Here is a 57024-nt window from a genome sequence, read left to right as displayed (position 1 = left end):
GCAGGTCAGCTCGTCCCGGTCCACCGCCAGCACCGCGATCCCGGCCCGGGCCAGCGCGATCGCGTCCCCGCCGATCCCGCAGCACAGGTCGGCCAGCCGCCGCACCCCCAGCGCCGCGAACCGCCCCGCCCGCCACTCGGCGACCGACCGCCTGGTCGCCTGCTCCACCCCGTGCCGGGTGAAGTACATCGACGCCGCGTCCGCCCCGAACTTCGCCTCCGCCCGCTGCCGCAACCGGGCCTGCTCGAACGCCGCCCGCACCAGCTCCGCCGGGTACTCCCGCCGCATCCTGGTCGCCAGCGCCAGCTCCCCGGCCGCCGTGAACCCCCGCAACTCGGCCAGCAGCGCCTGCCCCTGCTCGGTCAGCAGCGCCCGGAACGACTCGATCTCCACCGCACCATTGTCGCGGCTCCGGTCAGCGCGCCGGCACCGCGAGCACGGCCGCCGCCAGCGCGGGCCCGGCCAGCCCCACCGCCAGCGGCGCGATCCGGTAGCCCCGCCGGGCGGTCACCACCACCGACGCCACCGGCACCCCCAGCTCCAGCGCCGTCACCGCGCCGCACAGCAGCACCGCCAGGCCCGCCCCGCCCCCGCGCTCCCCGGCCCCGGCCAGCGCGAACACCAGCACCATGACCGCGTAGGGCACCGCGCACAGCAGCGGCACCGCCAGCGCCAGCAACCACACCGCGTGCCACACGTCCCGCCCCGTGGAGGGGCGCTCCTTCGTCATGTCCCGATCGTCGCAAGGGGATTCGCGCGCCGCCTGAGTACCCGTACTCGGAACCGACCGGGTCGAACGGAAACTCGGACGCGACTTCGTTGGCACTCTGGTTGACTGAGTGCTAACGGCGTCCTAAGGTCATACCTGGCACTCCCCCCAGGGAGAGTGCTAACGCGATGAAGCGTGTCCGACCCCCGCGACGGCGGCCGCGCGCAATCGCCACCTACCTGTTAGACAACCCCGTAATCTCCGAAGGGGAGCTCGGACGTGACCACCAGCAGCAAGGTTGCCATCAAGCCGCTCGAGGACCGCATCGTGGTCCAGCCGCTCGACGCCGAGACCACCACCGCCTCCGGCCTGGTGATCCCGGACACCGCCAAGGAGAAGCCCCAGGAGGGCGTCGTCCTGGCCGTCGGCCCGGGCCGCTTCGAGGACGGTCAGCGTCTGCCGCTCGACGTCGCCGTCGGTGACATCGTCCTGTACTCGAAGTACGGCGGCACCGAGGTGAAGTACCAGGGCGAGGAGTACCTCGTCCTCTCGGCCCGCGACGTCCTCGCGATCATCGAGAAGTAAAGACGTCCGACAACTAGACGTCCCAGCCCGCCCCGGATCCGTGTCGCACTGACAGGGGCCCGGGGCGCGGTTGTTGCTCCACGTACGCAGACCTACCCCTGAGGAAACGGGATCATGGCGAAGACCCTGCAGTTCGACGAGGACGCCCGCCGCTCGCTGGAGCGCGGCGTCAACAAGCTGGCCGACACCGTCAAGGTGACCATCGGCCCCAAGGGCCGCAACGTCGTCATCGACAAGAAGTTCGGCGCCCCCACCATCACCAACGACGGTGTGACCATCGCCCGCGAGGTCGAGCTCGACGACCCGTACGAGAACCTCGGCGCGCAGCTGGTCAAGGAGGTCGCCACCAAGACCAACGACGTCGCGGGCGACGGCACCACCACCGCCACCGTGCTCGCCCAGGCCCTGGTCAACGAGGGCCTGCGCAACGTCGCCGCCGGCGCCGGCCCGGCCGCCCTGAAGAAGGGCATCGACAAGGCCGTCGCCGCCGTCTCCGAGCACCTGCTCTCGGTGGCCCGCGAGATCGAGGGCAAGGACGACATCGCCGCCGTCGCCTCCCTCTCCGCCCAGGACACCCAGGTCGGCGAGCTGATCGCCGAGGCGATCGACAAGGTCGGCAAGGACGGTGTGATCACCGTCGAGGAGTCCAACACCTTCGGCGTCGAGCTCGAGTTCACCGAGGGCATGCAGTTCGACAAGGGCTACCTGTCCCCGTACTTCGTCACCGACGCGGAGCGCCAGGAAGCCGTCCTGGAGGACCCGTACGTCCTGATCAACCAGGGCAAGATCTCCTCCATCCAGGAGCTCCTGCCGCTGCTGGAGAAGGTCCTGCAGGCCGGCGGCTCCCGCCCGCTGCTGATCATCGCCGAGGACGTCGACGGCGAGGCCCTCTCCACCCTGGTGGTCAACAAGATCCGCGGCACCTTCAACGCGGTCGCGGTCAAGGCCCCCGGCTTCGGCGACCGCCGCAAGGCCATCCTCGGCGACATCGCCACCCTCACCGGCGGCCAGGTCGTCTCCGAGGAGGTCGGCCTCAAGCTCGACCAGGTCGGCCTGGAGGTGCTCGGCAGCGCCCGCCGGATCACCGTCACCAAGGACGAGACCATCGTCGTCGACGGCGCCGGCGACTCCGCCGAGGTCGCGGGCCGGGTCGCCCAGATCAAGGCCGAGATCGCCAACACCGACTCCGACTGGGACCGCGAGAAGCTCCAGGAGCGCCTCGCCAAGCTGGCCGGCGGCGTCTGCGTGATCAAGGTCGGCGCGGCCACCGAGGTCGAGCTCAAGGAGCGCAAGCACCGCCTGGAGGACGCCATCTCCGCGACCCGCGCCGCGGTCGAGGAGGGCATCGTGGCCGGCGGTGGCGCCTCGCTGGTGCACGCCGCGAAGGTCCTGGAGGACGGCCTCGGCCTGACCGGCGACGAGGCCACCGGTGTCGCCGTGGTCCGCAAGGCGCTCGCCGAGCCGCTGCGCTGGATCGCCCAGAACGCCGGCCTGGAGGGCTACGTCATCACCTCCAAGGTCGCCGACCTGGAGCCCGGCCAGGGCTACAACGCCGCCACCGGCGAGTACGGCGACCTGGTCAAGGCCGGCGTCATCGACCCGGTCAAGGTCACCCGCTCCGCCCTGGAGAACGCCGCCTCCATCGCCTCCCTGCTGCTCACCACCGAGACCCTCGTGGTGGAGAAGAAGGAAGAGGAAGAGGGCGCCGGCCACGGCCACTCGCACGGCGGCCACGGCCACAGCCACTGAAGCACCGAGCGCTAGCCGCTGAAGCGGCGCAGCGAAAGCAGGGGCGCGAGGAACTGCGCGACCGGCCCCGCACCCCCGTGGTGCGCGGCCCGGACCGCCGGGACCTCGCGCCCCTGCTTTCGCGTTCCCGGCGCACTTCGCGCCTCCCCTACAGTTGACGGCGTGATCGAAGCCCGCCACCTCCGCGTCCTGCACGCCGTCGCCCGGACCGGGTCGTTCTCCGCCGCCGCGCGGGAGCTGGGGTGCACGCAGCCCGCGGTGAGCCAGCAGATGAAGGCGCTGGAGAAGGCGGTGGACACCCCGCTGGTGGTGCGGTCGGGGCGGGAGATGCAGCTGAGCGAGGCCGGGCGGGTGCTGCTGCGGCACGCGGACGGCATCCTCGCGGGGCTCTCGGCCGCCGAGGAGGAGGTCGCGGCGATCGCCGGGCTGCGGGCGGGGCGGGTGCGGCTGGTCTCGTTCCCGACGGCCAGTTCGACCCTGGTGCCGCGGTCGGTGGCCCAGGTGCGGGCGGCCCACCCGGGGGTGCGGGTCTCGCTGGTGGAGGCGGAGCCGACCCAGGCGCTGGCGATGCTGCGCGGCGGCGAGTGCGAGGTCGCGCTGGCCTTCCGCTACCCGGACTCGCAGGGCGGGCTGAGCCTGCCGTCCCCGCACGCGACGCTGCGCGAGGCGCGGGCCGAGGCGGCGCTGGAGGCGGCGGCGACGGCGGCCGCGAACGACTGGTCCGAGCTGGTGGTGCGCCCGCTGCTGGACGATCCGCTGGTGGGCCTCGTCCCGGCGGGCCACCCGCTGGGGGGCCGGGGCGAGGGCGACCCGGTGGACCTGGCGGAGCTGGCGGCCGAGCAGTGGATCGCGGGCTGCCCGCAGTGCCGGGGCCACCTGGTGGAGCTGTGCGCGGACGCGGGCTTCGCGCCGGCCATCGAGTTCGCCACGGACGACTACCCGGCGGTGGTGGGCCTGGTCGGCGCGGGCCTGGGGGTGGCGGTGCTGCCGGGGCTGGCGCTGGAGTCGGTGCGGCACCCGGGGGTGGCGGCCGTACCGGTGCGGGTGGCCTCGGGCGAGCCGGCCCGGCGCGAGGTGGTGGCGCTGACCCTGCCGGACCTGGCGGAGGTCCCGGCGGTGGCGCTGATGCTGGACCAGCTCGCGGCGTCGGCCGCGGCCCGCTGAGCGCGGCACCGACCGGGGACGGGCGGGCGACGCGTCAGGGTGGCGCGGCCGGGGACGCGGGCCGCGGCGGCGGGGACGGCCGCTGCGGTGCGGGGGACCGGCGGGGGCACCGGCGGGGGAGCGGCGACGGACCGGGACCGGCGGGAGCGGCGGCGGATCAGCGGCGGACGGTCTGCGGCATCGCCAGCGGGACCTCGGCCAGCCGGTTGCGGGAGCGGCCGAGCAGCTCCTCGCGTTCGTCCTCGGTCATGCCGCCCCAGACCCCGTAGGGCTCGCGGACGGCGAGGGCGTGGGCCGCGCACTTGACGCGCACCGGGCAGCGCATGCAGACCTCCTTGGCGCTCGTCTCGCGCGAGGTCCGGGCCGCGCCGCGTTCGCCCTCGGGGTGGAAGAACAGTGAGCTGTCGACGCCGCGGCAGGCGGCGGAGAGCTGCCAGTCCCAGAGGTCTGCGTTGGGGCCGGGGAGGCGGGAGAAATCTGCCATGGCTCATTCCCTTCATGGCTCGGGACCCGGCGGCCGGCCGCGACTGTCGCGGCGAGGCGGCACCGGGCCGGTACGGACACCTGGAAATATGACTTACGCCCACTACACCGACAAGTCACCCACAGTCCGACGAATCAGTCAATGACCTGACAGAAGCTATAAAAACGGACAAAAGGGGCAAGAGGTTTGAACCCGGATGCTGCGTCGATCGGGTGTCCCGCCGGGCGCGGAGCGCCTCCGGAGGGCGCGCGCGGCGCGGGCACCGCGCGCGAGCTGCACAAAAGTGCGGCGTGTGCACCGCGAGGTGGCTCTTGCGTGATGGGTTGGCCACGTACAGTGGTGGAGATGGACGTGAAGCCGTAACTCATTCGAGTGACGGTCGTTGGATGTGCGGAGGCGGTCAGAGGGCGCAGGACATCGGGACCGGTCGCGCAGCGAGGCGATCGGAACGGGTCCGTCCCGGGGCCGTGTCGGAGAGGTTCGTACCAGCCAGGAGGCTCAACGTGACGCGGATCTGCTGCGGAGGACGACGGTCATGACATCCGTACTCGTCTGCGACGATTCCCCGCTCGCCCGGGAGGCGCTTCGCCGCGCGGTGGCGACCGTGCCCGGCGTGGACCGGGTGACCACTGCGACGAACGGTGAGGAGGTCCTCCGCCGCTGGGTGGCCGACCGTTCCGATCTCGTTCTGATGGACGTCCGGATGCCCGGCCTCGGCGGGGTGGAGACGGTCCGCCGGCTGCTGTCGGCCGACCCGGGCGCCCGGATCATCATGCTCACCGTCGCCGAGGACCTGGACGGCGTGGCCCTCGCGGTCGCCGCCGGGGCCCGCGGCTACCTGCACAAGGACGCCTCGCGCGCCGAGCTGCGGGCCACCGTCACCCAGGCGCTGGCCGACCCGACCTGGCGCCTGGCGCCGCGCCGGCTCCGCAGCCCGGACATGGGCGCCGCGCCGACCCTGACGGCCCGTGAGATCCAGGTGCTGGAGGGGATGAGCCACGGCCGCTCCAACGCCGAGATCGGCCGCGAGCTGTTCCTGTCCGAGGACACCGTGAAGACGCACGCCAGGCGGCTGTTCAAGAAGTTGGGCGCCTCGGACCGCGCGCACGCGGTGGCGCTGGGCTTCCGTTGGGGCCTGGTCCGCTGAGCGGACGCGCGAACTGCGCTCGCTCGGACGTGTGACGTTGTGGTCCCGAGGCTGCACCATGGAGTAGTGGAGCACCTCGGGGACCAGCGGACAGGCAGGGGAGGCGGCACGGTGCACGCGGCGACGGATAACGTTCCGATGCACAAGTCCGGACGCGGTGCCGCGTTTTCCGGCCCGACCAGGCACCATGGACCGATGCGTGACGACGAGGAGGCCGCCGGGCCCGACCCGGTGCAGCCCGCCCCCGGGGGTGCGGCTGCCGATCCGTCGTCGGCACCGGGCGGTCCGTTGACCGGACCCGACGGCCCGTCGGGAGCGGCGGCCCGCCCGCCCGTGCTCGGCGCGGGGACGTCGCCCGAGGTGGCCGAACTGGTCGCGGCGGCGGTCCGCGGCGACGGCCCGGCGATCGAGGCGCTGCTCGGCTACGTGCTCCCGCTGGCGCTGCGCTACTGCCGCGGCCGGCTGGTCCGGCTGCCCGGCGGGGCCCGGCACCACGTGGACGACGTGGCCCAGGAGGTGTGCGTCGCGGTGCTCTGCGCGCTGCCCCGCTACCGGGACACCGGGCGCCCGTTCGAGGCCTTCGTGTACGGGATCGCCGCGCACAAGATCGCCGACCTGCAGCGGGCCGCGATGCGCGGGCCCGGCTCGACGGTGATCCCGCCGGACGACCTGCCGGAGACGCCGGACGACTCGCTCGGCCCCGAGGAGCGGGCGCTGCTCTCCAGCGACGCCGAGTGGATCAAGGAGCTGCTGTCCTACCTGCCGGCCCGCCAGCGCGAGCTGGTGCTGCTGCGGGTGGCGGACGGGCTGTCGGCGGAGGAGACCGGCGAGGTGCTCGGGATGTCCCCGGGCGCGGTGCGGGTGGCCCAGCACCGGGCGCTGTCCCGGCTGCGGGCGCTGGCGGAGGAGAGCGGCTGAACCCCGGCCGGTCCTTCCGGTCCTCCCCCCCCCGGCCCGTCGGCCGGTGTGCCCGTCCGTGCTGCTGGACGCGCGTGGACCGCGCGGAATGAAGCGCGGCCGGGCGGGCGTTGTCAAGAGGGCGCGACGACCTACCCCGCGTCACCAGTACCATGGGGTATCGGCGCCTGGTCGGGTCGCCAAAGTTTCTCCGGTGCGCGCGGGGCCCCTTCGGAGGTTCCTCCAGCGCGCCGGGCGTCTTGGCGGCCGGTGACAGCCGGGCGCCCGTGCGCAGAACGACGGCCCGCCACGGAAGGTTCCCCATGTCTTACAACGCCGCCGGCGTACCCGAGAAGTTCGCGATGCTCGGACTCACGTACGACGACGTCCTGCTGCTGCCCGGGGCCTCCGAGGTGCTGCCCAACCAGGTGGACACCTCCTCGCGGATCTCCCGGAACGTGCGGGTCAACATCCCGCTGCTGTCCGCGGCGATGGACAAGGTCACCGAGTCCCGGATGGCGATCGCGATGGCCCGCCAGGGCGGCGTCGGCGTCCTGCACCGCAACCTCTCGATCGAGGACCAGGTCAACCAGGTCGACCTGGTGAAGCGGTCCGAGTCCGGCATGGTCACCGACCCGATCACGGTCGGCCCGGAGGCGACGCTGGCCGAGGCGGACGCGCTGTGCGCCCGGTTCCGGATCTCCGGCGTGCCGGTGGCCACGGCCGAGGGCAAGCTGCTGGGCATCGTCACCAACCGCGACATGGCCTTCGAGACCGACCGCAGCCGCAAGGTCGCCGACATCATGACGCCGATGCCGCTGATCACCGGCAAGGTCGGCATCTCCGGCGAGGACGCGGTCGGGCTGCTGCGCCGCCACAAGATCGAGAAGCTGCCGCTGGTCGACGACGAGGGCCGGATCAAGGGCCTGATCACCGTCAAGGACTTCGTCAAGGCCGAGAAGTACCCGAACGCCGCCAAGGACGCCGAGGGCCGGCTGCTGGTGGGCGCCGCCGTCGGCGCCTCCGCCGAGGCCTTCGACCGCGCCCAGGCGCTGGTCGGCGCGGGCGTGGACTTCCTGGTCGTCGACACCTCGCACGGGCACTCGCACAACGCGCTGTCCTGGATCTCCAAGATCAAGTCCGCCGTGCCGGTGGACGTGGTCGGCGGCAACGTCGCCACCCGGGACGGCGCGCAGGCGCTGCTGGACGCCGGCGTGGACGGCGTGAAGGTCGGCGTCGGCCCCGGCTCGATCTGCACCACCCGCGTGGTCGCCGGCGTCGGCGTCCCGCAGGTCACCGCGATCTACGAGGCCGCGCAGGCCTGCCAGGACGCGGGCGTCCCGATCATCGGCGACGGCGGCCTCCAGTACTCCGGCGACATCGGCAAGGCGCTGTGCGCCGGCGCCGACACCGTGATGCTCGGCTCGCTGCTGGCCGGCTGCGAGGAGTCGCCCGGCGAGCTGCTCTTCATCAACGGCAAGCAGTTCAAGTCGTACCGCGGCATGGGCTCGCTGGGCGCGATGCAGACCCGCGGCCAGGCGAAGTCCTTCTCCAAGGACCGCTACTTCCAGGCCGAGGTCTCCTCGGACGAGAAGCTGATCGCCGAGGGCATCGAGGGCCAGGTGCCCTACCGCGGCCCGCTCTCCGCGGTGCTGTTCCAGCTGATCGGCGGCCTGCGGCAGACCATGGGGTACGTGGGCGCGGCGAGCATCGAGGAGATGCAGACCAAGGGCCGGTTCGTCCGGATCACCTCGGCGGGCCTCAAGGAGAGCCACCCGCACGACATCCAGATGACCGTCGAGGCGCCGAACTACAACGCGCGCTGAGACGCCTCCGCCGTACGGGACCCGCCCGGGCCGCAGCTGACGCGGCCCGGGCGGGTCCCCGCCGTCCGGGGGAGCGGGTGCGCCCCTGGCGGGGCCGGTGGGGAGGGTGCGGGATACTTGGGGGCGTGGCCGGGGGGACCCGGTCGGGAGATGGAAAGCAGCAGAAGGGCTCGAAGTGACTGAGATCGAGATCGGGCGAGGCAAGCGCGGCCGCCGGGCGTACTCCTTCGACGACATCGCCGTCGTCCCCAGCCGCCGTACGCGTGACCCGAAGGAGGTCTCGATCGCTTGGCAGATCGACGCCTACCGTTTCGAACTGCCGTTCCTGGCCGCGCCGATGGACAGCGTGGTGTCGCCGGAGCAGGCGATCGCGATCGGGCAGCTGGGCGGCCTGGGCGTGCTGAACCTGGAGGGGCTGTGGACGCGGTACGAGGACCCGCGCCCGCTGCTGGCGGAGATCGCCGCCATCCCCGACGAGGCGGTGGCGACCCGGCGCCTGCAGGAGGTGTACGCGGAGCCGATCAAGGCCGAGCTGATCAAGGAGCGGATCAAGGAGGTCCGTGACTCGGGCGTGGTGACCGCCGCGGCGCTCTCGCCGCAGCGCACCGCCGAGTTCTCCAAGGCCGTGGTGGACGCCGGGGTCGACGTGTTCGTGATCCGCGGCACCACGGTGTCGGCCGAGCACGTCTCGGGCGCGGCCGAGCCGCTCAACCTCAAGCAGTTCATCTACGAGCTCGACGTCCCGGTGATCGTCGGCGGCTGCGCCACCTACACCGCCGCGCTGCACCTGATGCGGACCGGCGCGGCCGGCGTGCTGGTCGGCTTCGGCGGCGGCGCCGCGCACACCACCCGGGGCGTGCTGGGCATCCAGGTGCCGATGGCCACCGCCGTCGCCGACGTCGCGGCCGCCCGCCGCGACTACATGGACGAGTCCGGCGGCCGGTACGTGCACGTGATCGCGGACGGCGGCGTCGGCTACAGCGGCGACATCCCCAAGGCCGTGGCCTGCGGCGCGGACGCGGTGATGATCGGCGCCGCGCTGGCCCGCGCCACCGACGCCCCCGGCCAGGGCTACCACTGGGGCATGGAGGCCGTCCACGAGGAGCTGCCGCGCGGCAAGCGGGTGCACCTGGGCACCGTCGGCACCACCGAGCAGATCCTGACCGGTCCGTCGCACACCCCCGACGGCACCATGAACCTGTTCGGCGCGCTGCGCCGGGCGATGGCCACCACCGGCTACACCGAGCTCAAGGAGTTCCAGCGGGTCGAGGTCACGGTCAACCCCGCCCGGTGACACCCCGCTGACGGACCGTCAGCAGACCGGAGGGCCCCCGCCGCAACCGGCGGGGGCCCTCCGCCGTCCTTACGCCACGGGCGCGCCGGGACGGCCGCCGGGGGCCGGGCGCGGGGGCGGGTGGCCGGGCCGGGGCCGGACAGGGGATGATGGGGGCTCCGGCCTGCGACCGCCGCCCTCGGCGGTCCGACACGCCGTCAGGTCACGGCCGGGGCACCCGCCGAGGGCCGCGACACCATGGGGAGAGCGCACCGATGACGCAGCCGCAGGAACCGACCGGCCGACTGCTGGCGGACCGCTACCGGCTCGGCGAGGTGCTCGGGCGCGGCGGCATGGGCACCGTCTGGCGGGCCGAGGACGAGATGCTGGGCCGGATCGTCGCGGTCAAGGAACTCCGGATGACCGGCACCGTCGACGAGATCGAGAAACACCGGCTGGTCGTCCGCACCCTGCGCGAGGCCAAGGCCACCGCCCGGATCCGGCACACCTCGGCCGTCACCGTCTTCGACGTGGTCGAGGAGGACGACCGGCCGTGGATCGTGATGGAACTCGTCGCCGGCCGCTCGCTGGCCGACGTGGTCGCCGAGGACGGCCCGCTCGCCCCCGAACGGGCCGCGAGGATCGCCCTCGACCTGCTCGGGGTGCTGGGCGCCGCGCACCGCCAGGGCATCCTGCACCGGGACGTGAAGCCGTCCAACGTGCTGATCGGCGAGGACGGGCGCACCGTGCTCACCGACTTCGGCATCGCCAGCGTCGAGGGCGACACCTCCATCACCTCCACCGGCATGCTGGTCGGCGCCCCCTCCTACATCGCCCCCGAGCGGGCCCGCGGCAAGCTGCCCGGTCCGCCCTCCGACCTGTGGTCGCTGGGCGGCACGCTGTACGCGATGGTCGAGGGCGTCCCGCCGTACGACCGGGGCGACGCGCTGGCCACCCTCACCGCCGTGATGACCGAGCCGCTGCCCGAGCCGCGCAACGCCGGGCCGCTGCGGGGCGTCATCGAGGGGCTGCTGGAGAAGGACCCGGCCCGGCGGATGGACGCCGACACCGCCCGGCCGCTGCTCGAACTGATCGCCGCCGGGAAGCCGCTGCCCGAGGCCGAGACGGTGGCCGTCCCGGCGCCCCCGGCCCCCGATCCGTCCGCGGCTCCCTCCTCGTCCCCGGCCGGGTCCGGGTCCGGGCCGGGGACGCCGACGGCGACGGCGACGGCGACGGAACCGCTCCGGACGGGCGGGACGCCGCCCGCGGGCGGGCCGTTCGGCTCGCGGCGGCGGGCGCTGCTGGCCGGGGCGGCGGTGGTCGCCGCGCTCGCGCTGATCGCGGCGCTGGTGGTGTTCTGGCCCCGGGGCGACGGGGACGGCGGGAGGGACGGCGCCGTCGCCGCCACCGCCGCGGACGGGGCCGCGGCGTCCGCGAGCCCGTCGGCGGCGGCGAGCCCGTCGGCCTCCGCGCAGGCCGCGGACCCGAGCTCCGCGCCGCCCGCCGCGGAGCCGTCGCCGCTGCCGTCGGCCGGGCAGATACCCGCCGGGTACCGGGTGTACAAGGACCCGTCCGGGTTCAGCATCGCGCTGCCCGAGTGGATGGCGGACCAGGGGCCGGACTACCGGGCCACCAGCCGCCGCTTCGAGGGTCGCGGGCTGCGGCTGGTCGTCGACTGGCAGAGCCCCGCCGGGGCGAGCGCGCTGAAGGACTGGCAGGAGTCCGACCGCAACGCGAAGATGACCGACTACCGCCGGGTCAGGGTGGAGGCCGTCGCCTACCGGGACTGGACCAACGCCGCCGACTGGGAGTGGACGTACACCGGCAAGTCCGGCACCCTGCTGCACTCGCTCAACCGCGGCTTCGTCACCGGCAACGGCAAGTACGGCTACGCGATCTACTGGACCATGCCCGAGGAGGACTGGTCGGCCCCGGACGGCTCGCTGGCCCGGCGGATCTCCTTCGAGAGCTTCCAGCCCGCGCCGTAGCCGGCGCGGTGGCCGACGCCGCGGCGCGCGGCGCGCCCGGCGGGGGCGGGGTGTTCCGGGCGGGCCGCGGCCGCGGCGGGGGCGGCTCCGGGTGGGCTGACCGGGGGTGCGGCGGTGCGGGGGCGGCTCCCGGCGGGGGCGGAAAGCGCGCACCGGGCGGTGGCGGGGGCGGAGGGGAGCCGTACGCTGGCGGGACGACGGCGTGAGGAACAGACATGCGAGCGGCCCCGGGGCAACTGGTGGCCGGGCGGTACCGGGTGACGGACCGTCCGGAGGGTGAGGTCGGTGTTCTCGCGGTGGACGTCCACAGCGGGGCGCGGGTGCGGCTGTTCGGGCTGGAGCTGCCCGAACTGCTGGTGCCGGGGCACCCGGTGGGGGCGCCCGCCCCGTCGTACGGGCCGCGGCTGACCGCCCGGGTCGCGCAGGTCTCGGCGGCGGCGACGGCGCACCCGCGGCTGCTGCGGGGGCTCGCGGCGGGCCCCGAGGACGAGGTGCTGTGGGTCGCCGAGGAGGCGGTGCCCGGGGTGCCGCTGGAGCGGCTGGCGGGCAACGGCCCGGTCTCGCCGTACCGGGTGGCCGAGATCGGCGCGGACCTGGCGGGCGCGCTGCGGTCCGTGCACGAGGCCGGGCTGACGCACGGGAACCTGACGCTGCGCACGGTGCTGGTCTGCGAGGACGGCGCGGCGATGCTGGGCGGTCTGCTGCTGGGCGCCGCCGAGGAGGAGCTGTGCGCGGCGCTGGGCGGCGAGGTGCCGCGCCGGGTGTACGAGACCCGGGCGCTGATGCTCGGACCGCTCGCCGAGCGCTGGGCGATCGACGCGGGCGCCCCCGCCGACACCTGGGCGCTGGGCGTGCTGCTGTACCGGCTGCTGACCGGCCACGGCCCGTACCCGGAGGACGACCTGCCGACGCTGCTGGCGGCCGTCCGGGACGGGCGGCACCACCCGGCGGACGGCTGCGGGCCGCTGCGGCCGCTGGTCGAGCGGCTGCTGCGGCCGGACGCCGCGGCCCGGCCGGACGCGGTCGCCGTGCAGCGGGAGTTGCGCGAGCTGCTGTCGTTCGCGCCCGAACCGGGCCGGGACGGCCCGCCCGACCCGCTGCTGCCGGTGCCCCGGCCGGAGGCCGGTCCGCTGGTGCCGCACCCGCGCGGGCGGCGCCCGGCGCGGTCGACGGACCGTCAGGGCCCGGCGCGTCCGCCGCGGGTGCCGCCGAAGCTGCTCGGGCCGCTGGTGCTGGGCGGCGTGCTGGTGCTGCTGTGCGCGGCGGTCGCGGTGATCGTCGCGGTCGCGGGCTGAGAGCGGGCGGTCACCGTGCGATTCCGAGCCCGGGCCGCGATTCCCGGGGCGCGCCGGGCAGCCTAGGCTTGCCTTCGAACCGCCGGTGCGAGCCGGCACACGGTCTGCCAGGACCCCGTCCGACCGGCGGTGGGGGGAATCGAAGGGGGGACGGTCATGGGCGCACAGGACCAGTCGACGGGCCGTCTGCTGGCCGGGCGTTACGCGCTCGGCGAGCGTCTGGGGCGCGGCGGGATGGGGACCGTCTGGCGCGCCAGGGACGAGATGCTGGACCGGGAGGTGGCCGTCAAGGAGCTGACGGTCAGCCACCTCTCGGAGGAGGACCTGGAGATCCTCCAGTCCCGGATGAAGCGCGAGGCCCGGGCCGCCGCCCGGATCAAGCACCCGGGCGTGATCACCATCCACGACGTGCTGGAGCAGGACGGCCGGCCGTGGATCGTCATGGAGCTGGTGGACGGCCGCGCGCTGTCCGACGTGATCAGCCAGGACGGCGCCCTGACGCCCCGGGAGGCCGCCACCGTCGGCCTCCAGGTGCTGGCCGCCCTGCACCGCGGCCACCAGCTGGGGGTGCTGCACCGCGACGTCAAGCCCGCCAACGTGCTGCTGGAGCACGGCACCGGGCGGGCCGTGCTGCTCGACTTCGGCATCGCCAAGTTCGAGGGCGCGATGGACATCACCCGTCCGGGCGACCTGGTCGGCTCGCCCGACTACCTGGCCCCGGAGCGCGCCCAGGGCCAGCGCCCCGGCCCGGCCTCCGACCTGTGGGCGCTGGGCGCGACGCTGTACCACGCGGTGGAGGGCGAGTCCCCGTTCCGCCGGGACAACCCGCTCAGCACGCTCACCGCGGTGGTCGACGAGCCGCTGCCCGAACCGCGCCGGGCCGCCGGGCTCGGGCCGGTGCTGGCCGCGCTGATGGCCAAGGACCCGGCCGAGCGGCCCGGCGCCGACGAGATCGGCCGGATGCTGCGCGAGGTCGCCGACGGGCACACCGTCAGCCTCCGGGTCCCCGACCAGCCCGGGGCGTCGCGGCTGCCCACCCAGGTGGTCCCGGTCGTCGACCGGACCGCGCAGGCCGCCCCCGACCCGGCGGACGGGGCGTCCGGGGCGGGCACCGAGGCGGGCCGGACCGCGGCCCAGCCGCCCGTCCCGGACCCGGCCGCCGCTCCGGCCCAGGCGCCGGCCCCCGCCCCGGCGCCCCGGCGGCGCGGGCGGGCGCTGCTGTGGACGCTGGTCGGCGTGCTGCTGCTGGCCGGGGCCGGCGGTGGCGCGTACTACGTCCACCAGCACCGGCAGGGGACGGTCGCGGCGCCCGACCCGACCCCGTCCGGCGACAACCCGCTGACCGGCGAGAGCCCGCTGCCCAGCGGCGCGCCCGCGCCCCCCGGGTACGTCTGGAAGGACGACCCGGCCGGGTTCCGCTTCCTGCTGCCCACCAACGGGACCTGGGAGCGCAGCGAGCACGACGGCGGGCAGATCTACTACACGCCCGACAACCAGGAGCACTTCCTGCTGTTCGCGGTGTCGGTCGGCCAGGCCCTCGCCCCGAAGGACCACTTCCTGGAGATGGAGGGCTCGCTCGCCAAGAGCCTCAAGGACTACCAGCGCACCACCCTCGACACCGTCAAGATCAAGGGCCAGGAGGCGGCGGCGTGGGAGTTCGCCTTCGGCGCGAAGGACGCCCGCCGGCACGCCAAGGAGGTCGAGTTCCGGCGCGCGGACGGGACGGCGTTCATGGTGTACGTGTCGGGGCCGGAGAAGGACTGGCGCGACAGCCTGCGGCAGTTCACCACCGTGCTGAACAACTTCACGCCGACCATCTGACCGGAATCCGACACGCCGCCTTTTGGTGTTACCGGCGGGTACACAAGACGGGTTCCAGGGCCTAGGCTGCCCGCATGACGGAGAGCACGATCCAGGGCCGGCGCAACCCCGCGGCGAAGGGTGCGGCGCGCGGCGTCGCATCGGCGGTGCCGGCCGCGCTGGTGGCGCGGCTGGCCAAGGGCGTGACGGCGTCCGGCGGGAAGACCGCCGAGACGCTCGCGCCGCTGACCGGCGAGGCGCTGGCCGCGCTGCCGGTCTCCTCGGAGGCGGACGTCGAGCGGGCGTTCGACCAGGCCAGGCGGGCCCAGCCCGCCTGGGCCGCGCTGTCGGTGCGGCACCGGGCGGGCGTCCTGCTCCGCTTCCACGACCTGCTGCTCAAGCGGCAGGACGAGGTGCTGGACCTCGTCCAGGCGGAGACCGGCAAGGCCCGGCTGCACGCCTTCGAGGAGGTGATGGCCGTCGCCTCGGCGGCCCGGCACTACGGCCGCGCCGCCCGCTCCTACCTGCGCGACCGCCGCCGCGGCGGCGCCGTGCCCGGCCTGACCAGCGCCGTGGAGGCCCGCCGCCCCAAGGGCGTGGTCGGCCAGATCTCGCCGTGGAACTACCCGCTGGAGCTGTCGGTCGGCGACGCGCTGCCCGCCCTGGTCGCCGGCAACGCGGTGGTCAACAAGCCGGACACCCAGACCGCGCTGACCGCCCTGTGGGCCCGCGAGCTGTTCGTCGAGGCCGGACTGCCCCCGCAGGTCTGGCAGATCGTGCTCGGCGACGGCCCCGTGGTCGGCCCGCAGGTGGTCGAGCGCGCCGACTACGTCGCCTTCACCGGCTCCACCCGCACCGGCCGCGACGTCGCCCGGCGGGCCGCCGAGCGGCTGGTCGGCGCCTCGCTGGAACTCGGCGGCAAGAACGCCATGCTGGTGCTCGCCGACGCCGACCTGGACCGGGCCGCCGCCGGCGCCGTCCGGGCCTGCTTCTCCTCGGCCGGACAGCTGTGCATCTCCATCGAACGGCTCTTCGTGCACCGCTCGGTCGCCGACGCCTTCCTGGCGAAGTTCGCCGAGAGGACCGCCGCGCTGCGGCTGGGCGGCGGCCTCGCCTACGGCGCCGACATGGGCTCGCTGGTCTCCGCCCGCCAGCTGGAGACCGTCACCCGGCACGTCGAGGAGGCCGTCAAGGCCGGCGCGGAGGTGCTGGCCGGCGGGCAGGCCCGGCCCGACCTGGGCCCGCTGTTCTACGAGCCCACCATCCTGGACGGCGTCACCCCCGAGATGGCGGTCTGCGCCGAGGAGACCTTCGGCCCGGTCGTCTCGGTCTACCGCTTCGACACCGAGGACGAGGCCGTCGCCGCCGCCAACGCCACCCCCTACGGCCTCAACTCCAGCGTCTGGACCAGGGACACCGGCCGCGGCCGCCGGGTCGCCGCCCGGCTGCGCACCGGCACCGTCAACGTCAACGAGGCGTACGCCGCCGCGTACGGCTCGGTGGCCTCGCCGATGGGCGGCATGGGCGACTCCGGACTGGGCCGGCGGCACGGCGCCGAGGGCATCCTGCGCTACACCGAGGCGCAGACCGTCGCCGTGCAGCGGCTGCTGCCGATCGGCCCGTCGCTGGGCATGGACGACCGGAAGTTCGCCGAGTTCTTCACCACCGGCCTGAAGGTCATGAAGGCCCTCCGGCTGAAGTAGCAATCCGAGGAGGAGGCAGCAGTGTCCTACGACTACGACGTCGTGGTGGTCGGTTCGGGCTTCGGCGGTTCGGTCGCGGCACTGCGGCTGACCGAGAAGGGCTACAAGGTCGCCGTCCTGGAGGCCGGGCGCAGGTTCCGCCGCGAGGAACTGCCCAGCACCTCCTGGAACCTGCGCGACTACCTGTGGGCACCCGCCCTCGGCCGCTACGGCATCCAGCGCATCCACCTGCTGCGCAACGTGCTGATCCTGGCCGGGGCGGGCGTCGGCGGCGGCTCGCTGAACTACGCCAACACCCTGTACGTCCCGCCGAAGGCGTTCTTCGAGGACCGGCAGTGGCGGCACATCACCGACTGGCAGGCCGAGCTCGCCCCGTTCTACGACCAGGCGCAGCGGATGCTCGGCGTCCGGCTCAACCCGACGATGACCCCCTCCGACGTGCACCTGAAGGCCGCCGCCGAGGCGATGGGCTGCGGCGACACCTTCCACCTGGCGCCCGTCGGGGTGTTCTTCGGCGACGGGCAGGACGGCACCGGCGAGGCCGAGGCCGCCCCCGGCGGCGAGGTCGACGACCCGTACTTCGGCGGCGCCGGGCCCAGGCGCAGGGCGTGCACCGAGTGCGGGGAGTGCATGACCGGCTGCCGGCACGGCGCCAAGAACACCCTCACCGAGAACTACCTGTACCTGGCCGAACGGGCCGGCGCCGAGATCCTGCCGATGACCACCGTCCGGCGGCTGCGCCCGCACGGCGAGGGCTACGCGGTCGACGTGCTGCCCACCGACGCCCGCACCCGGCGGGCCCGGAAGGCCGGGGCGCGCACCGTCACCGCCGAGCGGGTCGTGGTCGCGGCCGGCACCTACGGCACCCAGACCCTGCTGCACCGGATGCGCGAGGGCGGCCTGCTGCCCCGGATCTCCGCCCGGCTCGGCCACCTCACCCGCACCAACTCCGAGGCCCTGGTGGGCGCGCAGACCTCCACCCGGCGCTACGGGGAGCGCCCCGACTTCACCCGCGGCGTGGCCATCACCTCCTCGGTGCACCCCGACGCCAACACCCACATCGAGCCGGTCCGCTACGGGCGGGGCTCCAACGCGATGGGCGCGCTCTCCGTCCAGCAGGTCAGCGGCGCCGGGCGCGGGCCGCGCTGGCTGCGCTACCTGGGCGCCGCCGCCCGGCACCCGTGGATCTTCGCCCAGTCGATGAACCAGCACCGCTGGTCGGAGAAGACCATCATCGGCCTGGTCATGCAGTCCCTGGACAACTCGCTGACGGTCTCCCTGAAGAACGGCAGACTGACCTCCCGCCAGGGCCACGGCGCCCCCAACCCGAGCTGGATCCCGGCCGCCGAGGAGGGCGCCCGGGCGCTGGCCGCCTCCATCAACGGCTTCCCCGGCTCCACCGCCGGCGAGATCTTCGACATCCCGCTGACCGCGCACTTCCTCGGCGGCTGCCCGATCGGCGACAGCGCCGACACCGGCGTCGTCGACCCCTACCACCGGCTGTACGGGCACCCCGGGATCAGCGTGGTCGACGGCTCCGCGGTCTCCGCCAACCTGGGCGTCAACCCCTCGCTGACCATCACCGCGCAGGCCGAGCGCGCCATGTCGATGTGGCCCAACCGCGGCGAGGCCGACCCGCGCCCCGAGCCGGGCGCCGCCTACCGCCCCGTCCCGCCGGTCGAACCGCGCCGACCCGCCGTCCCGGCCGGGGCGTTCGGCGCGCTGCGCCTGCCGCTGCTGCCCGTCCCGAAGGTGCCCGCCCGGGCCCCGGAAGGAGATTGACATCCCTTTACCCACGGTGGGATAAACGGGCCCTCGACGTACGAACCGCCCGGGGGGACCCACCATGCCCATCTGCCTGTCCTGCGGCGCGGCCTCGGTCGGCGCCGCGGCGACCTGCGCCAACTGCGGGGGGCAGCTCGCCGCGCCCGCGATCGGCGAGGTCGTCGAGGACACCGGCACCGGCCCGGCCGGCCCCTCCCCGTGGGGCGCCGGCCGGGTGCACCACGGCCGGGACCTGCCGCTGCCCTCCCGCGGCTGGCTCACCGCCGGCCGGGTGCTGCTCGCGCCGACCGGGCTGCTGGTGCTGGCCGCCGTGATCGGCGCGGGCAGCGGGGACGGCGACGGCTCGCCGCTGTTCGAGAGCTCCTGGTCGGCCGAGGGCTTCCAGGCCTGGCTGGCCCTGGTCCTCACCGCGTTCGGCGCGCCGGTGCGGCTGGTCATGAGCGCCACCGGCCCGCGGGCCGACGGCCCGGCGTCCAGCCTGTCCAGCTCCAGCCACCTGGTGATGTACCTGGTCACGCTGGGGTGGCTGCTGGCGCTCTGGCTCGGCCTGCGGGTCTCCGCCCGGGCCCGCCGCCGGGACGGCGCCGCCGAGCCGACCGGGCCCGCCGCCGGGCTCCAGGCGCTGCGCACCGGCGTGCTGTCCGCGCTCGTCGCGCTGCTGCTGGGCTGGCTGGCCGGGTACGGCACGGACGCCGCCGCCACCCCGTCGCTGCGGATCGAGACCGGGCCGGAGCTGCTGCCGCTCACCGCCTCCGCGGGCCTGGCCGCGGCCGTCCTGGTGCTGGCCGTGGACGGCGCGGCGGCGCTGCGGGCCGAGGCCGCCCGGCGCGGCTGGCTGGGCAGCCTGCTGCTCGCCTGGCAGCACGCCTTCCGGGTGCTGGGCGGCCTGCTGGCGCTGCTCACCGCGGTCGCCCTGGTGGCGCAGCTGGTCTCCGACGACGTGTTCCCGGACAGCGCCTCGCTGGGGCTGGTCACCAACAACGGCCTGCTGCTGTTCGGCGTCGGCGGCGGCGCGACCCTGCTGACGGCCGACTCCTCCGGGCTCGGCCACCGGACGACGTCGCTGTTCGACCCGGACGGCCACGGCGGCGGCTGGTGGTTCGCGGTGCTCCTGCCGCTGGCCGCCGCGCTGGCGCTCGGCTGGTCCGCGCACCGGGGCCGGCTGGCCCAGCGCGACCGGGCCGTGCTGGCGGGCCTGTACGCGGTGCTCACCGGCGCGCTGCTGCTCGGCACCTCGATCTGGAGCACCCTGGGCGGGAAGCGCGACGAGGTCGCCGGGATCGTCCTCGACAGCCGGGACACCCTCGGCTGGTCGCTGCCCTCGGTGCTGGTCTCCGCCCTCGCCTGGGGCGCGGTCGGCGCGCTGCTGGTGCCCGCGGTGCTCGACGCGGTGCGCCGCACCCCCGCGCCGCTCGTCCCGGCCCCGCCGCACCCGGCGGCCGGGCCGGCCGTGCCGCCGGTGCCCGCCGGGCCGCCGGTACTCCCGGTGCTGCCCGCGCAGGCGGGTGCCGACCGGTTCGGCGCGGTGCCGCACGGGTCGGTCGAGCTGGTGTCCGACGAGCTGCCGGCCCCCGCCGCGCCGGCCCCCGCACCCACCGCCGCCGGGTCCGATCCGCACGCCGACCCGCACGCCGCGTACCGGCGCCCGGACACCGCCCGCTGAGACCGAGACCGAGGCCGAGACCGAGGCCGACGCCGGGCCCGAGGCCAAGGCCGGGCCCGGGTCCGGCTCCGGACAGGCCAAAGGGCCCCGCGGGGGAACGGGGCCCTTTGTCGCAGCACTCGGCGTCAGGGCCGCGCCGGTGCTGGGTCGACGGCGCCGGGGGAGGAGCGCCGTCTCGGAAGGATGGTCACGGACACGCGCCGGGGCCGGATGGGCCTCACGGAGCGTGAGAGGGGAGCCGTCCGGGGGACGGGCTCTCCACGGCCGGGGGTGTACGGTGAGCCCCCGCCTCCCAGCAATCGTCGTGGACGAGTGCCTTGCCGTGCAACCGATTCGACGTAACTGGCGGGGTGGACGGAACAGGACACGGCGCACGGCGGCGCCGGGCCCGACCGCCCGGAGTGATCACTGTGCGTGAGGAGCGCTTGCGGGGCGTACCGGGGCGTACGCCGGGGCGGGCGGCTGACTGAGGTGTGGCGGTCGGCACCGGTACCGGCCGCCACACCCCGGGTCCGCCCGGTCGCGGACGGGTTCGCTGTCCCCTGCTGACCCGACCGCGGCACCGGGGCGCGGTCCCACGGCGGGCCCGTGCCCGCCACGCGCACCCGGTGGACCGGAGATGATCCACGCGTGGTTCCGCCGCACGGTGCCGCCCGCACCTGGAGGGCGCCGACGTCTCGTGCGGTCTCCCGGTGCAACGATTCGCCCGCCCGCCCGGTCACGGGCGGGCGGGCGGGCAGTCGGGTGAAAGCGTCCCGGTAGACTCGGTGGTGACACCCCCTTGTACCGCCGCCGGAAGGCCGTCTGTGTCCGCTGATTCCCCCGTCCAGTCCGCACCCGAGAACGACACCGTCCTGGTCGTCGACTTCGGTGCCCAGTACGCCCAGCTCATCGCCCGTCGGGTGCGTGAGGCGCGGGTCTACAGCGAGATCGTGCCGAGCACCATGCCGGTCGCCGAGATGCTCGCCAGGAACCCGAAGGCGATCATCCTCTCCGGCGGTCCGTCGTCGGTCTACGAGGAGGGCGCCCCGCAGCTCGACCGCGCGCTCTTCGAGGCCGGGGTGCCGGTCTTCGGCATGTGCTACGGCTTCCAGCTGATGGCCAAGACGCTCGGCGGCACCGTCGACAACAGCGGCGCCCGCGAGTACGGCCGCACCCCGCTGACCGTCTCCCGCCCCGGCTCCACGCTGTTCGAGGGCACCCCCGCGCAGCAGTCGGTGTGGATGTCGCACGGCGACGCCTGCTCGGCCGCGCCCGAGGGCTTCACCGTCACCGCCTCCACCGACGTGGTGCCGGTCGCCGCCTTCGAGAACGACGACCTCAAGCTGTACGGCGTGCAGTACCACCCCGAGGTGATGCACTCCGAGCACGGCCAGCAGGTGCTGGAGCACTTCCTGTACCGCGGCGCGGGCATCGCCCCGAACTGGACCACCACCAACGTGGTCGAGGAGCAGGTCGCGCTGATCCGCGAGCAGGTCGGCGACAAGCGCGCCATCTGCGGCCTGTCCGGCGGCGTGGACTCCGCGGTCGCCGCCGCCCTGGTGCAGCGCGCCATCGGCGACCGGCTGACCTGCGTGTACGTCGACCACGGCCTGATGCGCAAGGGCGAGACCGAGCAGGTCGAGAAGGACTTCGTCGCGGCCACCGGCGTCAAGCTGGTCGTGGTCGACGCCGAGGAGCGCTTCCTGACCGCGCTGGCGGGCGTCTCCGACCCCGAGCAGAAGCGCAAGATCATCGGCCGCGAGTTCATCCGGGTCTTCGAGCAGGCCCAGGCCGACATCATCGCCGACGAGGGCCCGGCCGTGGAGTTCCTGGTCCAGGGCACCCTGTACCCGGACGTGGTGGAGTCCGGCGGCGGTACCGGCACCGCCAACATCAAGTCCCACCACAACGTCGGCGGCCTCCCCGAGGACCTCGAGTTCCAGCTCGTCGAGCCGCTGCGCAAGCTGTTCAAGGACGAGGTCCGGATGGTCGGCCAGGAGCTCGGCCTGCCCGCCGAGATCGTCCAGCGCCAGCCGTTCCCCGGCCCCGGCCTGGGCATCCGGATCGTCGGCGAGGTCACCCGGGAGCGCCTGGACCTGCTCCGCGACGCCGACGCCATCGCCCGCGAGGAGCTCACCCTGGCCGGCCTGGACGCCGCGATCTGGCAGTGCCCGGTCGTCCTGCTGGCCGACGTCCGCTCGGTCGGCGTCCAGGGCGACGGCCGCACCTACGGCCACCCGATCGTGCTGCGCCCGGTCTCCTCCGAGGACGCCATGACCGCGGACTGGTCCCGCCTGCCCTACGAGGTGCTGGCGAAGATCTCCACCCGGATCACCAACGAGGTCAAGGACGTGAACCGGGTCGTCCTGGACGTCACCTCCAAGCCGCCGGGCACCATCGAGTGGGAGTGATCCCACCGGCAACCGTGTGACCGCGCCGCCGCTCCCCGCGCCAGGGGAGTGGCGGCGCGGCCGTGTGCGGGGGGCAGCGGGCACAATCGGACCCGACACCTGTCGGCGGGCGGCGGGCGGCGAGCGAGAGGGCGGCGGCGATGGCGACCGGGACGGGCGGCACGGCGGGCACCAGGATCACCGAGTGGAAGGCGCGGGGCTCGCGCTTCGCGCTGCTGCCGCTGCGGCTGTTCCTGGGGGTGACCTTCGTCTACGCGGCCTTCGACAAGCTCTCCGACGCGCACTACCTGGCCGGCGCCGGCGACCCGGCCTCCTTCTACGCCCAGACCCGGGCGGCCGAGGGGAGCAGCCCGATCGGCTGGGCGCTGGGCCCCGCACTGCACGCGCCGACCCTGTTCGGCCTGCTGATCGCCTTCGGCGAGCTGGCCGTCGGCCTGGGCACCCTGTTCGGCCTGTGGGGCCGGGTCGCCGCGCTCGGCGGCGCGCTGCTGTCCGCCACGCTCTGGCTGACCGTCAGCTTCCACACCACCCCCTACTACCTGGGCAACGACCTGGCCTACCTGCTGGCCTGGACGCCGCTGCTGCTGGCCGGCACCCCCCACCTGTCGGTCGACGGCTACCTGGCCGACCGGGCCGCCCGCGACCGGGCCCGCGGCCTCGCCGAGGACGCGGTGCGCCGCCGCGCCCTGCTGGACGGCGGCATCGCGGCCGTCGCGCTCGGCGGCGCCGGGCTGCTCTCCGGCTCGCTCACCGCCGGCTTCGGCCGGGACGAGACCCCCGCCGCGGCGAGCGCCGGCGCCACCAGCCCCGTCCCGCAGGCCGGGCCCGCGGTGCCCGCCGCGCAGGTCCCGGTCGGCGGCTCCGCCACCGTCAAGGACCCGGCCAGCGGCGACGCCGTCTACGTCGTCCAGCCCGCCGCCGGGCGGTACGCCGGCCTGTCCTCGGTGTGCACCCACTCCGGCTGCACGGTCAACCCGCCCAAGGACGGCAAGCTGTACTGCCCCTGCCACGGCTCCACCTTCGACGCCGCCACCGGCGCGGTGATCACCGGCCCGGCCGTGAAGCCGCTGCCCGGGTACACCGTCACCAGGAACGGCGACCAGCTGGAGCTGGGCCCGCAGCAGTCCTGACCTACTCCAGGGTGCGGTCGTCGTCGCGGGCGCCGCCCCGGCCGTGCCGGGAGGCGGCCACCAGGGCGCCGGCCAGGCCGCCCGCGCCGAGCACGATGCACGCCAGCGGCAGCACGAAGCGGCCGTTCACCTCGCGCCCGTTCAGCGAGGCCACCAGGTAGAGCACCGCCAGCGCGGTGAACAGCCCGCCCGCGACCAGCGCGTACAGGTCGAACCGGTGCTTCCTCATCACCGCACCACCTCGATGTCGCCGGCGCCCACCGTCACCGTCAGCTCCAGTGCCCCCCTGGACGGCTGTCCCTCCGGGACCTCGATCACCACGTCCTCGTGGGTGAACGGGCCGTCGAAGCTCTGCCCGTCCGGCAGCCGGACGTCGCCCACGCCGTCGCGCAGCTTCAGCCGCAGCTCCACCCCGGCGGGCACGGTCACCCGGGCGCTGCCCGCGCCGACCCGCAGCTCGGTGGCGAGGGTGCCGCCCCGGGGGTCGAGCGCCGACAGGTCGAGCCGGGCGTGGCCGGCCCCCAGCGTGTAGCGCGCGGGCAGGTCGGCCGCGGTGGCCGTCCAGGCGCGGTCGCCGGTGGAGTCCGCGACCGTCGCCGAGGTGCCGGCCGCCAGGACCAGGCCCGCGGTCAGCAGCAGCGACAGGAAGGTCAGCCCGCGGGTGCGCCCCCAGCGGGCGCTGAGCAGCATGGCCAGGCCCAGCGGCAGCAGCGCCACCGCCAGCACCGTCGACCAGCGGTGCGCGCCGTGGTCGTCGGCCGCCACCGCCCAGGACGCGCCGACCGCCACCAGCACCGCCGACGCCCCCAGCACCGGGGTGCCGCGCTCGGCCCGGCGGCGGGCCCGCCACTCGTGGTGCGCCCGGTGCCGCTCCCTCGCCTGCCGGTGCGCCTCGTGGCGCCGGCCGGCCCGCTCCTCGAAGTCGGCCGTCCGGCGGTCCGTCCGGTCCCGGTGCGCGTCCTCGCGCGGCTCCTTGCGCAGCGGGTCGCCCTCCGGCAGGTCGGTGCGCTGCCACCACGGCCGGGCGGGCGTCCCGTACGGCGGGGTGGCCCCGCCGTACGGGTCGCGCTCCGGGTGCCGCGGGTCCCACAGGTAGCCGGACGGGCCGACCGGCGGGGTGTCCCCGTACTCCGCGCCGCCGCCCGCCCCGTGGTGCTCCGCGTGCCGGGCCCGGAGCCGCTCCTGGAGCTCCGCGCCGCGGACCTTCCACTCGGCCCGCAGGTCCCGGCCGACCGACTCGCTCCAGGTCTTCCAGTCGGCGAACGGGCCGGAGTCCTCCAGCCGGTCCCGCGGGCCGGTGCTCCCGGCCGGGGCCGGGCCGTCGCCGCCGCCCTCGAAGCGCCGCCGCCGCTCCGGGTCGTAGCGCAGCGCCAGGAAGACCAGCGCGGCGAGCAGCAGCAGCGGGAAGAGCTGACCGCCGTCGCCCATCGAGGAGAAGAACACCCCGGTGCCGATCACCGTCACCAGCACCGCGCCCACCGACTGGCCGTCGACCCGGCCGGTCAGCACCCGCTGCAGCTCGGTGCGGCCGCCCTCGCCGTCCGCGGCCTCCCGCGGCACCACCAGCCAGGCCAGGCCGTACAGGAACAGCCCGAGCCCGCCGGTCAGGCCGAGCACCGCGATCACCACCCGGAACACCACCGGGTCGATGTCCAGGTAGCGGCCGAGGCCGCCGCACACCCCCGCCACCACCCGGTGCCGGGAGGAGCGGGTGAGTGCCGGCCGGCCCTCGGCGGGGGCGGCCGGCGGTTCCTCCGGGATCTGGTCGTCCGTCATGTCCCCATCCTCCCGGGCCGCCGGGCCCCGCCCAACCGTCCGGGGCCCGGGGCCGACCCTGAACTGTCCCTGAGGGCCGCCTAGGGGCCGGACCCTGATGCGCCGCCGCACCGGCACCTGCCACCATCGGTGCCGTGGCCGTACCCGAGACCAGAAGCCCCGAGCCCGCGCCGACCGATCCGCCGGCCGGCCCGCCGCCCTACCGGCGGCTGTACCGCAGCCCGCACGGCCGGATCCTCGGCGGCGTCTGCCAGGGCCTGGCGGTCCACCTCGGCGTGCCCGTCACCTGGGTGCGGCTGGCGTTCATCGTGCTGTTCTTCTCCGAGGGCATCGGCGCCCTGCTGTACGCCGCGTTCTGGGTGGTGGTGCCGCTGGGCATCAACCAGGCCGCCCCCGGCGCCGACCGCCCGGCCCGCCGCCCCGGCGACGGCGCCCCCGGCCGCCTGGGCCGGCTGCGCGAACTGCTGGAGCGCACCTTCCACGGCGACGACCTGCACGGCACGGACGCCGCCGCGGACGCCGCGGACGCCACCGCACCCGCGGTCGGGGGCCGCGGCCGGGCCGGCAGCCTGGGCCAGCTGTTCGCGCTGGTCGCCCTGGTGATCGGCGTGATGGCGCTGCTGTCCGCGCTCGGCGTCCAGACCGCCAAGCCGTACGTGTGGCCGCTGCTCGCGGTCGGCATCGGCGTCGCCCTGGTGTGGCGGCAGGCCGACGACTCGCGCTGGCAGAGCTGGTTCGGCCTGGAGCCGGGCAGCCGCAAGGGCGCCTACCTGCGGGTGCTGGCCGGGGTGCTGCTGGTGGTGGCCGGCATCATCGGCTACTTCGTCACCCAGGGCGTGGACTCGCCGGTCGCCCTGGTCGTCGAGTCCTCGCTGGCCGTGGTGGCCGGGGTGCTGGTGCTCGGCGGCCCGTCCATGCTGCGGATGTGGCAGGACCTCGGCGCCGAGCGCACCGCCCGCATCCGGGCCCAGGAGCGGGCCGAGATCGCCGCGCACGTCCACGACTCGGTGCTGCACACCCTGACCCTGATCCAGCGCCGGGCCGAGGACCCCAAGGAGGTGCTGCGGCTGGCCCGCGCCCAGGAACGCGAACTGCGCCTGTGGCTGTACCGCCCGGAGGCCGCCGCCGAGGCCGCCCCCGACACCCTGGCCGAGCACCTGCGCGAGATCGTCGCCGAGGTCGAGGACCGGCACGGCGTCCCCCTGGAGCTGGTCTGCGTCGGCGACTGCCCGATGGACGAGCGGGTCGCCTCGCAGATGCAGGCCGCCAGGGAAGCCATGGTGAACGCCGCCAAGTACGGTGGCGGTGGACCGGTCCAGGTCTACGCGGAGGTGGAGGGGAGGACGGTGTCGGTGTTCGTCCGCGACCACGGCCCCGGCTTCGACCCCGACGACCTCCCCGAGGACCGCATGGGCGTACGCGAATCGATCATCGGCCGGATGCGGCGCAACGGGGGCACCGCGCGGGTGCGGCCCGCGCCGGACGGCGGGACCGAGGTCGAGCTGGAGATGGAGAGGGCGGCAGATGACTGACGCAGCGTCAGGGGCGGCGGCGGCCGGGAGGCGGGCCCGGGTGGTCCTGGTCGACGACCACCGGATGTTCCGCACCGGGGTGCGCGCCGAGATCGGGCGCACCGACGAGACCGGCATCGACGTGGTCGGCGAGGCCGACGACGTGGAGTCCGCGGTCCGGGTGGTCGCCGAGACCCGGCCCGACGTGGTGCTGCTGGACGTCCACCTGCCCGGCGGCGGCGGCGTCGAGGTGCTGCGCCGCTCGGCCGGCGTCGAGGGGGTGCGCTTCCTCGCGCTGTCCGTCTCGGACGCCGCCGAGGACGTGATCGGGGTGATCCGCGGCGGCGCCCGCGGCTACGTGACCAAGACCATCACCGGCACCGACCTGGTCAACGCGGTCTTCCGGATCGCCGACGGCGACGCGGTGTTCTCGCCCCGGCTGGCCGGCTTCGTGCTCGACGCGTTCGCCGCCACCGACACCCCGCCGGTCGACGAGGACCTCGACCGGCTCACCCAGCGCGAGCGCGAGGTGCTGCGGCTGATCGCCCGCGGCTACGCGTACAAGGAGATCGCCAAGCAGCTGTTCATCTCGGTCAAGACGGTGGAGAGCCACGTCTCCGCGGTGCTGCGCAAGCTCCAGCTCTCCAACCGGCACGAACTGACCCGCTGGGCCACGGCGCGCCGCCTGGTCTGACCCCGCCCGGGCGGCCCGCCCCCGCGGCCGGGCCGCCCGTCGGAGCGGTGGTGCCGCCGTGCCCGGACAGGTGACGATGTGTTTGGATAGGGCCCGTGCCGACCCTCCGCTCGTGTCGCCCCCGGGTGCGACGACCGCGTCCCGTCACCCCCCCGGCCCGCCCGGCCGGTCACCGCCCCGGACGCGCCGCATGAGCGTCGGCGCGGTCCCCGGCCCCGCGTCCGGCCCGGACACCGTCGAGGCCCCGCAGGCCCCGCCGCGGCCCGCCCGGTGGAACGCCCGGTGGGGCACCGGGCGGAGCGCACCGGCCTGGACCCGCCGCCTGCTGTGGGTGTGGCCCGCCGTGCTGACCCTGGCGGCCTGCCTGTACGGGGCCGGCGGCCCGCTGCTCTGGGACGACGAGCTGGCCACCTGGAACGCGGCGAGCCGCTCGCCGCACGAGATCTTCCACCTGCTGGACCACCTGGACGCCGTGATCGGCGCCTACTACCTGCTGATCCACTTCTGGACCGAGCTGGTCGGGCACTCGGTCGTCGCGCTCCGGACGCCCTCCGCGCTGGCGATGGCCGGCGCCGCCGCCTTCGTCACCCTGATCGGCCGCAAGCTCTTCACGCCCGCCGCCGGACTGGTCGCGGGCACCCTGTTCGCGCTGGTCCCGTCGGTGTCCCGGTACGGGCAGGAGGTCCGCGGCTACGCCTTCGTGGTGTTCTTCGCCGCGCTGGCCACCCTGCTGCTGCTGCGCGCCCTGGACCGGCCCTCCGCCCTGCGCTGGGTGCCGTACGCGCTCGCGCTGGCCGGCGCCGGGCTGTTCCACATCATCGCGCTGGTCCTGATCGTCCCGCACGCCCTGGTCGCGGCCGGACGCTGCTGGACCGGGCGGGCGCGCGGCGTGCTGGTCGGCTTCCCGCTCGCCGCGCTCGGCGCCGTGCTGCCGCTGCTCCCGCTGATCGCCCTCGGCCGGCACCAGGTGGACCGGCAGCTCAGCTGGCTGGCCAAGCCCACCATCCCGTACGTCGCCCAGACCATGTGGCGCAGCCTGTACGGCTCGGCCTGGGTCAGCCTGCTGGTGCTGGCCTGCGCGGCCCTGCCGCTGGCCTGGCCGCGCGGCCGCCGCCCTGCGGCGGAGATCGGCCTGGTCGCGGCGCTGCCGATCCCGCTGCTCTGGTTCGCCTCGCAGGGGCACACCTCGTACTTCCTCGACCGCTACCTGCTCTTCACGCTGCCCGCCTGGGCCGTGCTGGCCGGCGCCGGCCTGGCCGCGCTGCGCCCCCGGGTGCTCGTCGCGGCCGGCCTGGCCGCCGTCCTGGTGCTCGGCGCGCACGACCAGCGGGTGGTGCGCCAGCGGTACTCGCACACCGGCTGGGACGCCGCGGCCGCCGCGAAGGTCATCGCCGACGGCTACCGGCCCGGCGACGCCGTCGCGCCGCAGCGCTACGGGAACGCGGTCTTCACGGCCGTGCCCGTCGCGCTGGAGCTCTACCTGCCGGAGCGGGTCCGGCTCGACGACGTCTTCGTGGCGAAGAGCGCGGTCGAACTGGGCGAGCTCTACCCGCAGCTGTGCGGCGACCCGGCGGCCTGCCTCGGGGACGTCCGGCGGGTCTGGGTGGTCACCGTGGTCGACGACCGCGAACTCGCCCCCGACGGCACCCCCGTCGTGCACGACGACCCGTTCGAGGGCTTCGACCCCGGCCAGGCCGAGGCGCTGCGGGCCGCCTTCTCGAAGAGCACCGTCACCCACCGGCACGGCGTGCTGGTCACCCTGATGGAGCGCTGACCCCGCCGCCCGCCGCCCGCCGGGGCCCCGCCCCGGCGAGCCTGCGCGGCCCGCCGCACCCCGCTGCATAGCGTGGGCGCCGTGCCAGCCGCCCCCCGAGTCCGCGCCCGTCCGGCGCCCGCCGGAGGGGACGGGCCGTGGCCCGCGTCCTGACCCGGGCCGCCCCCGACGCGCCCGTCCGGGCCCGGCCGCGCCGGTCGGCCCCCCGGCCCGCCGTCCGGACCGCCCTGCTCGGCTACCTCGCCGTCCGGGCGGTCGGCGCGCTGCTGCTGGTCCACCAGGGCGGGGCCGCCGGGGCCGCGCACCGGCTGAGCGGCATGTGGGACGCCCGCTGGTACCGGCAGATCGCCCTGCACGGCTACGCGGGCACCGCGCCCGTCCACGGCCCGCACGGCCTCTACGAGCCGTACGCGTTCTTCCCCGCCTACCCGCTGCTGGTGCGGGCCGCCGCGCTGCTGCTGCCGCTCGGCGCGGCGGCCCTCGCGGTGGCCTGGGCGGCGTCGCTGGCCGCGGCCTGGGGGATCTTCGCGGTCGCCGCCCGGCTGTCCGGGGACCGGGCCGGGGTGGTCGCCGCCGTGCTGTGGGGCGTCCTGCCGTCCGCGGTGGTGGAGGGCGCCGCGTACTCGGAGGCGCTGTTCACCGCCTTCGCCGCCTGGGCCGTGCACGCGGCGCTGCGCCGCCGCTGGGTGGCGGCCGGGCTGCTGTGCGCCGCCGCCGGGCTGACCCGCCCCACCGGGCTGGCGCTCGCCCTGGCGGTCGCCGCCGCCGCGCTGCTGGAGCTGGCGCCGCGCCGGGCCGGTCCGGGCGGGCCGGGGGCGGGCCCGCCCGGGGCGGCGCCGGTCCGCCGGGTCGATCCGCGGGCGCTGGCCGGGGCGCTGCTGGCGCCGCTGGGCTGCGCGGGCTTCATCGCCTGGGTCGGGTGGCGCAAGGGCCGCTGGGACGGCTACTTCCGGGTCCAGGACGCCTGGCAGACCCGGTTCGACTTCGGCCGCTCCACCCTGGTCTCGCTCCGCCGCCTGCTGGCCGCCCCCGAGCCGGTCTGGCTGGCCGACGTGGTCGCCGCGGGCACCCTGCTGGCGGCCGTGGTGCTGCTGGTGCTCTCGGCGCTGCGCCGCCAGCCGCCGGTGCTGCTGCTGTACAGCGCGGCGGTGCTGGCCCTGGCGCTCGGCGACGCCGCCTACTTCGCCTCCCGGGCGCGCTTCCTGCTGCCCGCCTTCGGGCTGCTGCTCCCGCTCGCCGCCGCGCTGGCCCGCACCCGCGGCCGGGCGGTGCCGGCCGTGCTGCTCGGCGCGGCGGCGCTGGTCTCCGCGGCGTACGGGGGCTACGCGGTCTTCGTCTACCCGGACGCCCCGTAGCGCGCCCGTAGCGCGCCCGTAGCGCCCCCGTGGCGCCCCCGGTCGCTTCCGCGGTGCCCCGTGGTGTGCCGGGCGGCTCCAACCCGCCGCGCCGGTGCGGGTGTTCGGGCCCGCGCGGCGGGAGCGGGCGGGGATGTCGGCGGCGGGCCATAGACTCGAAGGGCCATGAGTAGCCTCTTCGATGACCTCCCGCTCCCCGGCTTCGAGCGTCCCGCCGTCGGGTCGAGCCCCCGCCCCGCAGCCCAGCAGTGGTCGGAGGAGGAGGCCCCGCCGCCCGCCGACGAACCGTACGACGACGTCCCGTACGACCCCGGGTACGGCGAGGGCGGCTTCCCCGAGGAGGACATCCCGGACGGGCTGTTCGCCACCGACCACGCCGCCGAGACCGAGCGCGACGCCTGGCACCGCAACGGCGCCGCCCGCACCGTCGTCGACCCGGCGCAGCTGCTGGAGGGCATGAACGACCCGCAGCGCGAGGCCGTGCTGCACGCCGGCTCGCCGCTGCTGATCGTGGCCGGCGCCGGCTCCGGCAAGACCCGGGTGCTCACCCACCGGATCGCCCACCTGCTGGCCGCGCGCGGCGTGCAGCCCGGCGAGATCCTGGCGATCACCTTCACCAACAAGGCCGCCGGCGAGATGCGCGAGCGGGTCGAGGCGCTGGTCGGCCCGCGCGCCAAGGCGATGTGGGTCTCCACCTTCCACAGCGCGTGCGTGCGCATCCTGCGCCGCGAGGCCAAGCAGCTGGGCATGAACTCCAGCTTCTCGATCTACGACTCGGCGGACTCCCAGCGCCTGATGTCCCTGGTCTGCCGGGACCTCGACCTCGACCCCAAGCAGTTCCCGCCGAAGTCCTTCACCGCCAAGGTCAGCAACCTCAAGAACGAGCTGATCGACGAGGAGACGTACGCCGACCAGGCGGCCAACCCGATGGAGAAGAAGCTCGCCGAGGCGTACTTCCTCTACCAGCGGCGGCTGCGCGAGGCCAACGCCCTCGACTTCGACGACATCATCATGACCACCGTGCACCTGCTCCAGGCGTTCCCCGACGTCGCCGAGCACTACCGGCGCCGGTTCCGGCACATCCTGGTCGACGAGTACCAGGACACCAACCACGCCCAGTACACGCTGGTGCGCGAGCTCTCCGGCGGCTCCGCCACCCACGCCCCCCGGATGACCGCGGACGGCGACTTCGTCAACCCGGCCGAGGCCCACCTCGCCCAGGTCCCGCCCGCCGAGCTGTGCGTCGTCGGCGACGCCGACCAGTCGATCTACGCCTTCCGCGGCGCGACCATCCGCAACATCCTCCAGTTCGAGGAGGACTACCCGAACGCGACGACGATCCTGCTGGAGCAGAACTACCGCTCCACCCAGACCATCCTCACCGCCGCCAACTCGGTCATCGAACGGAACACCAACCGCCGCAAGAAGAACCTCTGGACGGCCGGCGACCAGGGCGAGCAGGTCGTCGGCTACGTCGCCGACGACGAGCACGGCGAGGCCCAGTTCATCGCCGAGGAGATCGACCGCCTCACCGACGCCGGCGACGCCCGCCCCGGCGACGTGGCGATCTTCTACCGCACCAACGCCCAGTCCCGGGTCTTCGAGGAGGTGTTCATCCGGGTCGGCCTGCCCTACAAGGTGGTCGGCGGCGTGCGCTTCTACGAGCGCAAGGAGGTCAAGGACGTCCTGGCCTACCTGCGGGTGCTCTCCAACCCCGAGGACACCGTCCCGCTGCGCCGCATCCTGAACGTCCCCAAGCGCGGCATCGGCGAGCGCGCCGAGGCGATGATCGACGCGCTCGCCTCCCGGGAGCGGATCTCCTTCGCCGCCGCGCTGCGCCGGGTCGACGAGGCGTACGGCATGGCGGCGCGCTCCGCCAACGCGGTGAAGAAGTTCAACGAGCTGCTGGCCGGCCTGCGCCAGGTGGTCGAGTCCGGGGCCGGGCCGGCCGCCGTGCTGGAGGCCGTCCTGGAGGAGACCGGGTACCTCGCCGAACTCCAGTCCTCCACCGACCCGCAGGACGAGACCCGGGTGGAGAACCTCCAGGAGCTCGCCGCGGTCGCCCTCGAGTACGAGAAGGACCCGGGGGAGCGCCCCGAGGGCGACGAGGGGCCGCCGGTCGGCTCGCTCGCCGACTTCCTGGAGCGGGTCGCGCTGGTCGCCGACTCCGACCAGATCCCGGACGAGGAGGACGGCGCGGGCGTCATCACGATGATGACCCTGCACACCGCCAAGGGCCTGGAGTTCCCCGTCGTCTTCCTCACCGGCATGGAGGACGGGATCTTCCCGCACATGCGGGCCCTCAACCAGGTCAAGGAGCTGGAGGAGGAGCGCCGCCTCGCCTACGTCGGCCTCACCCGGGCCCGGCAGCGGCTCTACCTGACCCGGTCGGTGCTGCGCAGCGCCTGGGGGCAGCCCTCCTACAACCCGGCCTCGCGCTTCCTGGAGGAGATCCCGGAGAAGCTGATCCAGTGGAAGCGCACCGGCGCGGCCGCGGTGCCGCCCTCGCGCGGCTACTCCACGGGCTCCTCGGGCGCGGGCTCCTCGCGGGGTTCCGGCTCCTCGGCCGCCGCCTCGCCGAAGGCCGGCTGGGGCAGGTCCGCCCGGACGGTCACCGACCGGGAGGTGGTGGCGCTCGCCGTCGGCGACCGGGTCAGCCACGACAGCTTCGGCCTGGGCACCGTCGTCGCCACCCAGGGCGTCGGCGACAAGGCCCGCGCCACGGTCGACTTCGGCTCCGCCGGGCGCAAGGAACTGCTCCTGCGCTACGCCCCCGTCGAGAAGCTCTGAGCGGGGTCGGCCCCGCACGCTGTGATTTTGCCCTCCTCTCGGCAGGCAGGGAAGGACGGCGGCCCCGCCGGGCCGCTACCCTCCCCTCAGAATCTGTTAGAAGTGGTTAACACCGAGCCCGCGACCAGGCCGGCCGGGTGGTGGACAACGTGGTCCAGGAGGCAGTCATGGTGGTGTCGGGGCCGATCCGAGTCGTGGTGGCCAAGCCCGGGCTCGACGGGCACGACCGGGGAGCCAAGGTCATCGCGCGGGCCCTGCGCGACGCCGGCATGGAGGTCATCTACACCGGCCTCCACCAGACCCCCGAGCAGATCGTCGACACGGCGATCCAGGAGGACGCGGACGGCATCGGCCTGTCCATCCTCTCCGGCGCGCACATGACCCTCTGCGCCAAGGTGATCGCCCTGCTCAAGGAGCGCGACGCCGCCGACATCAAGGTCTTCTGCGGCGGGATCATCCCCGACGCGGACATCACCGAGCTCAAGGCGCTCGGCGTCGCCGACATCTTCACCCCGGGCACCCCCACCCAGGACGTGGTCAGCTGGGTGGAGTCCAACCTGCGCTCCGCGTAGCCGGAGCGGGCACACCGGGGGCCGGGAGCGGTACGCGCTCCCGGCCTCCGGTGCGTCGCCGCCGGGCCTACTCCAGCTCGGCCAGCATGGCCTGGCGGAAGCGGAGGGTGCCGGCGAGCCGGGTGAAGGTGTCGGCCCAGGCGGTGTCGGGGGAGGTGTCGGCGACCAGTGCCTCAACGGCGGGGGCGGTCTCGGGGGCGAGGGCGCGTTCGGTCATGCCCAGGACGCCGCTGTGGCTCCACGGGTAGGAGCCGAGTTCGGCGGCCCGCTTGAGCGCGGCGACGACGGCGGTGGAGAGCGGGGGCGTCCACGGGGTGGCGCAGGCGCCGAGGAGCTGGAAGGCGTCGCCGAGCCCGTGGGTCTGGACGAACGCGGCCGTCCAGGCGGCGCGTTCGGCGGGCGGGAGGACGGCCAGCAGCTTGGCGGGGGCGCCCGGCGCGCGGGTGTCGCGGCCGGGGCGGGGCGGGGCGCCGAGCAGGGCGCGGGCCCAGGCGGCGTCCTGCTGGCGGACGGCGGCCCGGGCCCACGCCTCGCGCAGGTCCTCGGCCCACTCGGCGCCGCCGCCGTCGGGGGAGTCGACGGTGGGCAGGGCGAGCAGCTGCTCGGGGGAGCGGCCGGTCCCGTCCGTCCACAGGGCCAGCGGCGCCCCCGCGACGACCTCGCCGAACCACCAGGCGCGCTCGCCGCGCCCGGTCGGGGACTTCACGGGTATGCCGTCGCGCTGCATGGCGGCGTCGCAGGCGGCGGGCGGGGTGACGTGCAGCCGGTCGCCGTCGTGGCGGACCGCGGCCCGGGCCCGGGCGGCCATCCGGGCGGCCAGCGCGGAGCCGGGGAGGGTGGAGAGCAGCTCCGCGGCGGTGGCCCGGACGTTCTTGGAGCGGTCGGAGAGCGCGGCCTCCAGGAACTCCTCGTCGGCGGCGGACAGGCCGTCCTGGAGGGCGTCCAGGAAGAGCACCCGGTCCTCGGCGCGCTCGGTGCCCCAGGTGGAGGCGAGCAGGGCGAGCCCGGCGGCCGGGTCGGTGCGGCGCAGCCGGGTGAGGTGGGTGACGCGCTCCGCGAACAGCCCTTCCTGCCAGAGGAGTTCGCCGGGCTGGTCGAGGGCGTCCTGGTCGCCGGCGGTGCGGGTGACGTACTTCCAGTCGGGGTTGTGCGGGGCGAGCCAGCGGCCGAGCGGGCCGGCCAGCGTGACGGCGTCGGAGCGGAGTTCGGAGCGGGCCCGGGCGGTGTCCAGCAGGGCCGGGACGAGGGCGGGCGGCAGCCGGTAGCCGCGGGCGCGGGCGGCGGCCAGCCACTGCGGGAGGAGTTCGGCGAGGTTGGCGGTGGTGCCGTGGCCGCTGCGGGTGCCGAGCAGCACGGCCAGCCGGCGGGCGGCGGCCCCGGGCAGCGCGGGCCGGGGGTCGGCCGGGGCGGGCGCGGGGGGCTCGACGGCGGGGGCGGGCAGCGCGCCGGCCCGGCGGCGGACGGCGGCGACGGCGGCCAGGTCGAGCAGCGCGCCCGCCGGGTCGGCGCGGTCCACGGCGGCGGCCAGCGGGGTGCGGGCCTCGGGCAGCGGGCGGCGGTCGGTGCCGAGCAGGGCGGTGCTCTCCAGCTCGGCCCAGTCGTCGGTGGCGGCGGGGGCGGACGCGGTCATGCCCGGTCTCCGTTCGGCCGGCGGGTGGTGGTGCGGTGGCGGCGGCCCCAGCCGCTGGCGAGGGCGGCGCGGCGGGCGGCGTGGTGCAGGGCGATGCGTCGGACGGCGGTGCGCTGCCGGATGCGGGTCATGGTTTCCTCCGGTCGACGGTGCGTCAGGGGGCGCCGGGGAGCGTCCCGTTCCGTCTGGTGGTGCGGTGCGGCGGGAGCGGCGAGAGGGGCCAAGGGGGTGAAAAGGGGCGAAAGTGGCGGCGCGCGGGCGGGCGGACCCGGCGGGGGCCGGGCCGCGGCGCAGGCCGGTCGGGCGGTGCCGGTCAGCCGAGCGGGACCGGCCGGTGGTCGGCGTCCCAGGCGGTGACCGGGGCGAAGCCGTGGTGGCCGCACTCGCCGAACAGGGTGACGGGGTGGCCGGCGGAGACCGCGGCCAGCCGCCACAGGGCCGGTTCGGGCAGGGCGCCGCGGCGCACCGGCAGGGTGTGGACGCCGTCGGTGAGCTGCCAGCCGTCCGGGGTGCGGACCGGGACCACGTCGGTCAGGACGGCCGGCCAGCTGTCCAGCCACGGGTCCTCGGCGACGGCCGCGCCGTACTCGGCGAGCGCCCCGGCGAGGGGGAGCCCGGCGGGCGCGGCGGCCGGGGCGGGCTCGGGGCCGCCGTAGCGGGTGCCGAGGACGGCCCGCAGCGGGCGGGCGCCCGGGTGGTAGGCCAGGTCGGCCTCCAGCACCCGGCCGGTGGGCAGCGCCAGGTCGGGGGCCTGGCCGGGGCGACCGAAGGCGAGCAGCAGGGCGGGCCGGCCGGTCTTCGCGCCGCGCAGCCACACCCGGCGGGTGGTCAGGCGGTCGTCGGCGGTGTCCCGGCTGCCCAGGACGTGCCAGCGGTCCCGGACGGTCGGTCCGGCGAGCAGCTCGGCGGTGTCGGTGGTGAAGCCGACCCGGGCCCGGACGGTCGCCGCGAGCGGCTCCGGCAGGGTGTCGATCCGGCCGTAGGCGCCGGCCAGCAGGTGCAGCATCGCGTACTCCTCCAGCAGTTCGTCCGACGGGGCCTCGGCCAGCGCCCGCACCTTGGACGCCAGGCCGGGCGCCTGGGCGTCGACCATCCGCGCGGCGACCTCCTCCCAGGCACCGGCCGGCGGCGGGTCGGCCAGGCCGCGGCGGACGCCGTCGGCCAGCCGCAGCCGCAGCTCGCGGGCGCCGCCCGCGACCCGGGCCGACCGCTTCTCGGCCCGCCGGCGGGCGGCCTCCGGGTCCGCTTCGGCGGCCTTGGCGGCCTTGGCCTGCTGCTTGGCGGCCCGGTCGGCGGCGGCCTGGCCGCGGCCGTTCAGCCACTCCTCGACCCAGTCCGGCGGGGCGGCCCCGTCGGCGACCGCCTCCGGGCCGGCGGCCCACAGCAGGAGCAGCCCGAGGGCGTGCTTGCACGGGAACTTCCGGCTCGGGCAACTGCACTTGTACGCGGGCGTCCCGAGCTCCACCGCCGTCCGGTAGGGCGTGCTGCCGCTGCCCTTGCACAGGCCCCACAGCGCGCCCCGCCCGGTGCCGGTGGCCGACCACGGGGCGGGCCCGGAGAGCTTGCCCGCGGCCTTCAGGGAGGCCGGGTCGGGCGCCAGCGAAAGGACGTGTTCGGTGCTCCAGCGTTCCTCCATGCCGATGACGCTAGGAGGCGGCACTGACAGTCGAGGGGCCGTCAGGCCGGGGCCAGCGGGCAGCCGGTGCCGACCCGCTCGGCGAGGTCCGCGCGCAGCGCCGCGAGCTCCGCGGTGCGGGCGTCGATCAGCGCGATCTTCTCCCGGAACAGCTCGGACAGCCGCTCGGCGGCGTCCGGCGCGGCGCTCAACTCGGCGCCGGTGCGGGCGATCTCGGCCAGCGAGAAGCCCAGCGCCTGCGCGGTGCGGACGTAGCGCAGCCAGGGCACCGACTCGGGCGGGAAGTCGCGGTAGCCGTTGGGCAGCCGGTGGGCGACCAGCAGCCCGGTGCGCTCGTAGAAGCGCAGGGCGTCCCGGCTCAGCCCGGACCGTTCGGCGAGTTCCCCGATCCGCATGACCCCGCTCCCGTCGGCGACTTGACCCTGGACAGTACTCCACCGTCCAGCATGGGGCCGTCCCCGTACGAGACGGCACAGGAGCCCGACATGACGCACCGCTACGCCCGCCTGGTCCGCGCCAGCGCCTGGTACGACCTGCTGGTCACCGCCCCGTTCGCCACCCCCTGGACGTACGCCCTCGCGCACCGGGCGCTGTCCGCGGCGGGCGGCGCGCTGGGGCTGGGCCGACTGCCGCCGTCGGAGCCGGTGCAGACGCTGTTCGCCAACCTGATGGGGTCGGTGGTGCTGGTCTGGGCGCTGCTGCGGCTGCTGCGCCCGCGGCCGGAGCACGGGCTGTTCGACGGCGCGGCCCGGGTGCTGTTCGCCTGCTGGCAGGGCTGGGCGCTGGGGCAGGGCGCGACCGGGCTGCTGTGGGGCTTCCTGGTGGTGGAGGCGGCGTTCGGCGCGGCCCAGCTGTGGCCCTGGCGGCGGGCGGCCGGCCGGGCCGCGCCGCCGGCCGGCTGAGGGCGGGCCGGTTGTCAGTGGCGGGGGGCAGAGTGGAACTCGCACGGGGCGAACGGGAGTTCTTCCGCCCAGGTCAGCGCCGTGCGGTCGATTCCCCGCGCCCTTCCCGCGCAGTGTCCTGACGTCCCGTGAGATCGGAGCAGTCGATGACCACCGAGACGACCAGCGAGGTCCTGCGGCAGCACGCCGAGGACGCGTTCGCCGAGGAGCTGGCCGCCCTCGCCCGGCACGACGACCGGACCAGGCCGGAGCGCTGGCGGCTCTCGCCGTGGGCGGTCGCCACCTACCTGCTGGGCGGCGAGCTCGCCGACGGCACGGTGATCACGCCGAAGTACATCGGCCCGCGCCGGGTGGTCGAGGTCGCCGTGACGACGCTGGCCACCGACCGGGCGCTGCTGCTGCTCGGCGTGCCCGGCACCGCCAAGACCTGGGTCTCCGAGCACCTCGCCGCCGCGATCTCCGGCGACTCCACGCTGCTCGTCCAGGGCACCGCCGGCACCCCCGAGGAGGCCGTCCGCTACGGCTGGAACTACGCCCAGCTCCTCGCCCACGGCCCGAGCGAGGACGCGCTCGTCCCGTCCCCGCTGATGCGCGCGATGCGCGACGGGCGGATCGCCCGGGTCGAGGAGCTGACCCGCATCCCGGCCGACGTGCAGGACAGCCTGATCACCATCCTGTCCGAGAAGACCCTCCCCGTACCGGAGTTGGGCTCCGAGGTGCAGGCGGTGCGCGGCTTCAACGTGATCGCCACCGCCAACGACCGCGACCGCGGCGTCAACGAGCTGTCCTCCGCGCTGCGCCGCCGCTTCAACACCGTGGTGCTGCCGCTGCCCGCCACCCTGGAGGAGGAGGTGGAGATCGTCACCCGCCGGGTCGGCCAGCTCGGCCGCTCGCTCGACCTGCCCGAACTGCCGGGCGGCGCGGCGGAGATCCGCCGGGTGGTCACCGTCTTCCGCGAGCTGCGCTCCGGCCTGACGGCCGACGGCCGGACGAAGGTGAAGACCCCCAGCGGCACGCTCTCCACCGCCGAGGCGATCTCGGTGGTCACCAACGGCCTCGCGCTGGCCACCCACTTCGGCGACGGCGTGCTGCGCGCGGGCGACGTCGCGGACGGCATCGTCGGCGCGGTGGTCCGCGACCCGGTCGCCGACCGGCAGGTGTGGCGCGAGTACGTGGAGGGCGTGGTCCGCGACCGCGACGGCTGGAAGGACTTCTACCGGGCCGCCCGGGAGGTCTCGGCGTGAACGCCCAGGTGACGCTGCTCGGGGTGCGCCACCACGGCCCCGGCTCGGCCCGCGCGGTGGCCGCCGCGCTGGCCGCCCTGCGGCCCGACGCGGTGCTGATCGAGGGCCCGCCGGAGGCCGACGAGCTGGTCGCGGCCGCCGCCGAGAAGGAGATGGTGCCGCCGGTCGCGCTGCTCGCGCACGTCGCCGACGACCCGGCGCGGGCCGCGTTCTGGCCGTTCGCCGCGTTCTCGCCCGAGTGGGTGGCGCTGCGGTACGCGCTGGACGCCGGGGTGCCGGTCCGGTTCATCGACCTGCCCGCCGCGCAGAGCCTCGCGCTCGGCCCGCGCGGCGCCGACGGCGAGGCGGCCGGCCCGTTCGGCGACGGCGACGGCGACGGCGTCAGTGCCGGTGACCGCGACGGCGCCAGTGACGGTGACCGCGAAGGCGACGAAACCGTTACCGGGAACGGCGACACCTCCGGCGGTGACGGCGCGTCAGAGGAGGGGGAGGGGTCGGGAGTGCCGGGGGGCACTTCCCGGCCCGCGCCCGTCGACCCGATCGCCGAACTCGCCGCCGCCGCCGGCCACCCCGACCCGGAGTCCTGGTGGGAGGACGTGGTCGAGCACCGCACCCCCGACGGCGATCCGCTGGCCCCGTTCGCCGCCCTCGCCGAGGCGATGGCCGCCCTGCGCGAGCACCACCCGGCCGAGCGGCGCGACCTGGTCCGCGAGGCCGCCATGCGCCAGCAGCTCCGGGCCGCCCGCCGGGCCGGGCACCGGCGCATCGCGGTGGTCTGCGGCGCCTGGCACGTCCCCGCGCTCGCCACGCTGCCGACCGTCGCGCACGACCGGGCGCTGCTCGCCGAGCTCCCCAAGAAGCTCAGGACCGAGCTGACCTGGGTGCCGTGGACGCACCGCCGGCTGTCCCAGCACACCGGCTACGGCGCGGGCATCGACTCGCCCGGCTGGTACCACCACCTGTTCACCGCCCCCGAGCAGCCGGTCGCCCGCTGGATGACCAGGGTCGCCGAACTGCTCCGGGCCGAGGACCACCCGGTCTCCTCCGCGCACGTCATCGAGGCGATCCGGCTCGCCGAGACGCTCGCCGCGGTGCGCGGCCGCCCGCTGCCCGGCCTCACCGAGACCCTGGACGCGGTGCGCGCCGTGATGTGCGACGGCTCGGACGTCGCGCTCGCCCTGGTCCGCGAGCGCCTGGTGGTCGGCGACGCGCTCGGCGAGGTCCCCGACGGGGTGCCCGCCGTCCCGCTCCAGCGCGACCTGACCCGCCTCCAGCGCACCCTGAGGCTCAAGCCCGAGGCCGCCGCCCGCGAACTCGTCCTCGACCTGCGCAAGGACCTCGACGTCGAGCGCTCCCGGCTGCTGCACCGGCTGCGGCTGCTCGGCCTGCACTGGGGCCGCCCGTCCCGGGACAGCGTCCACTCGACCGGCACCTTCCGGGAGACCTGGCAGCTGTGCTGGGAGCCCGAGTTCTCGGTCCGCCTGGTCGAGGCCGGCCAGTGGGGCACCACCGTGCGCTCCGCCGCCACCCACCGGGCCGTCGCCGACGCCGCGACGGCCGAGCTCACCGCCCTCACCGCGCTCGCCGAACAGTGCCTGCTGGCCGACCTGCCCGACGCGCTGCCCGAGGTGATGCGGCTGCTCGCCGACCGCGCCGCGCTCGACACCGACGCCGGGCACCTCGCCGCCGCGCTCCCCGCCCTGGTGCGCACCCTGCGCTACGGCGACGTCCGCGCCACCGACACCAGCGCCCTCACCGCCGTCGCCCACGGCCTCGCCGAACGGCTCAGCCTCGCCCTGCCCGCCGCCTGCACCGGCCTCGACGCGGACGGCGCCAACGCCCGCCGCGCCGAACTCGACGCCGTCCACCAGGCGATCGCCCTGCTCGGCGGCGCCACCGCCGGACGCTGGGCCGCCACCCTGGCCGCGCTCGCCGCCCGCGAACCGCACGGCGGCCCCGCCACCGGCGTCCCCGGCCTGCTGCGCGGCCGCGCGGTGCGGCTGCTGCTGGACGACGGCCGGCTCGACGCGGAGGAGGCCGGGCGGCGGCTCGGTCTGGTGCTCTCCACCGCCTCCGACCCGGCCGACGCCGGCGGCTGGGTCGAGGGCTTCGTCTCCGGCGGCGGCGCGCTGCTGCTGCACGACCCGACACTGCTCGGCCTGCTCGACACCTGGCTGTGCGGGGTCTCCCCGGACGCCTTCACCGACCTGCTGCCGGTGCTGCGCCGCACCTTCTCCTCGCTGGAGACGGGCGTGCGCCACACCATCGGCTCCCGGGTCGCGGCCGGCCCGCTCACGGCTCCCGCGGCGGGCTCCGCCCCGGACGCCCCGCTCGACGAGGAGCGCGCCGAGGCGGCCACGGAGGTGCTGGCGCTGCTGCTGGGCGTGCGCGTGCCGCAGCCGCGCATCCCCCGGCAGGTGGACCGCCGCGCGGGGTGAGACGCCCTACGGACCGGGGCGGCCCGCAGGACGCGCTGCGGTGCTGCCCCGGCCCTTCCCGTTCCCGTTCCCCTTCCCCTTCCCCTTCCGCTTCGCGCAGTTCCCCGCGCCCCTGACGGGGCGCGGGGGTTAAGGAGTGAATTCACATGACTGTCCGTCAGGACGACGAGCGGATGCGGCGCTGGCGGCTGGTGCTGGGCGGCGACGCGGACGGCACCGGGGTGCGGCTGACCGGGCGGGACGCGGCGATGGACGGGGCGCTGGGGGCGCTGTACCGGGAGGACGGGAAGCGGTCGGCGGGGCTCGGCGGGTCGGCGCCGAAGGTGGCGCGCTGGCTGGGCGACATCCGGGAGTACTTCCCGACCAGCGTGGTGCGGCTGATGCAGCAGGACGCGATCTCCCGCCTCGGCCTGGACCGGCTGCTGCTGGAGCCGGAGATGCTGGCCGCCGTCGAGCCGGACGTGCACCTGGTGGGGACGCTGCTGTCGCTCAAGCACGCGCTGCCGGAGACCACCCGGGAGACCGCCCGAACGGTGGTCGGCAAGGTGGTCGCCGAGCTGGAGCGCCGGCTCGCCGACAGGACCCGCTCGACGGTCGGCGGCGCGCTGGACCGCAGCGCCCGGGTGAACCGCCCCCGGCACCGGGACATCGACTGGGACCGCACCATCCGGGCCAACCTGTCGAAGTACCTGCCGGAGTACCGCACGATCGTCCCGGAGCGGCTGGTCGGCTACGCGCGGGCCCAGCGGGCGGTGAAGAAGGACGTGATCCTCTGCATCGACCAGTCCGGTTCGATGGCGCCGTCGGTGGTGCACTCGGCGGTGTTCGGCGCGGTGCTGGCGTCGATGCCGAGCCTGGACACCCGGCTGGTGGTGTTCGACACCTCGGTGGTCGACCTGACCGAGCAGCTCAGCGACCCGGTGGACGTGCTGTTCGCGACCCAGTTGGGCGGCGGCACCGACATCAACCGGGCGCTGGCCTACTGCCAGTCGAAGATCAGCCGGCCGTCGGAGACGGTCGTGGTGCTGATCAGCGACCTGTACGAGGGCGGCATCCGGGACGAGATGCTGAAGCGGGTCGCCGCGATGAAGGCGTCGGGGGTGCAGTTCATCGCGCTGCTGGCGCTGTCCGACGAGGGCGCCCCGGCCTACGACCACGCGCACGCGCAGGCGCTGGCCGAGCTGGGCGCCCCGGCGTTCGCCTGCACGCCGGACGCGTTCCCGGACATCATGGCGGCGGCGATCGAGAAGCGTCCGCTGCCGGTGCCCGACCGGGGGTGAGCGGTGCCCCGGCGGGCCGGTCCAGGGGTCCGGCGCCCACCCGTCCGGGTGAAGCGGTGGTGGGCCCCGCCATGGCGCGCCCCCGCTGCTGAGCGGCCCGGTCCGGGCCTGCTGTGACGGTTCTCACCAAGGCGGACCCGGCCCCGGGCGAAACAGGCCGGTCGTCCGGGGATAACCTGCCATGCGGACGTGACGCGCGTGTTGATTGACGATGCGCCCGGCAACTGCGTGGGCCGCAAGGCCGTACATCTGCGTACCCGCTCAGTGTCGACGACCCGCAGCGAAGATCCTGCCGTGGCACGCTCGTAGAGACACATTCCGCGACCACGAACAAGGACAAACACGTGGACCTGTTCGAGTACCAGGCGAGGGACCTCTTCGCCAAGCACGGTGTACCCGTGCTTGACGGCGATGTCATCGAGACCGCCGCAGACGCTGCCGCCATCGCGGAGCGCTTCGGCGGCCGAGCCGTCGTCAAGGCTCAGGTGAAGGTGGGCGGCCGAGGCAAGGCCGGTGGCGTGAAGCTCGCGTCCGACCCGCAGGACGCCGTTGCCAAGGCCGAGGCGATCCTCGGCATGGACATCAAGGGCCACACCGTCCACAAGGTGATGCTGGCCCAGACCGCGGACATCAAGGAGGAGTACTACGTCTCCTTCCTGCTCGACCGCACCAACCGCACCTTCCTGGCCATGGCCAGCGTCGAGGGCGGCGTGGAGATCGAGGTCGTCGCCGAGGAGAACCCCGACGCGCTGGCCAAGATCCCGGTCGACGCCAACGAGGGTGTGACCGCGGAGAAGGCCGCCGAGATCGTCGCCGCGGCGAAGTTCCCGGCCGAGATCGCCGACCAGGTCGCCGACGTCCTGCAGAAGCTCTGGGTCGTCTTCATCAAGGAGGACGCCCTCCTGGTCGAGGTCAACCCGCTGATCAAGTCCGGCGAGGGCAAGATCATCGCGCTGGACGGCAAGGTCTCCCTGGACGAGAACGCCGAGTTCCGCCAGCCCGAGCACGAGGCGCTCGAGGACAAGGCCGCCGCCAACCCGCTCGAGGCGGCGGCGAAGGCCAAGGGCCTGAACTACGTCAAGCTCGACGGCCAGGTCGGCATCATCGGCAACGGCGCGGGCCTCGTCATGAGCACCCTGGACGTCGTCGCGTACGCCGGTGAGAACCACGGCGGCGTGAAGCCGGCCAACTTCCTCGACATCGGCGGCGGCGCCTCCGCCGAGGTGATGGCGAACGGCCTGGAGATCATCCTGGGCGACACCGACGTCAAGTCGGTCTTCGTCAACGTCTTCGGCGGCATCACCGCCTGCGACGCGGTCGCCAACGGCATCGTGCAGGCCCTCGCGCTCCTGGAGAGCAAGGGCGAGGCCGTCACCAAGCCGCTCGTCGTCCGCCTGGACGGCAACAACGCGGAGCTCGGCCGCCAGATCCTGACCGACGCCAACCACCCGCTGGTGCAGCAGGTGGACACCATGGACGGCGCCGCTGACCGCGCCGCCGAGCTGGCCAACAAGTAAGGAAGGGGACTTCACACCATGGCTATCTTCCTTACCAAGGACAGCAAGGTCATCGTCCAGGGTATGACCGGCTCCGAGGGCATGAAGCACACCCGCCGCATGCTCGCCTCCGGCACCCAGATCGTCGGCGGCGTGAACCCGCGCAAGGCCGGCACCACCGTGGACGTGGACGGCACCGAGGTGCCCGTGTTCGGCACCGTGGCCGAGGCGATCGAGAAGACCGGTGCCGACGTCACCGTCATCTTCGTCCCGCCGGCGTTCACCAAGTCCGCCGTGGTCGAGGCGATCGACGCCGAGATCCCGCTCGCCGTGGTCATCACCGAGGGCGTGCCGGTGCACGACACCGCCTCGTTCTGGGCCCACGCCGGCGCCAAGGGCAACAAGACCCGCATCATCGGCCCGAACTGCCCCGGCCTGATCAGCCCCGGACAGTCCAACGCGGGCATCATCCCGGCCGACATCACCGGCCCGGGCAAGATCGGTCTGGTGTCGAAGTCCGGCACCCTGACCTACCAGCTGATGTACGAGCTCCGTGACATCGGCTTCTCCTCCGCGGTGGGCATCGGTGGCGACCCGGTCATCGGCACCACCCACATCGACGCCCTCAAGGCGTTCCAGGAGGACCCGGAGACCGAGCTCATCGTCATGATCGGCGAGATCGGCGGCGACGCCGAGGAGCGGGCCGCGGCCTACATCGCCGAGCACGTCACCAAGCCGGTCGTCGGCTACGTCGCGGGCTTCACCGCGCCCGAGGGCAAGACCATGGGCCACGCCGGCGCCATCGTCTCCGGCTCCTCCGGCACCGCCCAGGCGAAGAAGGAGGCCCTGGAGGCCGCCGGCGTCAAGGTCGGCAAGACGCCGTCCGAGACCGCCCGCCTGGCCCGCGAGCTGATCGCCGCCGCGCAGTAGCAGCAGGCAGCAGGCCGTACCGCCAGTACGCCGCAGGCGCCGCGCACCGTTCCGACGGTGGGCGGCGCCTGCGGCGTTCGCGGGGCGGGGCGGGGCGGGACGGCGGATCAGGCCGGGCGCGGGACGCAGTGCCCCGCCGGGCCGCCGCACGGGTCCGCCAGCGGCGGCGGCAGCGGGTGGTGCTCCGGCGCGGGCGGGGCGAACGGCGGGCGGTGGGCCGCGAACGGGCCGGGCGGCAGCGCGTCCGGGGCCGGCAGGTCCGCGCCGGCCGGGGCCAGCGGCGGCGGCAGCGCACCCGCCGGGCCCACCAGGCGGGCCGGCACCCCCGGCGTCGGCCCGCACCACGGCGTCCGCAGGCCCGGCGCGCGGTCCGGGGCCGCCGGACCGGCGCTGCCCGAACCGGCCGACGTGCAGGCCGTCTCCCGCGGCGGCTCCGGGCGCGCCAGCTCCGACGGGCCCACCCCCAGCAGGGTCGCCGCCATCACCGCGCCCACCGCGACCGTCAGCGCCGCCGCCGCGCCCGTCACCAGGCCGGTGCGCAGCCGGCTGTCCGCCACCAGCAGCGCGGTGGACGGCAGCCGCGGACCCGGGCAGCCGTGCACCGCCGCCCGGTGCAGCAGCTCGGCCAGCCGCTCCGCGAACTCCGGGTCCTCCGGGTCCGCGCCGACCAGCGCCGGCACCTCCCGGGCCAGCGCGGCCCGCGCCGAACGGACCCGGCCCTCGGCCGCCGCCGTGCTCGACTCCACCTCCAGCGCGACCCGCTCCACCGGCAGGCCCAGCGTGTCGTGCAGCACCAGCGCCCGCCGCCGCGGACGCGACAGCCGCAGCAGCGCCTTCACCAGCGCCCGGTCACGGTGGGTCAGCTTCTGCGGCGGCTCGGGCGGCTCCGCCCCGCCGTCCGCCCCGTCGACCGCGATCCGCCGCCGCGGCCACCGCAGCAGGTGCGCCCGCCGCGGGCCGCCCCGGTGCCACGGCGACAGCGCCAGGTCGAACGCCGCCCCGCGCACCCACCCCTCCGGGTCCGGCCCCGCCGCCACCTCCGCCCACCGGCGGGCGGCCGCGCCCAGCGCCAGGTGCGCGCAGTGCACGGCGCGGTGGCGGTGGCCGGTCAGCAGGAAGGTCTGCTGGACCAGCCGGGTGTGGACCAGGGCGGCGAACTCCTCGAAGGAGGCCGGGCGGGCGTCTTCGGCGGTGGGGGCGGGGGCACTCGCGGGTGCCTCCGGCTGCGGGGGGCCGACGAACTCGGCGGGGGCGGGGTCGGGGGCGGGGTCGGGCGCAGGCGCGGGATCGGTCGGGTCCGGGTCCGGGTCCGGAGCCGGTGCCTGCGGTGCCTGCGGCGTCTCCGGTGCCTGCGGGGTCAGGGTGGCGAGCAGGGCGAGCGCCTCCTCGCGGTCGCGGACGCCGAGCTTGCGGATCGCCCGGTTGAGGTGGTGGCGGGCGGTGGCGGGGGCGACGCCCAGCTGCCGGGCCATCGCGCGCAGGTCGTCGCCGGCGGTCAGCCGGGCCAGGGCCTGGGCCTCGCGCGGGGCGAGGCGGCGCAGCAGGAGTTCGACGTCCTCGCGGGCCCGGGGCGAGGTTCCGGTGGTCGGCTCGGGCTCGGCGGTCGAGGGCGAGGTCACCGGTCTCCTCCGTGGCATCCGGGGCAGGGCCGTGCCGGAAAAAGGCACATGTACTGATAATCCGGGACACGGCGAAGGTTCGCCCGTTGACACCCCTCAACGGGTGGTCTTGGCAGCATGAGGGCCATGACGCAGCTGATGGGCCGTCCGATCCTGGGCCTGCCGAGCGACTTGAACAGCCGCTCCACCCTCACCGACCTGCTCACCGGCGTCCGCACCGCGCTGCTCACCCTCTCCGTGGTCGCCGTCCCGGTGTTCGGGCTGTGGGTGCTGGCCCCGTACGGCGACGACACGGCGCAGGACGCGGGCCGGGCCGCGTGCGGTCTCTGGCTGCTCGGCCACGGCGCGCCCCTCGGCCGCGGCCCCCGGGCCGTCCCGGTGACCGTCGCGCCGCTGCTGCTCACCGCCGTCACCGCAGTGCTGCTCTCCCGGGCCGGACGCCGCCAGGCCCGGCGCGCCCGGGGGCGCGGATGGGCCCGCTGGCGCTCCCCGCTCGCGGTGTACGCCGGGTACCTGCTGGTCGCGGCCTTCGCCGTCGCCCAGTGCGCCGACCCGCAGGCCCTGCTGCGCTCCCGGGCGGTCGCCGACCTCGCCGCCGTCGCCCTGCTCGCCGCCGCCGCGCTCGGCCACGGCCTGTGGTCCGGACTGGGCCGACCTGCCGCGCTGCCCCGGCTCCCGCTGCCGCCCGCGTTCTGGCCGGACGGCGCCGGGGCGGCCGTCGGACGGGCGCTGGCCGGCTGGCTGCTCGCGCTCACCGCCGGGGGCGGGGTCCTGTTCGCCGTCGCCGTCCTGCTCGGCTCCGCCGGACCGGACGCGCAGCGGCTCGGCGGCGGGGCGGCCGACTGGCTCGGCCTGCTGCTGGCCTGCCTGCTACTGGTCCCCAACGGGCTCATCTGGTCCGCGAGTTACGCCCTCGGGGTCGGCTTCGCGGTCGGCGCCGGCAGCCACGCCGGACCGTTCGGCACCCGGCTCGGCCCCGCCCCCGACTTCCCGCTGCTCACCCTGCTCCCCACCGACCGCGGCCCCGACTGGCACCTGCTCGTCGGCCTCGTCCCCCTCGCCGCCGCGACCACCGCCGCCCTGCTGCTCGGCCGCGCCGCCACCCGCTGGACCCTCACCCAGACCGCGACCACCGCCACCGCGACCGCCCTCGCCGCCACCCCGCCCGGCCTGCTCGCCGCCCACCTCGGCGGCGGCGCGCTCGGCCCCGGCCGGATGTCCGCACTCGGCCCGGTGCCCTGGCAGTTCGCCCTCGCCCAGACCGGCTGGCTGCTCGCCGTCACCCTCCCGGGAGCACTGCTGTGGCGCTGGTGGCTCGCCCGCGACCACGATCACGATCACGACCGCGACGGCGGCGGCGACGGCGTGGGGCCGGTGGTCCGGGCCCGGGTCGGTGCGTACCGCCTGGTGTGCCGCCTGGCTGCGTGAACGGACGGGTGACCGCTGCCGTCCACGCGACGAGGCGGCACACCAGCCCGCCTGCCCGCCCGCCTGCCCGCCCGCCGGGCCTGCTCGTCGCCTTACCTCGGCGGCGGCGCGCTCGGTTCCGGTCGGATGTCCGCACTCGGTCCGGTGCCCTGGCGGTCCGTCTTCGCCCGGACCGGCTGGGTTGTTCGCCGTGCCCCTTCCGGGAGCGCTGCTGTGTCGCTGGTGGCTTGGCCACGACCGCGACCGCGAAGACGGCGTGGGGCCGGTCGGTGCGTACCGCCTGGTGTGCCGCCTCGCCGCGTGAACGGACGGGTGACCGCTGCCGTCCGCACGACGAGGCAGCCCGCCAGCCCGCCAGCCCGCCAGCCCGCCAGCGCGCCCGCCCCCTCACGCGTCCTTGTGCCGCAGGGTGCGCAGCCCGCCCAGGGCCGCTGCTGCGGTCCAGGCGGTCATCAGGAGCAGGCCGGTGGTGTGGCCGTAGTGGACGCCGGGGGTGTCGGCGAGGCGGAGGGCGTACTGGCCGGCCCGGTCGGGGAGGAACTGAGCGGCTTCGCGGATGCCGGGGACGGCGGCCAGGGCGGTGGTGCCGAGGAAGACCGCGGGGGTGAGCAGGCCGAGGGCCGCGGTCTGGTTGCGCAGCACGGTGGTGAGGGCCAGGCACAGGACGAGCAGCAGCGGGTGGTAGAGCACTCCCGCGGCGAGGGCCCGGGCGGTGCCGGGGGCGGAGAGGTCCAGGCCCACGGTGGCGGCGGTGGCGGCCAGTTGGCCGCCGACGGTGGCCAGGCCGACGGCCAGGCCCAGGCCGGTGCCGAGCAGCAGCTTGGCGCGGTAGAACCGCAGCCGGTCCGGGACGGCGGCGAGCGAGGTGGAGAGCGTCCCAGAGGCGTACTCCTGGCCGATCAGCAGGACGCCCAGGCAGGCGACCGCGACCTGGCCGAAGTTCAGCCCGTAGTACAGGCCCTCCATCGGGTCGTCCCGCAGCGAACCGTCGGAGTGCCCGTACGCGGCCTGGACGGCCGCGGTGATCCCGGCGCCGAGCGCCACCGCGAGGAGCGGGGCCGCCCACAGCGAGCGCAGGGTGGCGAACTTCGCCCATTCGGCGCGCAGCGGGTACGTGCGGGCGCTCATGCCGTCACCGCCCGGTACTCGACGGCGTCCGCGGTCATCCGCATGAAAGCCTCCTCCAGGGAGTCGTGGGTGACGGTCAGTTCGATCAGGGCCACCCGGTGCTCGGCGGCCAGCGCGCCCAGCCGCCCGGGGTCGGCGTCGGGGACGTCGAACGCCCCGCCGTCGCCGGGCACCGGCACCGCGTCCGGGTGGGCGGTGGACAGCAGCGCGGCCAGGGCGGTCGGTTCGACGGCCCGGACCCGGACCCGGCGGCGGCCGTGGCGCTCCAGGAACCCGGTGGTGGAGGTGTCCGCGAGCAGCCGGCCCCGGCCGATCACCACCAGGTGGTCGGCGGTCACCGCCATCTCGGCCATCAGGTGCGAGGAGACCAGCACCGCCCGGCCCTCGCCCGCGAGTCGGCGCAGCAGCTCCCGGATCCACCGGATGCCCTCCGCGTCCAGGCCGTTCACCGGCTCGTCCAGCAGCAGCGCCGCCGGGTCGCCGAGCAGGGCCGCCGCGACGCCCAGGCGCTGGCGCATGCCCAGCGAGAAGGTCCTGATCCGGCGGTCGGCGACCTCGGCCAGGCCCACCAGGGCCAGCACCTCGCCGACCCGCCGGGACGGCAGGGCGTGCGAGGCGGCGATCCACCGCAGGTGCCCGGCGGCGGTGCGGCCCGGGTGCAGGGCCTGCGCGTCCAGCAGCGCCCCCACCCGGCAGAGCGGGCGCTCCAGCGCGGCGTACGGCAGCCCGTCCACCAGCGCCGCCCCGGCGGTCGGCCGGTCCAGCCCCAGCACCATCCGCAGCGTGGTCGACTTGCCCGCCCCGTTCGGCCCTAGGAACCCGGTCACCCGCCCCGGCTCGACCCGGAACGCGAGGCCGTCGACCACCCGCCGCCCGTCGTACGCCTTGGTCAGGTCGCGGATCTCGATCACGGCAACTCCCTTCGTCCGGCTGCTGATCCGAGTCAACCGCCCGGCCCGGGGCCACCGGATCCCGCCCGCGAGTGGCCCTTCTCCCTCCCGGGAGGGAGGACACCGCCGGGGACCGCGGTGCCCGGGGCGTTTCGGACGCGTGCGCGAAAGGGCCTCGTTCGGGTGAAAGGGGGAAACGTTTCCGCTCCGCGCGGATTTCCGCCGATACGATTCCGCCGGGCGGGCCGGTCCGCGCTCTTCGTGGAGTGCGGTTCGTGCGGTCCGTGCGGCGTAGGGAAAAGGCGGTCCGGCAATTTCCGCGCCCGGACGGCTCCACCGAAAACCGCAACGGGAACGCCCCCGACGACCGACTCGCAGCCGCCGGTCCCGCCGGAATTCCCGGGAGGATCTCCGGGGGCCGCGCCGGAATCCGCGGCCCCTCCGAAGGGAACCCGCCATCACGACCACGCGCGACGCCGAACGCTACGGGGACGACCTCTTCGCGGCCTCCCGCGGCGACGAGCGCGAACGGCTGGAAGGGCTGGCCGCCGCCTTCGACCCGGCCAGTCGGCAGGACCTGCTCGCGCTGGGGCTCGACGCCCGGTGGACCTGCCTGGACGCCGGAGCGGGCGCGGGCACCCTGAGCGGCTGGCTGGCGTCCGTCGCCGGGTCCGCCCGGCAGGTCACGGCCGTCGACCGCGACACCCGTCTCCTCGACCACCTCGCGGATGCCGGGGTGCGGGTCGTCCGGGCCGACCTGAGCGATCCGGCCTTCGACCCGGGCCGGTTCGATCTCGTGCACGCCCGGTTCCTGCTGATGCACCTCAGGGACCGGAGGGAGGTGCTGCGCCGCCTGGCCTCCTGGCTCAAGCCCGGCGGACTGCTGGTGGTCTCCGACTCCCTCGCGGTCGGCGGCGAGACCTCGCCGCACGAGGCGTACCGGCGCACGGTCGCCGCCTACTGGCGGATGCTCGCCGAGACGATCGGCAGCGACCGGCACTGCGCCGCGCAGTACCCCCGGATGCTGGCGGGGCTCGGCCTGCGGGACGTCGGCCTGCGCCTGCACGCGCCGCTGGCCGGCCACCACCCCGGGTTCACCCGCTTCCTGGCCCTGTCGCTGGGGCAGAGCCGGGACCGGCTGCTGGCGGCCGGGCTGCCCGCGGACGTCTACCGGGAGGCGCTCCGGCACCTGGCGGACCCGTCGGCCCGGGAGCTGTTCTTCGCCATGGCCACCTGCTGGGGCCGCGCCCCGGCCGCCCCGTAGCGGGCCGGACCGCCGCCCGCGTCCCGTTCCGCCGGGGAAGCCGCCCCATTTTCCGCTCATCCCACGATTTCACTCCTGCGCATGGAAAACCGGCGATCCGGCCGGATTCCGGACGGGCCGGACCGAGAATCGGTTCCGAGTCCGGGAGAAGCCATCCCCGGAATGCCGACCGGGCCGGGGAATTTCCCGGCCCGGTCCCCTGTGAAGGAGAGAACCATGCGGGACGAAGCCATCCGGCGTGCTGCGCTGATCTTCAAGCTGTTCGACGCGAACGGGAACGGAGTCCTCGACCCCCAGGACTTCGAGCTGCTCACCGGGCGGGTCCTGGCCGTCGCCACCGACTCGCGGCCGGAGGCCAGGGAGGCGCTGGCCGCCAGCATGCGCCGCTGGTGGAAGGTGCTGGAGGGCGGGCTGGACGCCAACGGGGACGGCGTGATCAGCCCGGAGGAGTTCGAGGCGTCCGTGCTCTCCCCCGAGCTGTTCGGCGCGACCGCGCACGACTTCGCCGAGGCGCTCGCCGGGCTCGGCGACCCGGACGGCGACGGCCTGATCGAGCGGTCCCGCTTCGTCGACCTGATGACCGCCTGGGGCTTCGAACTGCCGAACATCCACTCGCTGTTCGAGGCGTTCGGCCCGGACGCCTCGGACCGGATCACCGTGACCGCCTGGGCCGACGGCATCCGCGACTACTACACCCCGAGCCTGGCCGGCATCCCCGGGGACCACCTGGTCGCCGTCCCGGCCTGACCCGCCGCCCCGCGCCCGCCCGACCCCGCCGAGGGGCCGGGCGGGCGCGGCGGGGCAGGATGGGCCGGTGTTCGCTCCGCTGCTGCGCTCCGTGACCTACACCCGTTGGCTGCACCTGATGATCGGGATGGTGTTCGCCGGAGTGGTGCTGCTGGTGTACCCGGGGACGGAGGGGGTGTCGACCGGGCGGGCGGTGCTGTGCGGGGTGGCGCTGGACGTGCCGCTGCTGTGCCTGGCCGCGCTGGTGCCGGGGATGCGGCGCGGCGAGGGGGTGCAGGCGCGGCTGCTGCTGGGGCCCGCGCGGGAGGAGGAGATCGGGGTCGCGCCGTCGGCGGGGTGGGCGGACCGGGGGCGGACGGCGCTCTGGCTGGTGGCCCGGGTGGGGCTGGGGGTGGCGGTCGGGGCGGTGACGGTGGTGGTGGCCCGGGCGGCGGCGCGCGAGCCGCTGCTGGCGCTGCCGGCGGGGTTCGCCCTGCTCTGGCTGGTGGTGTTCGCCGGACGGCTGCAACTTGCTTTCGCAGTAAGGCTGTTGGGCCCGTCGGGGGCGGAGCGGCTGGCGGTGGCCGAGGCCCGGGCGGAGCGGCTGCTGGAGCGCAACCGGCTGGCCCGGGAGCTGCACGACTCGATCGGGCACGCGCTGACCGTGACGGTGGTGCAGGCGGGCGCGGCCCGCGAGGTGGCCGATCCGGCTTTCCGGGAACGGGCGTTGGAGGCGATCGAGACCACCGGGCGGCGGGCGCTGGACGACCTGGAGCGGATGCTGGTGCTGCTGCGCGAGACCCCGGACGCGGTGGTCGCCGAACAGCCGGGCCTGGACCGCGTCCCCGAGCTGTTCGCCGCCGCCCGGGCGGCCGGCAGCCCCGTCGACGCCGAACTCGACGTCCGGGCGGCCGAGTTGCCCGGGGTGCTGTCCCGGGAGGCGTACCGGATCGTCCAGGAGGGCGTCACCAACGCGCTGCGGCACGCCCCGGGCGCGCCGATCCGGGTGCGCGGCGCGGTGACGGGCGGGGTGCTGGAGCTGTCCTGCCGCAATGCCCTGACCGGGAAAGGCAGTTCGCGCCGGGGCGGCGGCAAGGGCCTGCGCGGGGTGCGGGAGCGGGCGGTGCTGCTCGGCGGCGAGTGCGAGGCCGGACCGGAGGGCGTCGACCCTGCGGAGGCCGACCGGGCCGACCCGGGCCGGGCGGGCTGGCTGCTGCGGGTGCGGCTGCCGCTACGGTTGGGCCGGTGACGGTGATCAAGGTGCTGCTGGTCGACGACGAGGAGCTGATCCGGTTCGGCCTGCGCGCCGTCCTGGACGCCCAACCGGACCTGGAGGTGGTCGGCGAGGCCGCCGACGGCGCCGAGGCGCTCGCCCTGGTCCGCACCCTGCGCCCGGACGTGGTGCTGATGGACGTGCGGATGCCCGGCCTGGACGGCCTGGCCGCGACCAGGGCGATCCTGCGCGGCGCCGGCCGCCCGCCGAAGATCCTGGTGGTGACCACCTTCGAGGCCGACGACTACGTGTACGAGGCGCTGCGCGCGGGTGCCGACGGCTTCCTGCTCAAGCGCTCCCGCCCGGCGGAGGTGGTGCAGGCGGTGCGCCTGGTCGCGGCGGGGGAGTCGCTGCTGTTCCCGGCGTCGATCCGGCGGCTCGCCGCCGCCCGGGCCGGACGGGAGGGCGCGGACGGCGGCGCGGTGGCCCGGGCCGGGCTGACCGGGCGCGAGGGCGAGGTGCTGCGGCTGATGGCCCGCGGCCTGTCCAACGCCGAGATCGGCGCCCGGCTGCACCTGGGCGTGCAGACCGTCAAGACGCACGTCAGCGGCGTGCTCGGCAAGCTCGGCGCCCGGGACCGCACCCAGGCGGTGATCGCCGCCTACGAGTCGGGCTTCGTCACTCCGGCGACGGAGGAGGAACCGACCGGCCGGAACTGACCGGCCCGGGGTGCCGGGAGCCCGGCGGATCGGGCGGATCGGGCGGCAGCGGCGTCGGGTCGGCGCACAGCAGGCGGTCCCCGAGCAGGTGGTCGCAGCGGCCCTGCTTGATGGCGTGGCGCAGATCGGCCCACTCGTCGGGGCTGAAGAACAGCACCCTGCGCCGGTCGGTGGCCCGGGCGAGGGCCACCCCGCGGGGGGACTCCGCCAGCACCACCCCGTCCAGGTCGTCGCTGACCGCGTGCCAGTCCAGCCCGGGGTGACCGTCCGGGTAGTACTCCACCGGGTGCATCATCCCGCCTCCCCCGCCCGCGGCTCCGGTTCGGGCTGCGGGCCGACCTCGGCCCACAGGTGCTCCCACCGCTCGTTCTTGCTGTGCCCGAACCTGTCGCCCGCGCCGAGCACCCTGAGCACCGCCGCCACCAGGGCGGAGTCCTCCGGCCCGGTGATCCGGGTGGTGATCCGGAAACCCCCGTCGCCGGTGTGCCGGACCAGCGGCTGACGCCCGGTCAGCCGGTGCAGCGCGCCGCCGATCCAGCGCGCCCGCTCGGCGCTGGTGCCCGCCGGTACGGCCCACGCGTCGGAGTCGGCGGGCGGTCCGCCCACGTCCGACGGGTCGGCTTGTCGTGGCAAGGCCATTCCTTCTCCCTCCCTGTCAGGGCCCGGTCGGCCCGAGCGGCGAATCCCCGGCCGGGACGGCCGCCCCGGGGACGGACCCCGCCTGCCGACGGGATCGGTCGGCGTGGTCACGGGCGTCCGGAACGGGACCGAGACCGTCCGGGTGGACGGGCACCTCCGTCCCGCCGCCGACCGGCCGCACCCACATGAGGCCGCACCACTCGCCCATGTAGCGGACGAGCTCCCCGGACTTCCGGTCCAGCACCAACTCGCCGACCGAAGAAGGACGGTAGGGCTCGACCGGCGGGGCGGGGGCGGCGTCCGGCGGCAGCAACTCGGCGAGCGACCACGTCTCGGGTCCCCGGGGTTCGCTGTGTTCGCTCACTGTGTGCTCCGATCATTCGCCGTTCCGTCACCAGCATCGGCAGCGGTGGCTACGATCGGAAGTGTTTCTAATCAACACTTGACTGAGTTGAACTGGGGGAACGCCAGTGCGGATCAACGAACTTGACCCGTCGTCATCGCCCCTGGCGGCGTTCGGCTGGCAACTCCGTGAACGGCGACGACGGGAACGGCTCACCCAGGAGGGCCTGGGGGCGCTGGTCGGCTACACGGGGGCGTACGTCTCGCTGATCGAGAACGGGAAGCGCCGCCCGCCCGTTGAGTTCGTCCGCGCGGTGGACCGGGCACTGGGAGCGGCGGGGGCGCTGGAGGGCGCGTGGTGGATGCTGGGCCACACCGCTTTTCGAGGAGGGTTCCCCGAATACGTCGGCCTTGAGTCGGTGGCCCGTCGCATTCACGCGTGGGACATGGGACTTCCGCCGGGGATCGCCCAGACCGAAGAGTTCGCGCGTGCGCTGCAAGCCGGCTACGTGCAGCGGGGATCGGTCACACCCGAGCAGGCCGAAGAGCGGATCGGTGTGCTACTCGGAAGGCAGGCTCCCCTGCACCTGCCGGACCCGCCGGAGTTGCACATGGTGCTCGACGAGAGCTGCATCCGTACGGTGGTCGGATCGCCCGGGGTGACCGCGCGCCAACTGGCTTGGCTGGCCGAGCTGTCCACGCGCCCCAATGTGGTCCTCCAGATCATGCCGTTCGCTGGCGGTGCGAGGCGGCCGTTCACTCATCTGACCATTCTTCTGACCATGGCCGACGGCACATTGGTGGGATACACCGAGACGCATCAACGGGGTTATGTAGAACAAGAAAGCGAGATCGTGACGGGGTGGATGCGCGAGTATCATCGCCTGCAGATCGAAGCACTTTCCCCGGCTGACTCCCTCGTGCTGGTCAGCAAGGCTCGGAAGGACCTCTGCAATATGGTCTCCGTTGACCCGGCCAACGCCGGTTGGTTCAAGTCCAGTTACTCGGACGGTGCCGGCGCGTGCGTCGAGATCGGCACGGCTTACACGGAGTCCCACGGCGTGGTGCTGGTCCGTGACAGCAAGGACCGTGACGGCTCGTACCTCACCCTCCCCGCCACCGCCTGGGGCGCCTTCGCGGGGGCGGCCGGCAGCGGCGTCTTCGGCGCGGTCTGACGCTCGGCCGAAGCATCTTCCTCGGCAGGTCCCCTCTCGCCGATCGGCGAAGAACGGAAGGAACTGTGCGCCATGCTCCCTGTTGACCCGGCCAAAGTCAGTTGGTTCAAGTCCAGTTACTCGGGTGGTGGCGGCGCATGCGTCGAGATCAGCACGGCCTACGCCCAGTCCCACGGCGTGGTGCTGGTCCGTGACAGCAAGGACCGTGACGGCTCGTACCTCACCCTCCCCGCCACCGCCTGGGGCGCCTTCGCGGGGGCGG

General features: G+C 75.3%; 49 protein-coding genes (1 of these 49 cut by a window edge). 34 read left to right on the top strand and 15 right to left on the bottom strand.

Annotated elements, in window-relative coordinates:
• Positions 1 to 393: the beginning of a methyltransferase domain-containing protein gene (locus ACIP60_RS22850; protein ID WP_400687246.1), read on the bottom strand. The gene continues 786 nt to the left of window position 1, outside the view; the window shows 393 of its 1179 coding nt (coding positions 1–393); it begins with the start codon at positions 391 to 393; its stop codon lies off the left edge, out of view.
• Positions 394 to 415: 22 nt separating this feature from the next.
• The gene (locus ACIP60_RS22845) at positions 416 to 730 is read right to left on the bottom strand and encodes a hypothetical protein (protein ID WP_400687244.1); all 315 of its coding nucleotides are present in this window, start codon (positions 728 to 730) and stop codon (positions 416 to 418) included.
• 258 nt (positions 731 to 988) lie between these two features.
• Here ACIP60_RS22845 and groES point away from each other — a divergent pair, with 258 nt between their 5' ends.
• From groES to ACIP60_RS22830, 3 genes are all read left to right on the top strand, one after another.
• Positions 989 to 1294, top strand: a complete 306-nt coding sequence (gene groES, locus ACIP60_RS22840) for a co-chaperone GroES (RefSeq protein WP_014136232.1) — start codon at positions 989 to 991, stop codon at positions 1292 to 1294.
• 114 nt (positions 1295 to 1408) lie between these two features.
• Positions 1409 to 3043, top strand: coding sequence for a chaperonin GroEL (groL, locus tag ACIP60_RS22835; RefSeq protein WP_400687242.1), 1635 nt, complete (start codon positions 1409 to 1411; stop codon positions 3041 to 3043).
• Positions 3044 to 3205: 162 nt separating this feature from the next.
• A complete protein-coding gene (locus ACIP60_RS22830) occupies positions 3206 to 4207 on the top strand; it encodes a LysR family transcriptional regulator (RefSeq protein ID WP_400687240.1) in 1002 nt (333 codons plus the stop codon).
• Positions 4208 to 4364: 157 nt separating this feature from the next.
• On the opposite strand, the gene ACIP60_RS22825 is transcribed toward ACIP60_RS22830, so the two are convergent.
• The gene (locus ACIP60_RS22825) at positions 4365 to 4691 is read right to left on the bottom strand and encodes a WhiB family transcriptional regulator (RefSeq protein WP_400687238.1); all 327 of its coding nucleotides are present in this window, start codon (positions 4689 to 4691) and stop codon (positions 4365 to 4367) included.
• A 535-nt stretch (positions 4692 to 5226) separates the two neighbouring features.
• On the opposite strand from ACIP60_RS22825, the gene ACIP60_RS22820 reads away from it, so the two are divergent.
• From ACIP60_RS22820 to ACIP60_RS22765, 12 genes are all read left to right on the top strand, one after another.
• Positions 5227 to 5838, top strand: coding sequence for a response regulator transcription factor (locus ACIP60_RS22820; protein ID WP_014136228.1), 612 nt, complete (start codon positions 5227 to 5229; stop codon positions 5836 to 5838).
• A gap of 195 nt (positions 5839 to 6033) precedes the next feature.
• Positions 6034 to 6756 (top strand): RNA polymerase sigma factor ShbA, encoded by a 723-nt coding sequence (gene shbA / locus ACIP60_RS22815; protein ID WP_400687236.1) that lies wholly within the window; start codon positions 6034 to 6036, stop codon positions 6754 to 6756.
• A gap of 302 nt (positions 6757 to 7058) precedes the next feature.
• Positions 7059 to 8561: an IMP dehydrogenase gene (guaB, locus tag ACIP60_RS22810; protein ID WP_400687234.1), complete on the top strand. Its 1503-nt coding sequence runs from the start codon at positions 7059 to 7061 to the stop codon at positions 8559 to 8561.
• A 175-nt stretch (positions 8562 to 8736) separates the two neighbouring features.
• The gene (locus ACIP60_RS22805; RefSeq protein WP_100837866.1) at positions 8737 to 9855 is read left to right on the top strand and encodes a GuaB3 family IMP dehydrogenase-related protein; all 1119 of its coding nucleotides are present in this window, start codon (positions 8737 to 8739) and stop codon (positions 9853 to 9855) included.
• 254 nt (positions 9856 to 10109) lie between these two features.
• Positions 10110 to 11822, top strand: a complete 1713-nt coding sequence (locus tag ACIP60_RS22800) for a serine/threonine-protein kinase (protein WP_400687231.1) — start codon at positions 10110 to 10112, stop codon at positions 11820 to 11822.
• Positions 11823 to 12037: 215 nt separating this feature from the next.
• Entirely contained in the window at positions 12038 to 13117 is a 1080-nt protein-coding gene (locus ACIP60_RS22795) for a protein kinase (RefSeq protein ID WP_400687229.1), read from the top strand.
• Between the two features lie 156 nt (positions 13118 to 13273).
• Positions 13274 to 14938 (top strand): serine/threonine-protein kinase, encoded by a 1665-nt coding sequence (locus ACIP60_RS22790; RefSeq protein WP_400687227.1) that lies wholly within the window; start codon positions 13274 to 13276, stop codon positions 14936 to 14938.
• Positions 14939 to 15012: 74 nt separating this feature from the next.
• A complete protein-coding gene (locus tag ACIP60_RS22785; protein ID WP_400687225.1) occupies positions 15013 to 16620 on the top strand; it encodes a succinic semialdehyde dehydrogenase in 1608 nt (535 codons plus the stop codon).
• 21 nt (positions 16621 to 16641) lie between these two features.
• Positions 16642 to 18402 (top strand): GMC oxidoreductase, encoded by a 1761-nt coding sequence (locus ACIP60_RS22780; RefSeq protein ID WP_400687223.1) that lies wholly within the window; start codon positions 16642 to 16644, stop codon positions 18400 to 18402.
• A gap of 64 nt (positions 18403 to 18466) precedes the next feature.
• Positions 18467 to 20068 carry a hypothetical protein gene (locus ACIP60_RS22775; RefSeq protein WP_400687221.1) on the top strand — a complete coding sequence of 534 codons (1602 nt, stop codon included), beginning with the start codon at positions 18467 to 18469 and terminating at the stop codon, positions 20066 to 20068.
• An 806-nt stretch (positions 20069 to 20874) separates the two neighbouring features.
• Positions 20875 to 22461 carry a glutamine-hydrolyzing GMP synthase gene (gene guaA, locus ACIP60_RS22770; protein ID WP_400687219.1) on the top strand — a complete coding sequence of 529 codons (1587 nt, stop codon included), beginning with the start codon at positions 20875 to 20877 and terminating at the stop codon, positions 22459 to 22461.
• 140 nt (positions 22462 to 22601) lie between these two features.
• Complete coding sequence (locus ACIP60_RS22765; RefSeq protein ID WP_400687217.1) at positions 22602 to 23591, top strand: Rieske 2Fe-2S domain-containing protein; 990 nt, start codon at positions 22602 to 22604, stop codon at positions 23589 to 23591.
• Between the two features lies 1 nt (position 23592).
• Here the strand turns inward: ACIP60_RS22765 and ACIP60_RS22760 are convergent, their stop codons facing one another.
• Together ACIP60_RS22760 and ACIP60_RS22755 are read right to left on the bottom strand one after the other, a co-directional pair.
• Positions 23593 to 23820 (bottom strand): hypothetical protein, encoded by a 228-nt coding sequence (locus ACIP60_RS22760; RefSeq protein ID WP_400687215.1) that lies wholly within the window; start codon positions 23818 to 23820, stop codon positions 23593 to 23595.
• Positions 23820 to 25367 (bottom strand): PspC domain-containing protein, encoded by a 1548-nt coding sequence (locus ACIP60_RS22755; protein WP_400687213.1) that lies wholly within the window; start codon positions 25365 to 25367, stop codon positions 23820 to 23822. Before ACIP60_RS22755 ends, ACIP60_RS22760 begins: the two co-directional genes overlap by 1 nt.
• Positions 25368 to 25501: 134 nt before the next feature.
• On the opposite strand from ACIP60_RS22755, the gene ACIP60_RS22750 reads away from it, so the two are divergent.
• The 6 genes from ACIP60_RS22750 (at position 25502) to ACIP60_RS22725 (ending at position 34063) form a co-directional block, all read left to right on the top strand.
• Complete coding sequence (locus ACIP60_RS22750; protein WP_400687211.1) at positions 25502 to 26899, top strand: PspC domain-containing protein; 1398 nt, start codon at positions 25502 to 25504, stop codon at positions 26897 to 26899.
• A complete protein-coding gene (locus ACIP60_RS22745) occupies positions 26892 to 27572 on the top strand; it encodes a response regulator transcription factor (protein WP_100837877.1) in 681 nt (226 codons plus the stop codon). The genes ACIP60_RS22750 and ACIP60_RS22745 overlap by 8 nt, the downstream gene beginning before the upstream one ends.
• Positions 27573 to 27762: 190 nt before the next feature.
• Positions 27763 to 29346: a glycosyltransferase family 39 protein gene (locus ACIP60_RS22740; RefSeq protein ID WP_400687209.1), complete on the top strand. Its 1584-nt coding sequence runs from the start codon at positions 27763 to 27765 to the stop codon at positions 29344 to 29346.
• 137 nt (positions 29347 to 29483) lie between these two features.
• Complete coding sequence (locus ACIP60_RS22735; RefSeq protein WP_400687207.1) at positions 29484 to 30701, top strand: hypothetical protein; 1218 nt, start codon at positions 29484 to 29486, stop codon at positions 30699 to 30701.
• A 165-nt stretch (positions 30702 to 30866) separates the two neighbouring features.
• Positions 30867 to 33491 carry a DNA helicase PcrA gene (pcrA, locus tag ACIP60_RS22730; protein ID WP_400687205.1) on the top strand — a complete coding sequence of 875 codons (2625 nt, stop codon included), beginning with the start codon at positions 30867 to 30869 and terminating at the stop codon, positions 33489 to 33491.
• 167 nt (positions 33492 to 33658) lie between these two features.
• Positions 33659 to 34063: a cobalamin B12-binding domain-containing protein gene (locus tag ACIP60_RS22725; protein ID WP_100837881.1), complete on the top strand. Its 405-nt coding sequence runs from the start codon at positions 33659 to 33661 to the stop codon at positions 34061 to 34063.
• A 67-nt stretch (positions 34064 to 34130) separates the two neighbouring features.
• Here the strand turns inward: ACIP60_RS22725 and ACIP60_RS22720 are convergent, their stop codons facing one another.
• The 4 genes from ACIP60_RS22720 to ACIP60_RS22705 form a co-directional block, all read right to left on the bottom strand.
• Complete coding sequence (locus ACIP60_RS22720; protein ID WP_400687203.1) at positions 34131 to 35693, bottom strand: DUF5691 domain-containing protein; 1563 nt, start codon at positions 35691 to 35693, stop codon at positions 34131 to 34133.
• Positions 35690 to 35824, bottom strand: coding sequence for a hypothetical protein (locus ACIP60_RS22715; protein WP_255410744.1), 135 nt, complete (start codon positions 35822 to 35824; stop codon positions 35690 to 35692). The genes ACIP60_RS22720 and ACIP60_RS22715 overlap by 4 nt, the downstream gene beginning before the upstream one ends.
• 182 nt (positions 35825 to 36006) lie before the next feature.
• Entirely contained in the window at positions 36007 to 37329 is a 1323-nt protein-coding gene (locus ACIP60_RS22710; protein WP_400687200.1) for an SWIM zinc finger family protein, read from the bottom strand.
• Positions 37330 to 37370: 41 nt separating this feature from the next.
• Positions 37371 to 37724: a MerR family transcriptional regulator gene (locus ACIP60_RS22705; RefSeq protein WP_400687198.1), complete on the bottom strand. Its 354-nt coding sequence runs from the start codon at positions 37722 to 37724 to the stop codon at positions 37371 to 37373.
• 90 nt (positions 37725 to 37814) lie between these two features.
• Between ACIP60_RS22705 and ACIP60_RS22700 the strand changes: the two genes are divergently transcribed.
• From ACIP60_RS22700 to sucD, 6 genes are all read left to right on the top strand, one after another.
• Positions 37815 to 38231, top strand: a complete 417-nt coding sequence (locus ACIP60_RS22700) for a hypothetical protein (protein ID WP_400687196.1) — start codon at positions 37815 to 37817, stop codon at positions 38229 to 38231.
• A 146-nt stretch (positions 38232 to 38377) separates the two neighbouring features.
• A complete protein-coding gene (locus ACIP60_RS22695) occupies positions 38378 to 39475 on the top strand; it encodes an AAA family ATPase (protein ID WP_400687194.1) in 1098 nt (365 codons plus the stop codon).
• A complete protein-coding gene (locus ACIP60_RS22690; RefSeq protein ID WP_400687192.1) occupies positions 39472 to 41913 on the top strand; it encodes a DUF5682 family protein in 2442 nt (813 codons plus the stop codon). Before ACIP60_RS22695 ends, ACIP60_RS22690 begins: the two co-directional genes overlap by 4 nt.
• Before the next feature lie 146 nt (positions 41914 to 42059).
• On the top strand, positions 42060 to 43193 hold the full coding sequence (locus tag ACIP60_RS22685) for a VWA domain-containing protein (protein ID WP_400687190.1): 1134 nt from the start codon (positions 42060 to 42062) through the stop codon (positions 43191 to 43193).
• A 344-nt stretch (positions 43194 to 43537) separates the two neighbouring features.
• Complete coding sequence (sucC, locus tag ACIP60_RS22680; RefSeq protein WP_400687188.1) at positions 43538 to 44710, top strand: ADP-forming succinate--CoA ligase subunit beta; 1173 nt, start codon at positions 43538 to 43540, stop codon at positions 44708 to 44710.
• A gap of 18 nt (positions 44711 to 44728) precedes the next feature.
• Positions 44729 to 45619 carry a succinate--CoA ligase subunit alpha gene (gene sucD / locus ACIP60_RS22675; RefSeq protein ID WP_100837890.1) on the top strand — a complete coding sequence of 297 codons (891 nt, stop codon included), beginning with the start codon at positions 44729 to 44731 and terminating at the stop codon, positions 45617 to 45619.
• 107 nt (positions 45620 to 45726) lie between these two features.
• Here the strand turns inward: sucD and ACIP60_RS22670 are convergent, their stop codons facing one another.
• The gene (locus tag ACIP60_RS22670; RefSeq protein WP_400687185.1) at positions 45727 to 47238 is read right to left on the bottom strand and encodes a LuxR C-terminal-related transcriptional regulator; all 1512 of its coding nucleotides are present in this window, start codon (positions 47236 to 47238) and stop codon (positions 45727 to 45729) included.
• A gap of 126 nt (positions 47239 to 47364) precedes the next feature.
• Between ACIP60_RS22670 and ACIP60_RS22665 the strand changes: the two genes are divergently transcribed.
• Positions 47365 to 48666 (top strand): DUF6350 family protein, encoded by a 1302-nt coding sequence (locus tag ACIP60_RS22665; RefSeq protein ID WP_400687183.1) that lies wholly within the window; start codon positions 47365 to 47367, stop codon positions 48664 to 48666.
• Positions 48667 to 49053: 387 nt separating this feature from the next.
• Here the strand turns inward: ACIP60_RS22665 and ACIP60_RS22660 are convergent, their stop codons facing one another.
• Together ACIP60_RS22660 and ACIP60_RS22655 are read right to left on the bottom strand one after the other, a co-directional pair.
• Positions 49054 to 49794, bottom strand: a complete 741-nt coding sequence (locus ACIP60_RS22660) for a hypothetical protein (protein ID WP_400687181.1) — start codon at positions 49792 to 49794, stop codon at positions 49054 to 49056.
• Positions 49791 to 50705 (bottom strand): ATP-binding cassette domain-containing protein, encoded by a 915-nt coding sequence (locus ACIP60_RS22655; RefSeq protein WP_400687179.1) that lies wholly within the window; start codon positions 50703 to 50705, stop codon positions 49791 to 49793. Before ACIP60_RS22655 ends, ACIP60_RS22660 begins: the two co-directional genes overlap by 4 nt.
• 292 nt (positions 50706 to 50997) lie before the next feature.
• On the opposite strand from ACIP60_RS22655, the gene ACIP60_RS22650 reads away from it, so the two are divergent.
• From ACIP60_RS22650 to ACIP60_RS22635, 4 genes are all read left to right on the top strand, one after another.
• Positions 50998 to 51948 carry a methyltransferase domain-containing protein gene (locus ACIP60_RS22650; protein WP_400687577.1) on the top strand — a complete coding sequence of 317 codons (951 nt, stop codon included), beginning with the start codon at positions 50998 to 51000 and terminating at the stop codon, positions 51946 to 51948.
• Positions 51949 to 52164: 216 nt separating this feature from the next.
• Positions 52165 to 52695, top strand: coding sequence for an EF-hand domain-containing protein (locus ACIP60_RS22645; RefSeq protein WP_400687177.1), 531 nt, complete (start codon positions 52165 to 52167; stop codon positions 52693 to 52695).
• 67 nt (positions 52696 to 52762) lie between these two features.
• The gene (locus ACIP60_RS22640; protein WP_400687175.1) at positions 52763 to 53923 is read left to right on the top strand and encodes a sensor histidine kinase; all 1161 of its coding nucleotides are present in this window, start codon (positions 52763 to 52765) and stop codon (positions 53921 to 53923) included.
• Positions 53920 to 54606, top strand: coding sequence for a response regulator (locus ACIP60_RS22635; protein WP_400687173.1), 687 nt, complete (start codon positions 53920 to 53922; stop codon positions 54604 to 54606). Before ACIP60_RS22640 ends, ACIP60_RS22635 begins: the two co-directional genes overlap by 4 nt.
• On the opposite strand, the gene ACIP60_RS22630 is transcribed toward ACIP60_RS22635, so the two are convergent.
• From ACIP60_RS22630 to ACIP60_RS22620, 3 genes are read right to left on the bottom strand one after another with little or no spacing between them, the layout of a single operon-like run.
• Entirely contained in the window at positions 54566 to 54901 is a 336-nt protein-coding gene (locus ACIP60_RS22630) for a hypothetical protein (protein ID WP_400687171.1), read from the bottom strand. The two genes, ACIP60_RS22635 and ACIP60_RS22630, sit on opposite strands and share 41 nt — an antisense overlap.
• The gene (locus tag ACIP60_RS22625) at positions 54898 to 55239 is read right to left on the bottom strand and encodes a hypothetical protein (protein WP_400687169.1); all 342 of its coding nucleotides are present in this window, start codon (positions 55237 to 55239) and stop codon (positions 54898 to 54900) included. The genes ACIP60_RS22630 and ACIP60_RS22625 overlap by 4 nt, the downstream gene beginning before the upstream one ends.
• Before the next feature lie 22 nt (positions 55240 to 55261).
• A complete protein-coding gene (locus ACIP60_RS22620) occupies positions 55262 to 55609 on the bottom strand; it encodes a hypothetical protein (protein WP_400687167.1) in 348 nt (115 codons plus the stop codon).
• A 106-nt stretch (positions 55610 to 55715) separates the two neighbouring features.
• Here ACIP60_RS22620 and ACIP60_RS22615 point away from each other — a divergent pair, with 106 nt between their 5' ends.
• Positions 55716 to 56762, top strand: a complete 1047-nt coding sequence (locus ACIP60_RS22615) for a Scr1 family TA system antitoxin-like transcriptional regulator (RefSeq protein ID WP_400687165.1) — start codon at positions 55716 to 55718, stop codon at positions 56760 to 56762.
• Between the two features lie 72 nt (positions 56763 to 56834).
• The coding region (locus tag ACIP60_RS22610; RefSeq protein ID WP_400687163.1) for a DUF397 domain-containing protein at positions 56835 to 57024 on the top strand (190 nt) is incomplete at its 3' end.

It is taken from the genome of Kitasatospora sp. NPDC088783 (assembly GCF_044750705.1).
In the GTDB taxonomy this organism is placed as follows: domain Bacteria; phylum Actinomycetota; class Actinomycetes; order Streptomycetales; family Streptomycetaceae; genus Kitasatospora; species Kitasatospora fiedleri.
This window is presented reverse-complemented; position numbering and strand designations above follow the sequence as displayed.

Excerpts from the sequence above, each read along its gene's own strand:
- ACIP60_RS22845 (WP_400687244.1), bottom strand. The coding sequence starts at position 730 with ATGACGAAGGAGCGCCCCTCCACGGGGCGGGACGTGTGGCACGCGGTG.
- groL (WP_400687242.1), top strand. The coding sequence starts at position 1,409 with ATGGCGAAGACCCTGCAGTTCGACGAGGACGCCCGCCGCTCGCTGGAG.
- ACIP60_RS22825 (WP_400687238.1), bottom strand. The coding sequence starts at position 4,691 with ATGGCAGATTTCTCCCGCCTCCCCGGCCCCAACGCAGACCTCTGGGAC.
- ACIP60_RS22820 (WP_014136228.1), top strand. The coding sequence starts at position 5,227 with ATGACATCCGTACTCGTCTGCGACGATTCCCCGCTCGCCCGGGAGGCG.
- shbA (WP_400687236.1), top strand. The coding sequence starts at position 6,034 with ATGCGTGACGACGAGGAGGCCGCCGGGCCCGACCCGGTGCAGCCCGCC.
- guaB (WP_400687234.1), top strand. The coding sequence starts at position 7,059 with ATGTCTTACAACGCCGCCGGCGTACCCGAGAAGTTCGCGATGCTCGGA.
- ACIP60_RS22800 (WP_400687231.1), top strand. The coding sequence starts at position 10,110 with ATGACGCAGCCGCAGGAACCGACCGGCCGACTGCTGGCGGACCGCTAC.
- ACIP60_RS22795 (WP_400687229.1), top strand. The coding sequence starts at position 12,038 with ATGCGAGCGGCCCCGGGGCAACTGGTGGCCGGGCGGTACCGGGTGACG.
- ACIP60_RS22790 (WP_400687227.1), top strand. The coding sequence starts at position 13,274 with ATGGGCGCACAGGACCAGTCGACGGGCCGTCTGCTGGCCGGGCGTTAC.
- ACIP60_RS22785 (WP_400687225.1), top strand. The coding sequence starts at position 15,013 with ATGACGGAGAGCACGATCCAGGGCCGGCGCAACCCCGCGGCGAAGGGT.
- ACIP60_RS22775 (WP_400687221.1), top strand. The coding sequence starts at position 18,467 with ATGCCCATCTGCCTGTCCTGCGGCGCGGCCTCGGTCGGCGCCGCGGCG.
- ACIP60_RS22765 (WP_400687217.1), top strand. The coding sequence starts at position 22,602 with ATGGCGACCGGGACGGGCGGCACGGCGGGCACCAGGATCACCGAGTGG.
- ACIP60_RS22760 (WP_400687215.1), bottom strand. The coding sequence starts at position 23,820 with ATGAGGAAGCACCGGTTCGACCTGTACGCGCTGGTCGCGGGCGGGCTG.
- ACIP60_RS22755 (WP_400687213.1), bottom strand. The coding sequence starts at position 25,367 with ATGACGGACGACCAGATCCCGGAGGAACCGCCGGCCGCCCCCGCCGAG.
- ACIP60_RS22745 (WP_100837877.1), top strand. The coding sequence starts at position 26,892 with ATGACTGACGCAGCGTCAGGGGCGGCGGCGGCCGGGAGGCGGGCCCGG.
- ACIP60_RS22740 (WP_400687209.1), top strand. The coding sequence starts at position 27,763 with ATGAGCGTCGGCGCGGTCCCCGGCCCCGCGTCCGGCCCGGACACCGTC.
- pcrA (WP_400687205.1), top strand. The coding sequence starts at position 30,867 with ATGAGTAGCCTCTTCGATGACCTCCCGCTCCCCGGCTTCGAGCGTCCC.
- ACIP60_RS22725 (WP_100837881.1), top strand. The coding sequence starts at position 33,659 with ATGGTGGTGTCGGGGCCGATCCGAGTCGTGGTGGCCAAGCCCGGGCTC.
- ACIP60_RS22720 (WP_400687203.1), bottom strand. The coding sequence starts at position 35,693 with ATGACCGCGTCCGCCCCCGCCGCCACCGACGACTGGGCCGAGCTGGAG.
- ACIP60_RS22715 (WP_255410744.1), bottom strand. The coding sequence starts at position 35,824 with ATGACCCGCATCCGGCAGCGCACCGCCGTCCGACGCATCGCCCTGCAC.
- ACIP60_RS22710 (WP_400687200.1), bottom strand. The coding sequence starts at position 37,329 with ATGGAGGAACGCTGGAGCACCGAACACGTCCTTTCGCTGGCGCCCGAC.
- ACIP60_RS22705 (WP_400687198.1), bottom strand. The coding sequence starts at position 37,724 with ATGCGGATCGGGGAACTCGCCGAACGGTCCGGGCTGAGCCGGGACGCC.
- ACIP60_RS22700 (WP_400687196.1), top strand. The coding sequence starts at position 37,815 with ATGACGCACCGCTACGCCCGCCTGGTCCGCGCCAGCGCCTGGTACGAC.
- ACIP60_RS22695 (WP_400687194.1), top strand. The coding sequence starts at position 38,378 with ATGACCACCGAGACGACCAGCGAGGTCCTGCGGCAGCACGCCGAGGAC.
- ACIP60_RS22685 (WP_400687190.1), top strand. The coding sequence starts at position 42,060 with ATGACTGTCCGTCAGGACGACGAGCGGATGCGGCGCTGGCGGCTGGTG.
- sucD (WP_100837890.1), top strand. The coding sequence starts at position 44,729 with ATGGCTATCTTCCTTACCAAGGACAGCAAGGTCATCGTCCAGGGTATG.
- ACIP60_RS22665 (WP_400687183.1), top strand. The coding sequence starts at position 47,365 with ATGACGCAGCTGATGGGCCGTCCGATCCTGGGCCTGCCGAGCGACTTG.
- ACIP60_RS22660 (WP_400687181.1), bottom strand. The coding sequence starts at position 49,794 with ATGAGCGCCCGCACGTACCCGCTGCGCGCCGAATGGGCGAAGTTCGCC.
- ACIP60_RS22645 (WP_400687177.1), top strand. The coding sequence starts at position 52,165 with ATGCGGGACGAAGCCATCCGGCGTGCTGCGCTGATCTTCAAGCTGTTC.
- ACIP60_RS22630 (WP_400687171.1), bottom strand. The coding sequence starts at position 54,901 with ATGATGCACCCGGTGGAGTACTACCCGGACGGTCACCCCGGGCTGGAC.